Raw genomic sequence first — 53,739 nt, 5'->3', positions numbered from 1 at the left:
CCGATACCCCCACCGAAATCATCGTCACCCCACCCGATTCCACCACCCAACTGCATGCCGTCTGGCCCACGGCCCTGGGCTCGATCATGGTATGGCCCGAAGGCGCGACCCATCCGGGCACCTACATCGGTCCTCTGCGCGGCTGAGCGCCCGCCGGGTTTGTGCGCGGGGCAGTTCGGTCGGCGCATGTGATGCCCTTGGACTCTTCTGGCGTGAGTTGGTCGATGGTCGACTGAAGTGCGGGCCTGTACCAGCTTCCACGACCGTTGGGGGCACCCCGATCAGTGCCGCAGAACACCGGGGGAAGCGGCACCATGCAAACACTGGCCATCATCGTCATGCTCATATGGTTCGGAACGGTCGTCGTCGGGATTATCGGCCTTGTTCGTGGCCGGTTGCGCTGGGCGCGCATCGGCAACAGGAGAACCGCGGGTTGGGTGCTGGCCGCATCGGTTCCATTGTTCATATTGATCGGAGTGGTTGCGCCGAAACAGGATTCGACGCGGCCCGTTCGCCTGCAGGCACCGGTCCCCAGTACTGTCCCGGCCACCATCATCAAGGTTCCGGACACGGCGGCCACCACCTCGCCTTCGGTTACCGTCGCGCCGACCACCACGACCACCACGCCACTTCCAGCACCCCCATCGATCACCACAACGGTCCAGCCACCCCCGCCGACAACGCTGGAAATACCGGCACCGCCGACTATCGACATCCCCACCGTTGTTCCCGCTCCCGCGCCCGCGCCGTCGGCGCCTCCGACGTGGGTGACCCCGGGCGCGTTCTGCAGCACCGCAGGTGCAACCGGCCGCAGTAAAACGGGCAAACCCATGGTGTGCGAAACCAGCCGCACCGACTCGCGTTTGCGGTGGCGGCAAGCATGACCGCCACCGGCTGCCATCAGCCGGGTTGGAAGAAGGCGAACATCTTTTGGGCGACGTCCGGCGCCATCAGCAACTCTTGCACTTCTGCGGACATGCGGGCGGCGGTGCTGGTGCGGTCGAACATCTCGTGTTCGTACTCCCTTACCGCGGCGGGGAAGTCGTTGGGATGGGCGGCGAGGGTCAAGGCTAGTTGGGCGCCGTCGAGTAGGGCCATGTTGGCGCCCTCGCCTACCGGGGGCATCAGATGTGCGGCGTCGCCGAGGAGGGTGATGTCCGGTGTCGACGGCCAGGTCAGGCCGATTGGGAGGGTGGTGATCGAGCGGGGGGTGATTGCGTCTTCGCAGGCCTCGATCAGGGCGGTGATGCGCGGGTTCCAACCGGGGAGTAGGTCGATCAGGCGGGATCGGGCGGCGGGTGGGTTGTCGAATGGTATTGCGGCGGTAGCGAACCAGTCTTCGGGGGTGCTGTAGAAGCTGATGCCCACGCGGACGCGGCCGTCGCCATTGCGTTGTGCCGCAAGGGATATGCCGTTGCCGAGTACCCAGTAGTTGCCGCGGCCGAGCATTGCGGCGAGGTCGGGGTGGGTGCGGTCGATGTCGGGAATGGTCAATTCGACCACGTTTTGGCCGATATGTGTTGGGCGGGCATCGGTGAGCAGTGGGCGGACTCGGGATTGCGCGCCGTCGGCGCCGACCAGGAGGTCGTATGTCGTACTGCTGCCGTTGGTGAAGTGCAGTCGGCCGTTGGCGGCGGATTCGAAGGCGTGGCCCCAGCGCACCGTGTCTTCGGGGAGCGAATCGAGCAGTAGGTCGCGCAGATCGCTGCGGTCGATCTCGGGGCGAGTGGACGGGGCGTCGCCGGGGGTGTCCTCCTGGAGCAGCAGGGTGCCGTCGGATTCGAGGAGGCGCATGTCCTGGCCTTCGCAGCGGGCAAGCGTGTTGAACCGGTCGATCAGGCCCGCCTCGCGCAGTGCGCGCTGGCCGATGCGGACGGGCTGGACGCGGTATCGCTGTGCAAGGTCGCCGCGGTGCTCGATGTCGGGCCGATGCGGTTGTACGGCTATATCGCCACCAAGGAGGAACTACTCGACCTGATGGTCGATACGGTCCACGCGGAGATCCAGCCGACGGGAAACGGGTGGCGAGAAGTGTTGCACTCCTTCGCCGAAGCCACTCGGCACGCCGCCCACCAGCACGAATGGCTCGCAGACCTGATCGGCGGACGGCCTCAGCTCGGACCGAACACGCTGGCCAGCGGGGAGGCGGTGCTGGCCGTGATGGGAGACGTCGACCTGAACACCGTCGTACCGGCGGGGGCCGCGGTCAATGCGTATGTGATCGGCGCGGTGCGTCGGGAGATCACCGAGCGCCGCGCCGAGCGGGTCTCCGGGATGGAAGAGGAGCAGCGGCAGGCCGCCTTCGGTCCCTGTCTACAGCGAACCTTCGCCACCGGCCGCTTTCCCGCGCTGGCACGGGTCGTCCACGATGGACCACACCTGGATGCCGACCGAACCTTCCGCACCGGCCTCGATTTCCTCCTCGACGGCATCGAAGCCCGCATCTCGAGCTGATCGGCAAGATCAATCGCGGGCCACCAGGATTCACTCCGGAGGCCCCGAAGATCGGGGGCATCGAGTGTCGGGGCTGCCAGAGCCGGAGTGGGGGGTTGAAACGCGTCGACCGGGAGCAGTTGGCCGGGGGGCGAAGCGGGCCGGGGCACCAGCGCTATCGGCGGTACCGAAGTAGCTGGGGTAGACCGCGTCCCCGGTTCTTGAAATCGGCACGGATTCGAGAGCTGCCGGGATGCCCTTGCATATACGTATACTTCTACATATAGTCAGAGGCATCGGGTTCACGTTCGCACCGATTTCACCTCTCAACCGGTTCACGCACCGAAGGAGTACAGCCATGCCCACATTCCAGACCCCGGGACCGATCGCCATCACCGCCGACATCCCCTCCGGCGAGGTCAAGGTCATCGCCTCCGGCCGCACCGACACTGTCGTCACGGTCCGCCCCGCCGACCCGTCCGAGAAGGACGATGTGCGCGCCGCCGATCAGGTCCGAATCGATTACGCCGCAGGACATCTGAGCGTGGTCACGCCGAAGAGCTGGCGCACCTACACCCCCTTCGGCGGCAACCCGACCATCGAGGTGATCATCGAGGCCCCCACCGGCTCACAGCTCAGGGCCACCGCCGGTATGGGCCGCCTGTCGAGCACCGGCGAACTCGGCGACTGCGACCTCGAAATTGCCGCCGGGGATATCGAAGTCGGCCGCACCACCGGTTCGGTCACCGCGAAAACCTCCAAGGGCGATATCCGCATCGCCGAAGCCACCCGAGGCACCCTCCACCTGGAGACCTCCATGGGTGAACTGGAGGTGGGCATCACCCCCGGCAGCGCGGCCCAACTGGAATCCAACACCCAGCACGGCAGCGTCCAGAACCAACTGCAGCCGGTATCCCCCACCACCAAGGACATCGTGCACGTGCACGCACGAAACTCCTACGGCAACATCATCATCCGCCACGCGAACGCCGCCTGACAGCAACCGGACGGACTGCCGACCATGACGGCGGGCCCCAGGGCCCAACCCGCCGTCAGCCGAAGCAGCCGTCCCGGACGGCAGCGGTGAAGGCGCTCCAATCATCCGCACCGAAAACGAGTGCGCCAGCACCGGGGCGATTCGAATCCCGCACACCCACAAAGCCATTCGGAAGGAATGCGATCTCCACGCATTGTCCCCCGGACTCGCTGTAGCTGCTCTTGAACCAGCGTGTGCGGAGCGGGTCAATGATCATGGTCGTACTCCCTGGCGGCCTGCCGCAGCAGGTTTCGAGATTCGGTTTCGGTGAGCGAAGTGCCCCGAATCGTGGACGCGAGTTCATCGTATCGCCGTACTTCACCGGCCTTCTCGAGGTAGACATCGCTGCTCGGTCCGCCTTCGAGATACACCACCGGTGGTTCGACCGGACGGCCCTTCGAATCAACCCCGAAGTCGAGAATTACGAACTGCCCGTGCAGGATTCCCCACGCCATACCGGCGCGATACGGGTTGATACGCACCGTCACGTTCGGCAATTTGCTGATCTCCGCGAGGTGCCGAAGCTGTTCCGCCATGACCATGCGGCCGCCGATCACTCGATGCAATGCGGACTCGTGTAGGAGGACTTGCAGTTCGAGCGGGGCCGATTTGCGAGTGACGATGTGCTGCCGCTTCATTCGCAGTTCGACACGTCGATCGATGTCATCTCTCGTACCGTCACGATAGAACGCGCCGATCAGAGAACGCGCGTAGTCGCGCGTTTGAAGTAGCCCCGGGACTTGCTCGTGGTAGACGATCAGCCGCCATGCCGAGGCTTCCAACCCGATATACATGTTGAACTCATCGCTGAACAGACCGCCGAACGCGTGATACCAACTTCGCTCCCTTGCAGCCGACCGCGCCCAGATCCAGGAGGCGGTCCACGAGTTCGGTCGGGGACAGACCGTATCCGGCTTCGGCGTCCACGGTTACCGGGACCGATACCGCGCGGGCTTTGCGGCCCGCGGCGGCGAACATTTCCCGCCAGGGGGCGACCTCGCCGTCGGGGTAGCCGAGCATGGCGGAGATGGCGTTGCTGGCGGTGGCGATCACCGGGAATCCGGCTTCGGCGACGATCGCGGCGCTGGCGGCATCCCAGACGTCGGGGAGTATCAACATATCGCCGGTGTGCAGCTCACGCAGGGTTTGAGCTTGGGCCTTCAGGTCGGTCACGGGCATGTCCTCTCCTCGAGAAAGTTCTCTACCCGGTAGGACCGCGCCCGGCCGAAAAACTCGTCGCGGAATCGGTGCGCACACCGGGAAAGGATTCCTGATCTCAGCGGTCGCGAAGCGCTCGCGAATATCCTCGGTGCTGGCCGGTATGGAGCGCGGTGCGGGCCGCGAATGAGAAGCCGGTTCGTTGTGCGCACAGTGGTGAGCGTCGCAGAGTGGGGGTTACCTGTCGCCCCGGTTGGAAAGACGCACTTACACTGGTCCCGAAAGTTGCGGGGTGTGCCGATTCGTTTGCCGATGCCGAACGGAGCCCATGGGTAGCAGCGTTGATCTATTGAAATCGTGGTGGCGGGATACCGGTAACCATCACTGGCTGGCGCATGTGCTGGCATCGCATTCGGTGCTGCGCTGGCAGCGCTGGACGGTGGGGGCCGGCGGCATTCTGCTCGCCGTCATCGGGATCACGACCGCGCTGTCCGCGGCCGGTCCCACCGATACGTTCGGATTGACGATCTTCGGGATAGTGATCACCGGTGCGCTGCTGTGGGCGCTGCGCTGGTGGTTCCTGCCTTGGCCGAGTACCGCCGAATCGCTGGCCTTGTTCGCCGCGGCCGATATCGCGATCACCGCGTGTTGCCTACAGGATTCGGACCGGGTCTACGGTTCGCTCGGGGCGATTCTGCTGGTGGTCACCGGCTGCTATCTCACCTTCTTCCATGGGCCGAAGGTGCTTGCGGCGCATGCGGTTTGGTCGCTGCTTTCGGTGACCGTGCTGACCTGGCGCATGGTGTCCGCGGGCGGGGACGCGTATCTGGCCGTGGCCATTGTGCTGATCATGGTGGCGGCGGTGGTGCTGTCACTGCCTTCGCTGCAGTTCATGTTCTGGCTGGTGCAGTCCGAATCGATTTCGGATCCGCTGACCAAGCTGTTGAATCGGCGCGGGCTGGAGTTCCAGCTGAACCGCCTCTTCGAGGCCAAGGACGAGGCCGAGATCTGCGTCATGATCGCGGACCTGGATCAGTTCAAGACCGTGAACGACCGCTTCGGGCACTCCATGGGCGATGAGGTGCTGATCCGCACCGCCCAACTGCTGCAGGTCTGCGATACCGCCGATCTGGTGACGGCCCGCTCGGGCGGTGAGGAGTTCACCGTGGTGGGCAACCTCTCGACCGAGCAGGCCCGCGCCGCGGCCGAATCGTTCCGCCAGGCCGTGGCCGCCGATCACATCATTCCGGTGACCGTCAGCATCGGCATCGCGGTCTTCGATCCGGCCGACTGCGACGGCACCCCGTGGCCGACCCCCGAGGAGCTCGTGCAGTGCGCCGACGGCGCCATGTATCAGGCCAAGACCAGCGGTGGCGACCGCGTCGTGGTGGGTGAGCTGATCAGCCGCGCCTCCGCCGAACCGGCCTGACGCCGATATCCCGGGCGGTTCAGTGCGCGAGCTTGAGACCGACCACGCCGCCGACGATCAGGAACAGCAGGGCGATCTTCAAGAGCGAGGCGGTCTCATCGCCGGTGAGCATGGCGTAGACCACGGTCAGCACCGCTCCGATGCCGACCCACACCGCGTACGAGGTGCCGACGGGCAGGGTGCGCATGGCATAGGCGAGCCCACCCATGGACAGCACCAAACCGACCCCGAACACCACGGTCGGAACGAGTTTGCCGAAGCCTTCGGATTTGCCGAGCGCGGTCGCCCAGACGGCTTCGAGGAATCCGGAGATCACGAGAATCAACCAGGCCATGACAGAGGTATCCCTTCGATGAATACCGTCTTGTCGGATCCTGGGTACGGTCACGATCGTCCAGTGGGCCGCCGATCGCGACCGCCTTCCACGGTACCCAAGGGGCCCCGCCGTGGGTGGAGACTCTCCTCACCATCGGCGCGGCGGTTCGAATATCCCCCGTTCAGCACCCGTTTTATCCGATTTCCTTTCCAGGAAGACTGGAATGAGTCATACTTCGGAACGTGTCCACAGCAGCTGATTTCGGGCGCATGCTGCGCGAGGTCGACCTCCGGGTGACCGCGCCGCGAGTTGCGGTGCTCGCCGCTGTGCACGCCCACCCCCACTCCGATACCGATTCGATTCTGCGCCGCGTACGCGAAACCCTCGGCACCGTCTCCCACCAGGCCGTCTACGACGTGCTGCGGGCACTGACCGATGCCGGTCTACTGCGCCGCATCCAGCCCATGGGCTCGGTGGCGCGGTACGAGACCCGCGTCGGCGACAACCACCACCATGTGGTCTGCCGCTCCTGCGGCGTCATCGCCGATGTCGATTGCGCCGTCGGCGAGGCACCCTGCCTGGCCCCTTCGAGCGGCAACGGTTTCGTCCTGGACGAGGCCGAGGTCATCTACTGGGGCCTGTGCCCCGACTGCTCCACCGCCCAGGCGACGGCACAGCCGTCCCACCCCTGATCGACAGCCCGATCCCACTCCGAAAGGAATTGCCCCGTGGCACAGGAACATCCGCCCATCGGTGAGGCCAATACCGAACCCGCCGCCGGCTGCCCGGTCGCCCACGGCCGCCTCAAGCCCCCGGTCGAAGGCGGCAGCAATCGTGACTGGTGGCCCAACCAGCTGAACCTGAAGATCCTGGCCAAGAACCCGGCCGAGATCAATCCGTTCGGCCCGGATTTCGACTACGCGGCGGAGTTCAAGACCCTCGATCTGGCGGCGGTCAAGGCCGACATCGTCGAGGTCATGCACACCTCGCAGGAGTGGTGGCCCGCCGACTTCGGGCACTACGGCCCGTTCTTCATCCGGATGGCCTGGCATGCCGCGGGCACCTACCGCATCAATGACGGTCGCGGTGGAGCCGGCGCCGGCATGCAGCGTTTCGCGCCGCTGAACAGCTGGCCGGACAATGCCAGCCTGGACAAGGCGCGCCGCCTGCTCTGGCCGGTCAAGGTCAAGTACGGCCGCAAGCTCTCCTGGGCCGACCTCATCGTCTACGCGGGCAATGTGGCGCTCGAGGATATGGGCTTCGAGACCTTCGGCTTCGGCGGCGGTCGCGTCGACCAGTGGGAGCCCGAGGAGGACGTGTACTGGGGCCCCGAACAGGAGTGGCTGGGCGGCGACGCGCGCTACACCGGTCAGCGCGACCTCGAAAACCCGTTGGCCGCAGTGCAGATGGGCTTGATCTACGTCAATCCCGAAGGCCCCAACGGCAATCCGGATCCGCTGGCCGCGGCCACCGATATCCGTGAGACCTTCCGCCGCATGGCCATGAACGATGTGGAGACCGCGGCGCTGATCGTCGGCGGCCACACCTTCGGCAAGACGCACGGCGCGGGCCCGGCCGATCACGTCGGCCCCGAGCCCGAGGCCGCCCCGCTGGAGGAGCAGGGCCTGGGCTGGAAGTCCAGCTTCGGCACCGGGGTCGGCAAGGACGCCATCACCTCCGGCCTGGAGGTCACCTGGACCCCGACCCCGACCAAGTGGGACAACAGCTTCCTGGAGACCCTGTACGGCTACGAGTGGGAGCTGACCAAGTCCCCCGCCGGTGCGAACCAGTGGGTCGCCAAGGACGCGGAGGCGATCATCCCCAACGCGTTCGACTCGTCGCGGAAGCAGCTGCCGACCATGCTGACCACCGACCTGTCGATGCGGATCGATCCGATCTACGAGGCGATCACCCGCCGCTGGCTGGAGAACCCGGCCGAGCTGGCCGACGAGTTCGCCAAGGCCTGGTACAAGCTGACCCACCGCGATATGGGTCCGATCGTGCGCTACCTCGGCCCCGAGGTGCCCTCCGAGGTGCTGCTGTGGCAGGACCCGGTTCCCGCGGCCCCCGCGCAGGTCATCGGCGCGGCCGAGATCGCGGCGCTCAAGTCGCAGCTGCTCGCGTCGGGTCTGACTGTGCCGCAGCTGGTTTCGACCGCATGGGCGGCGGCCTCGTCGTTCCGCGGCAGTGACAAGCGCGGTGGCGCGAACGGCGGCCGTATCCGGCTGGCCCCGCAGAGCGGCTGGGAGGTCAACAACCCGGACGAGCTGGCGCGGGTCATCCGCACCCTCGAGGGTGTGCAGGAATCCTTCAATGCCGGTGGCGGCGTTCAGGTTTCCTTCGCCGACCTGGTGGTGCTCGGTGGCGTGGCCGCGGTCGAGCAGGCCGCCAAGGCCGCCGGGTTCGATATCGAGGTGCCCTTCACCCCGGGCCGCACCGATGCCACCCAGGAGCAGACCGATGTGGAGTCGTTCTCGGCGATGGAGCCGGGCGCGGACGGCTTCCGCAACTATGTCGCCAAGGGCAGCCGCCTGCCGGCGGAGTACCTGCTGCTGGACAAGGCGAACCTGCTCACCCTGAGCGCACCCGAGATGACCGTGCTGGTCGGCGGCCTGCGCGCCCTCGGCGCGAACTACAACGGTTCCACGCTGGGCGTATTCACCGCCACCCCGGGCGCGCTGACGAACGATTTCTTCGTGAACCTGCTCGATATGGGCACCAAGTGGGAGCCCACCTCCGCGGACGCGGAGACCTTCGAGGGTAAGGATCGCGCCACCGGCGCGACCAAGTGGACCGGCAGCCGGGTCGACCTGGTCTTCGGCTCCAACTCCCAATTGCGGGCCCTGGCAGAGGTTTACGCCACCGATGATGCCAAGCAGAAGTTCGCCCAGGACTTCGTCAAGGCGTGGGACAAGGTCATGAACCTGGACCGCTTCGACATCTGACAGCCGTTTCCCCGAAAGCACCGCAGACCCACGAGGTCTGCGGTGCTTTCGTTTTCGGGCGCTGTTCGCGTCGCAGTCACGGACCCTGACATTTCTCCAAGACAGGACGGTCCGCCCGCATGGAACGTGAACGTCATGCCAATCGACGATATCCACAGCCGCAACCACATTCAGCACAAGAACGAGCGCGGGCGACGGAGGTGGCGGATCGCGCTCTTCGCCAGCGCATTGCTCCTCGCGCTGCTGGCGGGGAATACGGTGTCGGTCTGCCGGAGCACGGCCGACGCGTCCGGTGATCAGATAGTTCGCCTGCCGGGCGGAGATCTGCATATCGCGCAGAGCGGTCCGGCGGGCGCGCCCGCCATAGTGCTGCTCCACGGGCTCGGCGGTTCGACGGCCTGGTGGGAACCGATCCTGCCCGCGCTGTCGGATATGCGGGTGATCCGGATCGATCTGCTCGGGCACGGCAGTTCGGCGAAACCGACTGACGGCTACGGCATTTCGGAGCAGGCACGGCGAATCGGAGCGGCGCTGGATCAGCTCGGGGTACGACGCGCGACATTGGTCGGGCACTCCACCGGCGGTATGGTCGCCACCGCACTGGCCGAGGAGCGCCGGGATCTGGTCGAGGCCATCGCGCTGGTGGACACCGGGCCGCGAGTCGACGCGTTCGCCGGTGACAGCGCGGCCGGCAAACTACTCTTCACGCCGGTGATCGGCGAGCTGGCCTGGCAGTTGCGTACCGATGGCCTGATCCGCGATGCCCTCAGCAGTGCTTTCACCCGCGAGGTCCACATCCCCGAGCAGATCGTGGCCGATGTGCGGGGAATGACCTACCGCGCCTTCACCGCGACCTCCGATGGCGGCAATGCGTATCTGACCGCACGACAGCTGCCCGATCGGCTGACCGACCTCGGCCTGCCGATCCTGGTGATCTTCGGATCGCGGGACAAGCGCTGGCAACCGTCCTCGTTCCAGGATTACGGCCGTGTCCCGGGCGTCCGGATCGAGGAACTGGCCGGGGTCGGCCACACCCCGATGTTCGAGGACACCGAGGTGACGGGTGCTCTGATACACGGCTTCGCCGCCGACCGATCGGAGCGCTGACCGCGAACGCCGTCACGGCGCTCATATCCGCTGCGGCGCAACAGCAGTCGGTACGCGGCCGGCCGACCCGATTCAATCCCGGGTGCGGTCGACCGGGTTCGCTTTGCGGTGCTGGATGGCCCACCACACCCGCATGGCGCTGTAGGGCGCGCGCAGGTCGGTGCCGGTGAGCTCCTCGAAGCGCGCGAGGCGGTAGCGAACGGTGTTCTGGTGCACTATAAGTCGTTCGGCGGTGGCTTCGATGCGCATGCCGGAGTGCAGGTAGCGGTCTATCGTGTCGATGACTATGCGAGCTTGTTCGCCGCTGCCGAGGGGATCGAGGTAGCGGCGCGCCAGTTCTTCACCGAGGTCGGTGTCGGCGACTATGGCGGGGAGCAGGCCCAGACGATCCAGATCGGCGGGGCCGGTGATGGCGTAGCGGTGCGCGGTGGCGAGCATGCGACTGGCCAGGCGGAAGGAGCGCGGTAGCTCGGCGAGGCGGACGGCCGGACCCAGGCCGATTGTGCCGCCGGTTTCGATAGTGCCTGTGCCACAAAGAAATCCGCAGATATCGCCGTCCATGGCGGTGGCGAAGACCCGGGCGGCGGTCGCGCCGGGCGTTATCAGTTCGCGCAGGTCCGCGGTGGCTGCGGAATCGTCGCCGCGCACGCGCAGTGCCCGGTACTCCCCCTCGGGATCGAGGCCGTATCGCTGTGCTTGCACACGGATATCACCGGTGCCGAGGTTGCCCACCAGTAGTCCGCGCGCGAACTCGGCGCGCGATTGCTGGTCGTGGCGGGCCAGCTCGATCTCGACATCGCGATGACCGCCGCTGAATGCCTGCGTGGCCCGGTCGACGATATCGAGCAGATCATGGATCAGGGCCAGCAGGGTGCGGTCCGCGATCCGGGCCCGATGCGCGGAGTCGGTGAGATCGGCGAGCATCTCACGCAGCGCGATCCGCCAGCCGTTCTGTACATCCGAGAGCGAAACACCCTGCCGCGCACGGACTTCCCCGAACTCACGGAGTCCGGCCAGATCCTCGGCGGTGAGCGGCCGCTCATCGCGCAGCGCGACCATGAGGCGATCCACCATGGCCACCGTCATCCGGGAGATGTCCGCGACCGACAGCGCGGTATAGCCGGGCATCTCCGCGCGGGCCCGCCCGACGATCCGATCGGAGAGCTCCCCGGAGTGCTCGAGCACCTGCGCCACCAACCGCCATCGGTCGGTCGGCTTCGCTACCTCGCGGGAATCGGTCATATCGGATTCGAGGCTACGGCCGGACTTTGGAAAAACCAACAAACCGGAACGGCAATACTCCGGTGCCCACTCCATGGCCCAGGTCACATCCGTCCGCAAATACTTGTGACGTCCGACACCGACGTTCGACGAAGGATCCGCCCATGTACCTGACCCAGGGACTGCACCGCGCCGCCCAACAGACCCCCGACGCCGTCATGACCATCTTCGGGAAGCGCACCCGGACCTTCCGCGAGGTGCGCGATCGGGTGGCCCGGCTGGCGGGCGCACTGCGCGAACTGGGTGTGGGCGCGGGCGACCGGGTCGGAATCCTGGGGCTGAACTCGGACCGCTATCACGAGTATCTGCTGGCGGTCCCGTGGGCGGACGCCGTGCTGAACCCGGTCAATATTCGCTGGAGCCCGGCCGAAATCGCGTACTCGCTGCGTGACTCCGGTACCGCGGTGCTGCTGGTGGACGATGCCTTCGCGGCCATGCTGCCCGCACTGCGGCAGGAGTATCCGGGGCTGACCACGGTCATCCACTCCGGTGATGGCCCCACCCCCGAGGGCACGCTCGCATACGAGGAGTTGATCGCCGGAACCGAGCCGATCGCCGATGCCCGGCGCGGCGGTTCGGAGCTGGCCGGGGTGTTCTACACCGGCGGCACCACCGGATTCCCCAAGGGCGTCATGCTCAGTCACGCCAATCTGGCCACCTCGGCACTCGGCGGCGTGGCCAGCGGTCACCTGTTCACGCCGGGCGTGCGCTTCCTGCACGCCGCGCCCATGTTCCACCTCGCGGATCTGGCGGGCTGGTACGGCACGGTACTGCTCGGCGGCGCGCACGTGATGATTCCGGCCTTCGATCCGGTGGCGACGCTGACCGCCATCGAGCGGCACGCGGTGACGGGAACGGTCCTGGTACCGGTCATGATTCAGTTGCTGGTCGATCATCCGGTCACCGCCGACCATGACCTGTCCAGCGTGCAACACCTCATGTACGGTGCGTCGCCCATCTCCGCCGCCGTCCTGGAGCGAGCCATGAAGGCTTTTCCCGCAGCGGGTTTCGTGCAGGCGTACGGCATGACCGAACTGTCGCCGATCGCCACCTTGCTGAGCCCGGCGGATCACATCGCCGGTCGGCTGCGTTCGGCCGGGCGCGCCATGCCGCACAGCGAGGTGCGCATTGTGGACGCCGACGATCGCGAGGTGCCGCACGGTACGGTCGGCGAAATCGTGGTCGCCGGTGGGCATGTCATGCTCGGCTACTGGAATCGCCCCGAGGACACCGCCGCCGCGGTGCGGGACGGCTGGATGCACACCGGCGACGGTGGGTACATGGATGCCGAGGGCTATGTCTACATTGTCGACCGACTCAAGGACATGATCGTGAGCGGCGGTGAGAACGTGTACTCCGCGGAGGTCGAGAATGCCATCGCCGCGCATCCCGCCGTGGCCGCCTGCGCGGTTATCGGTGTGCCGGACCAGGATTGGGGTGAACGGGTGCACGCGGTCATCGTCTGCCAACCCGGGAAAACGGTGACGGTCGAGGAGATTCGCGAACACGCCAAATCTCGTATCGCCGGATACAAGACGCCGCGCAGTATCGATGTGGTGGACGCGCTCCCGGTTTCGGGTGCGGGCAAAATCCTCAAACGCGATCTGCGCCAGCGGTATTGGGATGCCGACGGTCGCCAGGTGAACTGAGGGAGGTAGCCGCTGCCTCCGCCGGAGTACAGCGGTGTGGATCCCGGCCAAAAACACGCCGGGATGACGGCAGGGCGCTCGGGCACGCAGGTTGGTGTAGCCGGCGGGTTCAGGGCCGAGAATGCTCGGGTAGCACCGCGGTCAATTGCGGCCGTTTGGGAAGTACGAAGTCACCCGACGAACGCCCGCGCACTCGGCGGCCCACCCACGGTACGAAATGATCAGCGAACCAGCGCAATTCGGCGGCGACCCGATCGAATGGCTGCGGCTGCGGTGTTATCGGCGGCAGCGGGTCCCGCCAGGACGCGTCCGCCCCGGGCACCGCGAGGGTATCGGCCACCGCCTGCGCCACGATCTCATGCCCGAGCGGACTCAGATGCAGCCGGTCATCGGCCCACGCGCGCGGGTCCGAGGTGGTGCGGACGGGTTCGAAGTCGACCAGCGTGACATCGTATCTCGCCGCCAGCACCCGCATTTCGGCATTCATGGCGCGCACCCGCCCGGACAGCGGTCGCACCAGCGGAGCCACGCTCCCGATATCGGGGAAGGTGAAGCTGATGACCCGCGCCCCCGCCTCGGTCAGCGCCGCCAGCATGGCCTCGATATCGGCGAGCGTGCCCGCCTGATCGAAGCGCGGCCGAATGAGATCGTTCATTCCCGCGATGAGCGCCACCAGATCCGGCCGCAAGGCCAGCGCCGCCTCCAACTGCTCGGCGCGAATACGTGCGGTGCGCCGCCCCCGAATCGCCAGATTGGCGTAGAGCAGGCCGGGATTCGCGGTGGCCAACTTGCCGGCGAAACGGTCCGCCCAGCCCCGGAGACCGCCGTTCCCATCGGGGTCGCCGACACCCTCGGTCTGACTGTCACCGAGGGCGACGAAACGGGTGAAGGGCGGTACGGATGCCATCCACAGATTCTCACCCGGCAATGGTGAAGTGCGCGAGACCAGCGATACCCGAGGTCAGGCAATAATTGGCAAACACTGCGCGCGGCCGCCCGGGATTTCCCGCGACACCAATGTCGAATCGATTCGCGAATGTCGCAGGATCGCAAACCATTCGGCCAGCGCATTCGCAGACAGCGTGGAATACTTCCGCGATATGCAGCCCAGAGGGTCGCGCTGCCGAAAGGCGCACCCGAACCGCATGATCCGAGTAGCCGATGTTCGATAGTTACGACAGTGCCGAGGATCCCGAGTTGGCGCAGGCGCGGGTCTTTCTGGCCGAGCTGGAAAAACACGCCGCGACCCTGGTCCGCCGATTACAAAGCGGGGCCACACTCGATGTCCGCCGCTCCTTGGATGCCGAACTCGCCGCGGTGCACCGCTATGCGGATCGCATTCATCGCCGATTCCCGGGAATCGCCGTGCACCCCTTACCCGGCACGCCTTCGGGTTCGCCGCCACCGTAGTTCTCGCCGACACCGCCGCGTCAGCCGCGCAGGATGCCCGCGAGCAACAGCATGATGGATTGCTGTGCCTGCGTTCGCGCGAGATCGGGATCCGCGGCATTGGCCACCATGAGCGCCGCCTCGCTCAGCGCGCTCACCAGGAGCTGCGCCAGCATGGGAATCGGCGCGTCTGCGATCAGCCCGGCCTCACGGCCGCGCTCCAGCAGTGCGGTGATCAATCCCAGCCCGTGCTGCGCCTCGAATTCGCGAAAAGCCTGCCATCCCAGGACCGTCGGGCCATCCAGCAGCACGATCTGGAGCATGGCCGGGCGGCGGCAGATCTCCAGGAAGGTGGCCAGGCCGATGGCCATTCCGCCCAGCAGATCGGCGGGATCATGTGCGGCGATGGCATTTTCGATCTCGGCGGAGGACTCCACCTCCACCTGCTCCAGCACCGCCAGAAACAGCCCGCGCTTATCGCCGTAGTGGTGATGCAGTGCGCCGCGCGTGACACCGGCGGCGGCCACCAGGTCCTGCGCGGAGGTACCGGCGAAGCCGCGCTCGATGAACAACCGGCGTCCGGCGTCCTCGAGCGCGGCCCTGGTGGTGCGCGAGCGGTCCTCCTGGCTACGGCGTGGCATGCAGCCGAGTGAACTCCAGGATCGCGGTGGTCAGCAACTCGGGCTGGTCCTCGGGCAGGAAGGTGTACGAATCATCGATGAAACGCAGGGTGGAGTTCGGGAAGTCGCGGGCCAGGCGCTCGGCGCAGGAGACCGGGAAGAACTTGTCCGCACGCGCCCAGACCACCAGCACCGGGATGTCGATCTCGGCGAAATGCTCGGCGGCCTCGAGGGTGTAGCTGTTCTTCAAGGTCCGCAGGAGTCGCCGCAGGTCCTTGCGGATGGCGGCCGAACGCCGGCTCGGCAGCAGATAGGAGTCCGCGATCTCCGGCGGAACCGGCCGCTTGGCGACCCAGCCGAAGGCGATGGGCAGCCGGTGCAGCGCACGCCAGCGCATGGCCTCGGTGAGCGGGCGCAGTGAACCCGGAATACGGGCCAGCCCGGGCAGTGCGTTCAGCGGCGGCGGCAGGAAGCGCTCGTAATTGTCGACCGAGGCCAGCACCACGCGCCCGATCCGAGAACGGTTGCGCGCCAGCAACACCTGGGTGATCGCACCGCCGGTGTCATTGGCGATGAGGGCGACATCGCGCAGATCCAGGCGCTCCAGGAAGGCGGCGATCAGATCCGCGACTCCGGTCGGGGTGAGATCGGCTGCGGGAACGGGTATTTCGTGTGATCCGAGCGGCAGATCGGGGGCCAGACAGCGGTAGCCCGCCGCCGCGATCTCGGGTACGACCTTGCGCCAGAGATCGGCATTGACCAGTAGTCCGTGAATGAAGACGACCGGCGGCCCCTCACCGGTGTCGTGGTACCTGATGCGGCCGCCGGGTAGGTCCACCTCATGGGTACGGCCGAGGGATGTGCTTATTGCCATCGTTGCTCCAATGCCCGTGGGTACCCCACCACCTTTACATACATACCGTATGTATGTCTACATTCCCCGCTCTCCCAAATGAACTCGCCAGCGCTCGGCGGAGCGGGCCATATCCAGGCCCACCTGCTCCAGGAACTCCCCCATCCCCAGCAGCCGATGCCCCGCCGGAGTCTGCGCACCGAGCGCCTCGGCACCGTCCCGCGCCTTCGCCGCCAACTCCTCATTCGCCCGCGCATTCGCGAGAGTCGCCCGGTACCAGGCGAATTCGTCGATGAAGTAGCGATCACGACGGGTACCGCCGTCACGCTCGCGGCGAATGAGCCGCTCCCCCTCCAGATATCCGACGGCCGCCGATACCGTCGCCGGGCTCACCCGCAGATGATTCACCAGCTCCCCGGCGGTGGCGCTCCCGGAGTCGGCGACATAGAGCCGGGCCAGCACACCCGCCGCCATCTTCGGCACACCCGTCCGCGCGAACAGCTCCGCCAACTCCGCGCCGAAGGCCCCGGCCACCTCCGGAAGCCGACCGTATTCGTCTGTCCCCGAAGGTTTTTCGGCCTTCCGGGGGCGTGCCATCCGCCGCCGGGAACGCACCACTGTCGCAGCGTGAGCCGACTCCGCGTGGTAGTCACCCGGTCCACCATTGCGAGTCACCTCGCGGCTCACCGTCGAGGTCGGACGCCCCAGCGAACGCGCGATCTCCGCATACCCCAGACCCTGCGCCAAACCCATCGCGATACGTCGCCGATCCTCCGGCGTGAGTCGCCCTCCGGGCATCGACCCCACCTCCCTCATCAGTTTCTATTGCAACACAACGCCAACCCAATTGCATTAGGCTGCAACGTCACTGAGCTGAGGTAGACCGAATAAACCTGGCATAAACCACTTTTCGTGTGCAATTCGCGAATCGCAGCGCATGCGAACGCAACGTAGCGTTCGCCATGACATGAACAACGCGAACGGATTCGATCAGGGGGCCGCGGTCCGCGCGTTCGGATCGAAACCACCCGGAATCTCGTAGATCACACCGGTGAAGGTGGCACCGAACAACCGGCCCGCCGAGAAGCCCTGGTCACCGCGGCCGTAACTCACCACGCTGGTCAGATTGTTGCCGAAGCCGAGTACACAGAATTGATTCGGCGCATCGATGCGCACCACCTGACCGGACGGATTCATCGGCACCACCGGACGATTCAGCGAATCCAAGGTGAGACCGTCCGGGGCGTCGAGCGCGTCACCACCACCGAGATCCAATATCGACTGCGGGGCCCACGGCGCATCGGTGGGAATACGACTCACACCGGGATTCACAAAGGTGCGCGAGACATACAGGAAGCGGTCGTCATCCCCGAGTACCGCGCCATTCGCACTGGGGAGGCTGCCCCAATCGGGCTGCACCACACCATTGGGATATACGCGTCCGATGAGCGTGGCGAAATCGTTGGTGGCATAAACGATTCCGTCATGCGAGACAGCCATACCATCGGCCGCGCTCAACCCAGCCGCATAGGGCGCGACCGCACCGGTATTCGGATCGACCGTGACGATCCCGGCCTGCCGGAGGCTGTCACCCGCGATCACCCGCGCATCCGCACCGTACCCGACCAGCAGCTTTCCATCCGGAGTCCAAGCCAGCGCGCCACCGCCGCCACTGGGCACCGTGGCGATCGGCACCGCGGGCGCACCCGGGAAATCGATTCGGAATACCCGGCCGGTCTGCAGATCCGTGGTGAATGCGCGGCCGGCCGGATCGACCGTCAAACCCTCCAGCGAACCACCCGGATTCGCGACCACGAAGGTCGGCTGACCCGCACCCGGGCAGACCGGGGCGGCATTCGCGGGACCGGCGACGAATGTCGACAGCGCCGCCACCGTGAAACCGGCCAGTGCGACGGCACCCGCTCGGGCCGAGGCCAGGGATAGCTTTTTACTCATTTCACACCTCTTGGTCCGTGCCGGATGAAGTGGTTCTCCGCTGGAAGCGGGGAGTAATGCTCTATATCGACCGTTATTTCTCCAGTGTGACAGGCTGCTGGTATTTTTTGCCGGTCTCGACGCGCGCCGAAAGGGAACTCGATGGTCGTCCGCTCGCGATTCACCCGGCATATTTCCCGCTGTTTGACGGCGGTGGCCTGCACCCTGGCCGCCACACCCATCGCTTTCGCGGAACCTGTTGCAGCACAACCACTTCCGTCAACGGTGCCGAGTATCAAGGAATGGCGTTCCGGCGGAACGGGATTCACCCTCGGATCCGACGCCCGCATTGTCGCCGATGCGGCGCTGCGCGGGCCCGCACAGCGGCTGTCGGAGGACCTCGCCCGTCTCGGCAGGGCGGTGCCGGTGGTCGGCGCGAGCGCACGCGAGGGCGATATCGTGCTGCGCGAAACCGCCGATGCCCCGGAAGCCGCCGAGTCATACCGTATTTCATCCGCCGAGCAGCTGACCCTGAGCGCCCGCGACCTGACCGGCATCGCGCACGGCACCCAGACCCTGCTGCAATGGCTGCGCCAGCGCACCGCGATTCCCGGTGGCACCGCCCAGGATTGGCCCGACTACACCGAACGCGGACTCATGCTGGACACCGGCCGCGAATTCTTCCCCGTCGACTGGGTGAAGAACCGCATTCGAGACGCCGCCTATCTGCGCATGAATATGGTGCAGCTGCATCTCTCGGATTCACAGGGCTTCCGGCTGGCGAGCCGCATCCATCCGGAGATCACCTCGGCGGAGCATTACAGCGCCGCCGATATAGCCGAAATCCTGGACTACGCCGACTCGTACGGCATCGAGATCGTGCCCGAAATCGATATGCCCAGCCATATGAACGCCATCCTTGCCGAACACCAGGATCTGGTGCTGCGCCCCGCGCACACCAGTGCACAGGATGCCGAGCGGGACAACCTCATCGCCGGTGGTATCGGCGGCAAGATCGATCTGTCCAATCCTGCCGCCTACCAATTCATCAGCGAAATCCTGCATGAATTCGTACCCATGTTCCGCGGTCGCTACTGGCACCTCGGCTGCGATGAGTACATCTCCGACTACAGCCGGTACCCGCAATTGAGCGAGTACGCCACCCGGGTCCTCGGACCCGATGCGGCGGCGGGCGATGTGATCGTGGCCTTCGCCAATTGGGCCGCCGATATCGTCGAATCTCTCGGCAAGACACCCCGGGCCTGGAACGACGGCTTCGACCAGGCCGCCACCCTCGCCCCGAAAACCGAAGTGGTCATGCAGTACTGGTCCGCGAGCGCGGGTGGACTGCCCTGGCTGCCGGGCGGGCGCACCCCGGCGGAGATCACCGCGGCCGGACACCCCATCCTCAATGCGGCATTCACACCGGCGTACTTCGTCACCGGCGGACCGGCGGCGGCATTGAACGCACCGCCCGAACTCCTGTACGCCTGGGATCCCGGACTTTTCGTCAATGGTTCGCGACTGCCCGAATCCGATCGGCGGCTATTGCGTGGCTCCATGCTCTTCCTCTGGTGCGATGATCCGAATGCCATGTCTCCCGAGCAGATCGCCGGACCGCTGCGAACCCGACTGTCGGTGATGGCACAGCAGTTGTGGTCGGGCACCGGTGGCATCGCGTATCCGGAATTCATCGCCCGGAACAATGCCGTCGGCTGGCCCTGATCAGAAGCGGCGGGCGCCGGTGATCGGCATATTGTCGACCGGCGAGAGCTTCACGCCGGAGCCGTAACTCGCGGCGTGAACGACCTGGCCGTCACCGACATACAGCGCGGAGTGCCCACCGCCGTAGTAGGAGACCAGATCGCCCGGCTGCAATTCGTCCACCGAGACCGGGGTGCCCGCGGCCAGCTGTGAATAGCTGGTGCGCGGCAGTTCGACACCGGCCTGGCGATACGACCACTGCACCAGACCCGAGCAGTCGAAGGCGTCGGGGCCGACCGCGCCGGTGCTGTAGCTCGCGCCGAGCCGGGTCCGCGCCGCCTCGGCCGCGCGCTCGCCGACCGTCCGCTTCGGCATGGCGGCGGGCATGGGCGCGGGCACGGGGCCCGCGCCATCACTCACGCCCGGGATACCCACCAGCGGCGGCAGGCCGCTCGGAATGGCGATATCGCCGAGACCCGCGATACGCACCTGCCGGAATTCCGGTGCGGGAGAGGTGAACTGCTGGGCGGGTAGCGGCTCCGCCACGGCCGCGGGTGCGACCTGATCCGGAATCGCGGCCATGCCCTGCGTCGGTGTCGTACCGACACCGGGAATCGTCACGGGACGGAATTCGTAGGTCTCGATAATCGCCTGCTCCGCGGCCGGAGCCTCCGCAGTCCCCAATTCCGGGGCGGGTGCGGTGAGTCCGAACTGGGCGGCAATCTCATCGGAGATCTCGAATTGTCCGATGCCGGGGATATTCACCGGCGTTGCCTCGGCCTCGCCCGCTGTGAACAGCAGTGCCGCACCGATTCCGGCGGCGGCGAGAATGCCGGTGGTCAAGCTCCGCCACGTCAGCCGCGGCAGGTAGGGAAGCCTCTGTCTGTCACCGATACTGTCCATGGTGCGTCGGTCCTTCCATCAAGCGTTCAGCTATCCGGTTTCCGTCATCACACTCGAATATCTCGGTACTGCGGCAGTTCCACATTGCATAGAACGCCCGTTCGGCAGAGGGCATACGGAATGACACGCGTGTTATTCATAACGGATTCGTAAACATCGACGGGTTTTTTCACCCCGGAGACTGTGTCCAATTGGACACGCACCGCAATCCGCGACCCGTCCAATTGCCCGTGTTTGACTGGTCGAGAACACGTTCCCTCCCCATGAGACGGAGGATTCTCCATGACCGATTCCATTGCGCTACCCGAACTTCCCGAACCTTTGGTGGTCACCCTGGGGAATTTGAAAGGCGGCGTGGGCAAGACGACGTCGGCCTTCTTCCTCGCCGCCTACTTCGCCACCGTGCATCGACTCCGGGTACTCGTCATCGACGCCGACCCGCTGAGCCAGACCGGATACTCCTGGTACCGGCGACTGCGCAAGGAGAACATCGAGGTCCCCTTCGAACTCATCGCATTCCCCTCACGGCACGTCAATGACTGCATTACCGACAATGCCGGGAAATACGAGGTGATCATTGTCGACGCCGGTGGCGAATCCGCCGACATCTTCAAGGCCGCCGTCCCCGAGAGCGACGAATTGATCCTGGTGACCAGCGTCAGCCCCTCGGAGGTGAAGCGCGTCCCCAGTACCTACCGCGCCGCCGAGGAGGCCGCCACCGAGAGCGCCAAACAGATACGCGTGCGCGTCCTCATGACCAAGGTCCCCGTCACCATGAAGAACGGGGTCAATGTCTCCACCGAATACCGTTCGCAGCGCGGCAATCTCGAAGACGCCGGATACGACGTATTCGAATCCTATGTGAGCGCCTGGAAGTGGTACCGCGAAGCCGCCGACGGCGAGGTCGGCGACGGTGCGGAGAACCCCATCGCGGATCTCGGCGAGTACCACCAGGTCGGCGAGGAACTCCTGCGCCCGTACCTCGAATCCCTCACCAACCCCGAAGCACTGGAGGTACCGGCCTGATGCCCCCGCAACGACGTAAGAGCTCCATCGGCGGCAGCCACCCCGCCCCGACTCGCAACCCGCTCGCCGACGAGGCGGAGCACACCCCGCCCGTCTCGCCGCTCCGGGATGCCGAATGGCACAGCACGGCAGTTACTCCCGGGGCGGCCACAACACCTCCGACGAAGGCAGCCGCGAAGGCGGCGATGGTGCTGCCGCCCGCCATGACGGCCGAATCCCCCGCAGCCATGTTCATCACACCGAGCTCTCCGGGCGACGCGCCAACGGTCCCGGCTCCCGGACCGGCCGACGGCGAAGCAGCTCGGGGCGACGGGGATTCGGCAGCACCGATCGCAAAGCCGGTGCCGCCCAAGGGGAAGGCCGCCGAGGCGCGGGTGCGGGGTATCGATCCGGCGTTGCGCAGTGTGGGCACCACGCTGCGGGGCGCGGCCACGGCCTCGCCGAGTGTGCTCACCATGCCGCTGCCCGCCGCGGGCGACGGACCGCTGAACGCCAGCGAGCTCGAACAGCTCGATCTCTGCGAATCATCCATCGACGCACTGCGAGTCGCGTTCTGGGTGGCCGGGCGCGCCCTGCAGATCGTGCGGGACGGTCGTCTCTACCGCGCCGGTCACGCCACCTTCGACGATTATGTGGAGAAGCGCTGGGATATGCAGCGCTCGTACGCGCACAAGCTGATTCGCGCCTGGCCGCTCGCGGCCCGGCTGCATCCGGTGGCTCCGTCCATCAACGAGGGGCAGATTCGCGAACTGCTGCCTATTGTCGCGGCGCACGGTGAAGACGCGGCGTTCACTGTATACACAACACTCGCCGCCGATGTGAAGGTCACCGCGGGCAAACTTCGAGAAGCCGTCGCCGTGCTGCCGCACAACTACGACCGAAGCGAAGTGGTGCAGCGCCTGCAGTCCTGGATGCGCGGCGACCTCGCCGAGGACACCCCGCACACACCCGATGTATTCAGCACCGCCGAATCCCGGCTCGCCGCACTGACTTCCAAAGTCGTCAAGGGCTCCACCGAAGATCCCGTGGCCGCACGGGAATTCGCGGCCAAACTCCGCACCCTCGCCGAACTCATCGAACAGCAGATCCCGGTATAGGACGCCCCGTCATCCCGGCGCGCTTTTGGCCGGGACCCGCCGGACTCGTGGCAACCCGAGCGGTGTGGATCCCGGCCAAAGCTACCGGGGTGACGAAGAGGAGAGGCCCCCGAGATTACGGAGGAGCTAGGCCCGGGATCACGAAGGAGGTCGCCGGGATTACGGGGCGGCGATCACATACGAAAATGGGTGCACGGCTTATTGCCGTGCACCCATCGAACTTTCAGTGCCTGCTATTCGCCCACCGCGTGGCGAACCCGTCCGGCGGCCCGTTCCCGGGCGGCGCGGGCGGTCGCGGCATCGAACAATTCGAGATGTTCGAAGTGCGGGTCCTCGTCATCGGGTTCGACGAGTACCGCACGGCGCAGCTGGGTGCGGGTCTCCTCGCGATCCGGGCGGGTCTGCTCGGGCTCGGCAGCCGCGGCCGCCTCCGCCTCCTCGCGGCGCGATCGGGAGAGCCGGGCGGTGCGGCGGCGGCGGATATCCTCCTCCAACTGCACCTGACGGCGTAGGTAGGCCAGATAGCCGACCAGCGCCGTTCCCGAGAGGGCGGCCAGCCACCACATGGCGGCCGAAATCGCCAGTGCGCCACCGGCGAAGATCAATGTGCCGAGTACCAGGCCGAGTACGGCGCGCTGCCGGAAGGTGTAGCGGGCTGCCCGCGCGATGGCATCGGCTTCGGGGTCGTAGCCACCGCGACCGCGCCGGGAGGGCACGAAATCCGGGTCGTCCATATCGGATTCGTCCTCATCGCGCAGCGCCGGTACCCGGGTGCGCTGTGGCGCGTCGCCGCGCGAGCAGTTGCGGATCGATGGCTCATCGGCGTCCGGCGCATCGGCGGTCTGGTGCTCGGTATGCTCGTCGATCTCGGATTCCACTGTCCCGGACTCGGATTCACTCGCGACGGTCTCGGCCTCCACCTGTGCCTCGTCCACCGCCTCGTCGCCGTCCACCTGCTCGGCCGCGACCTGCTCGGCTACCGCCGCTTCCCCCCGCGCGGAATCCGCGCTCTCCGTATCGCGTTCGCGGTCGGTGTCGAAATCCTCGTCGTCCGATTCAGCTCGAGCGCTGTCGTCCGATCTGGTCATCCGATCCTCCGGATCATCGTGGTGGTGCTTCCTGCGAACCGGCACGTAGTCCGGGTCGGTGTCGTGTCCGGTGGCCGGACCTTTTCTGGTGCGTCGCTCGATATCCCCGCGATGCAACACCCGGGTGTTCAGGGCGGCATCGGTGTGCTGGCGAATGCGGGGGTGACGACCCGCGAGCATGGGGAACAGCACGAAGACCCAGAGCACGACCAGTCCGATCCACAAGATCGAATTCGGCATCGCGCTCAACACCTCCGTCCCCGCCTGGCTCGCATCCCTTCGTACACCGTCCTACGACGTGCACCACAGCACCTACCGGTCGTACGAGGACGCACCACCGACGTCCGTAGGCTAGTTCCGTGTCTCAGGAATAGCCCGCAGGCGCGCCGTCAACACCTGCCACAGTAGTCACACAAGTTAAGACCGGGATGGATGTCATGGTCAGTCGGTGCGGCGCGCCGTATTTCAGGCCCGCGCGGCGCGTCCCGAGCGAATCAGCTTGTCCACCACGGTCCCCGAGACCTCCTCGACCGTCATACCCACCAGCAGATGATCACGCCACGCGCCGTCCACATCCAGATAGCGCCGCAGCAGCCCCTCCTCCCGGAAACCGACATTGCGCAGCACCGCTTGACTGGCGAGATTCTCCGGCCGCACCGTGGCCTCCACCCGATGCAATCCCACCTCGCCGAAGCAGTGATCCAGGCCCAGCGCCAGCGCCGCGGTCGCCACCCCCTGACCGCCGACCTCCTTGGAGACCCAGTAACCGATCCACGCCGAACGCAGTGCCCCGCGCACGATATTGCCGATGGTGATCTGCCCGCTGAACGCGCCGTCGACCTCGATCACCAGCGGAATCATCGCGCCCCGACGGGCTTCGGCCTTCAGCGAGGACCACAGCGACGGCCAATTCCCGGCGTGATTGCGCGCCTCCCAGGAACCCCGCCCGGTCGGCTCCCACTTCTCCAGATTCTCCCGATCGCGGGTGCGGATCCGACTCCACGCCGACGCGTCGCGTAACCGGATGGGCCGCAACGTAACCTGTCCGGCCGCCACTCGCACCGGCCCCAGATGCGCGGGCCAGCCCGGATGCTGGGCGACCCGGAAGACGTTCATGTCCAACGCCTCACCCTCGCTGTGCGAGGAAGGCGACCCGAACCTCGTCACCGGTACGAACCTCGGTGACATCCGGATCGATCACAATCAGGCTGTTCGCCTCGGCCATGGTGGCCAGCAGATGTGAGGACGCGCCATTCGGCCCGCCCAACGGCTGCACCAGGTAGTCACCGGTCTGCTCATCACGCATGAGCTGCGCGCGCAGATAACCCCGCCGCCCCGGAATGGAGGCGATCGGCAGAATCGTGCGCGCCCGCACCACCCGCCGCATGGGATGGCGGCGGCCCAGGGCGATTCGGATCAGCGGCCGCACCATCACCTCGAAAACCACCAGCGCGCCAACCGGATTCGACGGCAGCAGGAAGGTCGGCACCTCATCGCGGCCGAGCAGGCCGAAACCCTGCACCGAACCCGGATGCATGGCGACCCGGGTGATCTCCAACTCGCCGAGACCCTCGAGGGCCTCGCGGATCTGTTCCGAGGCCCAGCCGCCCACCGCGCCCGCGATCACCACGACCTCGGAGCGAACCAGCTGGCCCTCCACCACATCTCGCAGGCGTTTGGGATCGGCGCTGACAATGCCGACCCGGTTCACGTCCGCGCCCGCATCGCGTGCGGCGGCCGCCAGCGCGTACGAGTTCACGTCGTAGACCTGACCCGGCCCGGGGGTGCGATCGATATCGACCAGTTCGCCGCCGACCGAGAGCACCGACAGCCGGGGGCGCGGATGCACCAGCACCTTGTCCCGGCCCACCGCCGCCAGCAGACCCACCTGCGCGGGACCGATGATCGTCCCGGCGCGCACGGCCAGATCGCCCGGCTGCACATCATCGCCGATGCGGCGGACGTAATCGCCCGAGCGCACCGGCTCGTACACCTTCACCCGGGCCCGGCCGCCATCGGTGAAGTCAAGCGGCAGAACGGCATCCGCGAGGGTCGGCAGCGGTGCGCCGGTATCCACCCGCACGGTCTGACGCGGTTGCAGGCGAATCGGCTGCCGGGAACCGGCCGCCACCTCACCCACCACCGGCAGTGACAGCTCGACGGGTTCGCCGTCCTCACCGCGAATATCCGCGCCCGCACCGGAGACATCCACACTGCGCACGGCATAACCGTCGATAGCGGCCTGATCGAAGCCCGGCAGCGGCCGCTCGGTGACGACATCCTCGGCGCACAGCAGTCCCTGGGCCTCGGAGATGGCGACCCGAACGGGCCGCGGCGCGACAGCCGCCGCGGTCACCTTGATCTGCTGATCCTCAACCGAGCGCATGCCGCCCTTCCCTGGTCTCGCGCACTAGCCACACCCCGTCAGCGGCATTTTCTCACTCGCGCGAGGTGAGCTGCGGCTCGGTGCGATCACCCAGCCAGCCCGGTCCGAGACGCTGCTCGAGCCACTCGCGCAGCGCGGGACCGTATTCCTCACGTTCCAAAGCGAAATCGACCGCAGCACGAAGATAGCCGCCCGGGTTGCCCAGATCGTGTCGCGACCCACGGTGCACCACAACGTGAACGGGATGACCCTCGGAGATGAGCAGCGCGATGGCATCGGTCAACTGCAACTCGCCACCCGCGCCCGGGGTGATCCGGCGCAGCGCGTCGAAGATGTCGCGGTCCAACAGATATCGGCCCGCGGCCGCGAAAGTGGAGGGGGCCTGATCCCGCGGCGGCTTCTCCACCATGCCATTCACTTTGAGCACATCCGCGCTGGCACCGGGCAGCGGCTCCACATCGAAGACGCCGTACGCGCTGACCTCTTCCACGGGCACATCGATGGCGCAGAGCACCGAACCGCCGTAGGTCTCGCGCACCCGCGCCATGGCGCAGAGCACGCCGCTGGGCAGCACCAGATCATCGGGGAGCAGTACCGCGATGGCGTCCTCGTCATCGTCGAGCACCGATTCCGCCTGTGCCACCGCATGTCCCAGGCCGAGCGGCTCCTCCTGCACCACCGAGGTGACATCGAGCAGTGCCGGGGCCTTGCGCACCTTGGCCAGCAGATGATGCTTACCGCGCTCCTCGAGGGTGCTCTCCAGCACCAGATCCTCGACGAAATGCGCTACCACGCCGTCTTTTCCGGGCGAGGTCACGATCACCAGCCGACTGGCGCCGGAATCCGCCGCCTCGGCGGCGACCAATTCGATGCCCGGGGTGTCGACCACCGGCAGCAGCTCCTTGGGCACCGTCTTGGTCGCGGGCAGGAACCTCGTGCCGAGCCCCGCCGCGGGCACCACCGCGGTGCGGAAGCACGACTCGGCTCCGCCGCCATTAGCTGTCATGAACTCACCCTATCCATCCGTCCGGTGCGCCGGCGCGGCCTCATCACCGCCCCGACATCCCCGAGAGCCTAAGCGTCCGGACCGCGCCGAGCGCACCGAACGCCGGAGCGCGCCCACCGGATGCCATACCGGTAAGGCATCCGTACGCCCCTTCCACCACTTCATACCCACGCCCGCCGCCGCGAACAGTGCCGCATGCCACACCGGTGTGCGGGGCACGAGTACGGCGGCGCATATCGTGGGCGAGTGACCGGCATGTGGGATAAAGCAGCGTGGCGCGCGGAGATCCTGGCGCGGCGCAAAGCGCTGGCACCGGAAACCAGGGAGCACGAAGCCGACGCGCTCATCCGGCAGATCGGGGTACTGCCCTGGCGCTTCCCCGCCCCGCCCGTCCGGGGCGCGGCGCCGGGCGTGGCGGAGACGATGTGGGTGTGCGCGTACGTCCCCGTCGGCGGTGAACCCGGATCGATCGCCATGCTCGACGCACTGCGGGCACGGGGTGCACGGGTGCTGTTGCCGGTGACCGGGGAACCGGGTCCGTTGGAGTGGGCCGAATACCGGGGGCCGGAGCGCTTGCGGCGCGGGCGATTCGGGCTGCGCGAACCGGATGGCGAACCGATCGCCGATGCGCTGGGACTGGCCGAGGTGATTCTCATTCCGGCGCTCGCGGTGGATCGGCGCGGGACTCGATTGGGTCGCGGCGCGGGTTATTACGATCGCAGTCTGGGCACAAGTCGCGCCGATGCCCGATTGGTCGCGGTGGTGCGCGACGATGAGGTTGTCGACAATTTGCCGGCGGAGTCGCACGACCATCGAATGGGATGGGCGCTGACCCCGTTCGGCGGACTGTTGGAGCTGGGCGAATGACCCGGGAATTCCCACCCGATTGGCAGTGTTGGCACTGCCATCTGTAGAGTGCTAACTCGACGAATACCGTGGAGAGGTTTCACCGATGCCTACTTACTCGTACGCCTGCACCGAGTGCGACAACAAGTTCGACATCGTGCAGTCCTTCTCCGATGACGCACTGACCGTGTGCGATCGGTGCAATGGAAAGCTGCGCAAGCTCTTCAACTCGGTCGGCATCGTCTTCAAGGGCAGCGGCTTCTACCGCACCGACAGCCGCAACGGCTCCACCTCCAGCGAGCCCGCCAAGTCGGCCGCCAGCTCGGACGGCGGCTCCGGCTCGAACGGGTCCGGCTCGACCACCCCGAGCGCACCCTCGACCCCGAGCACGGGTACCTCCTCGAGCACCGCGAGCAGCTCGAACAGCACCTCCGCCGCCTGATATCCACAGCCCCGGAGTTATCCACAGCCGACCCTTTCCGAGCACTTTCGGGGGTCGGCTGAGCACTGCCCGTGCCTAGGCTGCCCGGCATGATCCGTTCGCGCACAACCGGCCCAGAGGCCGATCTCGGCCGCGGTTCCCACTCGATACTCACCGAACTGCGCCCGCACTGGGCCGATGGCGTACTGCTGCGGCGTATTTCGGCCGCACTCCTACTGGTCCTGGCAGCGATACTCGCGGTGCGCGGCGATCCCGCCGATCGGCATACCGCGGTGCTGGTCGCGACTCGCGAACTGCCACCGGGTCATATCCTCGCCGCGGACGATCTGCGCATCGAACCCCGCGAGAGCACCGCACTGCCCGAAGGCGCGATTCGCGAACCCGGCGCACTGCGCGGGGCCACCCTCACCGGCGCGGTCGCCCCGGGCGAGATCCTCACCGAACTGCGCGTCATCGGCCCCCGGCTGGCCGCCGTCGCCGCACACTCCTCCGATGCCCGCATAGTTCCGATTCGCCTGGCGGACAATGCCGTTGCCGATATCCTGCGCGCCGGTGACCGGGTGGACGTGGTCGCGGGCGAGGAGTCCGGCGGCGGTGGCCGACCCGCCCGGCTACTCGCCGCCGACGCGGCCGTCATCCTCGCCCCCGGCGCGGACGGCACCCGCGCCAAGGACGATCGAATCGTCCTGGTGGCCCTGGACTCCCGGCGCGCCACCGCGGTGGCCGCGGCCTCGCTGCGCACGGCGCTCACCGTCGTGTTCCACTGACCCGGCCGATTGGTGAACTAGCATCCCCGATAGCGCATCACGCAGGCTCCACCCGCCATCAAGCAGAGGAGTTTTCGGCAATGCTCAAGGGTTTCAAGGATTTTCTGCTTCGCGGCAATGTGGTCGACCTGGCCGTCGCGGTCGTCATCGGTACCGCATTCGTCGCCGTTGTCACCGCGTTCAGCAATGGGGTCATCAATCCACTGCTCGCGGTGTTCGGCGGCACCAATGAACTCGGGCTCGGATTCCAATTGGTGGCGGACAAACCGGCGACCTTCGTCGCCATCGGACCCATCATCACCGCCGCGCTGGACTTCCTCATCATCGCGGCCCTGCTCTACTTCATCCTGGTGCTCCCGGCCACCAAGGCCAAGGCGCGCTGGGGCAATGTCGACGCCTCACTCACCGATAATGAACTGCTGCACCAGATTCGAGATCTGCTCGCCGAAGGGCGCAATGGCAGTTCCGGTGGCAGGCACGAGATATGAAATACACGAACGGGCCCGGCGCGAAATGCGCCGGGCCCGTTCGTCTTACGTTGTCGAGATCAGCCGATCGAGAACGGCTGGCCCCACAGGGTGACCCAGGTGATCACATTGTCGGTCTCGACCTCGACGCTGACGAAGGCACGCGCCTGGGCGTAGCCCGCGCAGCCGTTCAGGCCGATGGTCTCGTCCGCCCAGGTGACCGAACCGCTGTCGCCCTTGAACTTGTTACGGACCTTGTGTGATTCGGAGCCGAAGTCGTCGGCCTGCTCCAGGTCGAGCACGTAGAACGACTTCGCCTGGCCCGGACCGAGATTCAGGTTGCCGCCACCGGTGGCACCGGCGGACGGGGTGACATTGCCCGAGCTGTCCCAGGAAGCGCCACCGGTTGCTCCGGCGCTGGTGTCACCACCGGCGATGTTCACCTGGCAGCCGACCACGTAACCCGGGTAGATGCTGCCGCCGGTGGCACCCGAATCGGGATTGCCGGACAGCTCGACCTGCGCCGATGCCGAAACCCAGGCATTGCGGTGCAGCGGGGTCGCACCCATGGAGGGGTTGATGTTGGCGGATTCGCCGACCAGCTTGACCGTCACCACGGTGCCGTCGGACAGGGTCTTGGTGAGTTCGCCGCCCGGCAGGCCGACGAACGTATCGGCGTTGGCAGCGCCGGTGGAGAACAGGCCAAGAGCGGCGGTTGCGACAGCGCCGACACCGGCCACCCGCGCCACAGTCTTACGGATGTTCATTACAGTTTTCCCTCGAGGGTTGAATTCGCTTGCGCGAGAAGTGATTTGGCGGGGGTGACCACTATCAGCCGATGCTGAACGGCTGGCCGTACAGGGTGGTCTTGGAGTAGTTGTTGCCGATGATCTCGACGGTGGTGTACGACCGCGCCTGGGCGTAACCCGCGCAACCCTGGAGTTGAATCTGAGCATCCTGGTACTCGACCGAGTAGGTGCCCGGCTTCAGGACATCCTTGTAATCGACCTGAACGAACTTGACCTCGCCCGGGCCGAGATTGATGCCGATGGAGCCACCGAGCGAGGCATCGGTGAGGCTGATGCCGCCGGAAAGCCCTGCGGTGATGGCATTGTCGGCAATGTTCACCTGGCAGCCGACGATGTAACCGGTGCTCAACTGAGAGGCGCCATGGGTGGAGGAATTGTTGGACCCGTCGCCATTGGCCGGACCGTTGTTCGGACCGATCTCGCCTTCGGGCGTCTCGGTGATTTCGGCGACTGCGTTGCCGGTGACCCAGACAACGCGACCGACACCGTTGGCAGCCAGCGACGGCGAAATGATGGCGTGCTCACCCGTACGGGTGATGGTGACAGTCCCACTGGGCGCAGCCTTCTGACCGTCCGGCAACGGTACGAAGGTATCGGCATTAGCAGCACCAGTCGAAAAAAGGCCGATGGCCACGGCCGCGGCCGCGCCGATACCCGCAATGCGGGCACCACGACGCAGACCGTGGGTGCGGTTCTCGCTCATACTTCCCCTCATCAGGTTTCTTGCGGTCAACCTCGACCACCGAGGTTGAAAAGGGCTCTTGGGGAACCCCGGGTAAGTTTGTCGCCACATTGTTGCCGCTGTGTTACTGCTAACAAATTCTTAATGTGTAGCGACGCTGGGCACTTTACATCACCACTGTGATCTGCGAGGTGTGAGAGAACCGAATCCAGTGCAACCGCACAAGGTCCCGCGCCTATCCCGCATGTATGTCGAGAATGCTATGGATAGCAAAAGGGACCCGGCGCTAAAAGCGCCGGGTCCCTTGGCCTTCCGCGGAGCGGGAGGAATCAGCCGAGGCTGAAGGGCTGACCCCAGAGGGTCACCCAGGAGATCACGTTGTCGGTCTCGACCTCGACGCTCACGAAGGAGCGTGCCTGGGCGTAACCGCCGCAACCGGTCAGACCGATGGTCTCGTCGGCCCAGGTGACCGAGCCGTTCGAGCCCTTGAACGCATTGCGAACCTTGTGCGACTCGCTGCCGAAGTCATCGGCCTGCTCGAGATCGAGCACGTAGAACGAGCGCGACTGGCCGGGGCCGAGGGTCAGGTTGGCACCACTGGTGGCGCCGGCCGACGGGCTCGAACCATCCCAGTTGGCGCCGCCTTCGGCACCTCCGGTGGCGCCGCCACCGGAGATGTCGACCTGGCAACCCACCACGTAACCGGGGAAGATCTTGCCGCCGACGGCGCCGTTGGCACCCGACAGCTCGACCTGCGCGCTGCCCGAGACCCAGGCATTGCGGTGCACCGGAGTGGCGCCCATGGACGGGCTGATATTGGCCGATTCACCGACCATGCGAACGGTCACGACAGTGCCATCGGACAGCGTCTTGGTGAGTTCGCCACCGGGCAGCGGAACGAAGGTGTCGGCATTGGCGGCGCCGGTGGAGAACAGGCCGAGCGCGGCGGTGGCGACGGCGGCGATACCGGCCGCCCGTGCCACAGACTTGCGGATGTTCATTGGTATATCCCTCTAGGGTCGAATTCGCTTACGCGAGTAGTGAATTTGCTGTTCAGAACGGAGCGTCAGCCGAGGCTGAACGGCTGCCCGTAGAGGGTGGTCTTGGAGTAGTGGTCGCCGATGACCTCGACGACGGTGTACGCGCGCGCCTGGGCGTAACCGGCACAGCCGTTCACCTGGATCTGCGCGTCCTGGTACTCGACCGAGTAGTGGCCCGCCTTCAGGATGTCCTTGGCGTCGATCTCGACGAACTTGACCTCACCCGGGCCGAGGTTCAGACCGACCGAGCCACCGAGGCTGCCACCGCTGAGATTGATGCCACCCGAGACACCGGCTGAGATCGCGTTGCTCGCGATATCGACCTGGCAACCGACGATGTAGCCGGTGGTGAGGCGCGAGGCGCCGTGGGTCGAGGAGTTGTTCGAACCCGGCAGATTGGCGGCGCCATTGTTCGGCCCGACCGTGCCCTCCGGAGTTTCGGCGACATCGGCGACCGCGTTGCCCGAGACCCACACCACGCGGCCCGCGCCATTGGCGGCCAGCGACGGCGAGATCAGGGCGTGCTCACCCGTGCGGGTGATGGTGACGGCTCCACCCGGAGCCACCTTCTGACCGTCCGGCAACGGCACGAAGGTATCGGCATTGGCCGCGCCGGTCGACATCAGACCGAGCGCCACGGAGGCAGCAGCGCCGATGCCCGCAATGCGGACGGCGCGACGGACACCGCTGGTGCGGTTCTCGCTCATTCGTTCCCTCATCAGGTTCTCTCGCATGCAGCTCCGACCACCGAAGCTGGCTCCGGGCCACGCATATCCAATTCCAGTGAGCAAATGTCAAGCAGTCTGCTCAAACCCTTTGGACGCGTATCTTTATCGACCCGAGCGAGACACTAGCCACATCCGCAACTATTTGGCAACAGATTGATAAACATGCGAATACCGCGATGAACCGACGCGAATGTGATATCCACCGCCGAGCGGGGAGAATGCCGCGCGCACTACGCGGGAATGCGATTGTGAGCACACTCAACAGTGAGCGCGCTCAGCCGAATCGCGAGTGAATTCAGCCGTGATGCGGCGGCACCTGCGAGCGCAACCAGTCGTCGCCCGACTGCCCCGAATCCGGTTCGGGGGCGCGCTCGTCTTTGGTGGTGGCGGGCAGATCCTCGCCGAAGATGGCCGCTAGCTTGGCCGCGTCCGCGGCCGAAATACGACGAGACCCCGCCCGGCGACCGGCCGGGCGGGGTGCGTCGGAGGAATCCTGGGATTCGCCGGATTCAGCCGTCATTCAGCGAGGCCGGACAATTCATCGATGACCCGGCTGGCCAGCGGGCCGAGCGTGGCCATACCGTCGCGGATCGCGGCCCGCGAACCCGGCAGGTTCACCACCAGGGTCGAACCGGAGACACCCGCCAGCCCGCGGGACAGCCCCGCGTCCAGCGAACCCGAGGCCAGACCGGAGGCGCGCAGCGCCTCGCTGATACCGGGCAGCACCCGATCGAGCACCTCTTCGGTGGCCTCCGGGGTGACATCACGCGGGGACATCCCGGTGCCGCCGACCGAGATCACCAGATCGACACCGCCGATGACGGCGGTATTGAGCGCATTGCGGATCTCGACCTCATCGGCCTGCACCGAGACCGAAGCGTCGACCAGGAAGCCGGCCTCGGTGAGTAGTTCGGTGACCAGCGGCCCGAAGGAATCCACTCCGCCATGGGCGGTTCGGTCGTCGACGACCACGACAAGAGCACGGCCCGCCACAGCGGCATCGATTTCCATGGTGGTAACCGTAGCGCCTGCGCCCGACACTCCGGCGGCTGCGCCCGACATCACAGTGCCGTTGTCCGACAACAGCTCCCAGCCACCGTCCGGGGTGACCCGGATCGCGGGGGTCGGAATTCGTCCGCTTTCGTGCCGCATCATCGACCGCCCTCCGCCGCCGCCTCGCCGAGGGTCACCTCGACGGTCTTCGCATTCTTGCCCTGATCGTCGGTGTAGGTCACCTTGACCTTGTCGCCCGGCCGGTGCGAACGCACCGCCGCGATGAGGGCATTGCCCGAATCGATCACCTGGTCGTCGAGTTTGGTGACGATCACATTGTTGGGGATACCCGCCTTGGCGGCCGGACCGTCCGCGGTCACCTCCAGCACGCGAGCACCGTTGACATCGTCCTGCGCGCGCACCTTCACGCCGATCTGCGCGTAGGTGGCCTTACCGTTCTTGATCAACTCATCGGCGACCCGGCGGGCCTGATCCACCGGAATGGCGAAGCCGAGGCCGATGGAGCCGCTCTGCCCACCCGCGGTCTCGGAGACCCCGAGCGTGGCGATGGCGGTATTGATACCGATCAGCTTGCCGTTCATATCCACCAGTGCGCCACCGGAATTGCCCGGATTGATGGCGGCATCGGTCTGGATGGCATCGATGACGGTGCCCTGCGAACCCGGCTCGCCGCTGGTCGAGACCGGACGGTTCAGCGAGGAGACGATGCCCGTGGTCACCGTGCCCGCCAGCCCGAGCGGCGAACCGACCGCGACCACCGATTCACCGACCTGGAGACCGCTCGACGAGCCGAGCTCGATCGGCTTCAGCCCCTGCTTGTTCGGCACCTTCACGACCGCCAGGTCCGAGACCGGATCCGCGCCGACCAGCTGCGCCGCCGCCGTGGTGCCGTCACTGAAGGCGACCTCCATGGTGGCGTTCGGGCCCGCACCGCTCACCACGTGATTGTTGGTGAGGATCAGACCGTCGGTGGAGAGCACCACACCGGAGCCCTCGCCCTCGGCCTTCTGACCCGCGACGCGGATCATGACCACGCTCGGCAGCACCTTCTGCGCGACGGCCTGCACCGAACCGGCCGGGGCGTTGGCCACCGTGTTCACATTCGGCTTGGGGGCGTCGAGTGCGTTGGTGATGCTCGTGCCGCCATTGCCGTCGCGGGTGGCCAGGGCACCGACCGCGCCGCCGATACCGCCGCTCAGCAGTGCCAGCACCACCGCACCGGCGACCAGACCGGTCTTACCGGAGCGCTTGGGCGCGCCGGGCTCACCCGGGAAACCCGCGCCCGGTCCCATCGGCGGCTGTCCCGGACCACCGGGCGCACCGAAGATCGGCTCGGTGTGTCGCTGGCCGCCCATGCCCTGGGCGTACCCGGCCCCCGACGCCGCGTACGCCTGGCCATACGGACCGACGGGTAGTTGTTCGGTCCCGCCGGTTGGAAGCTGTTGTGTGGCAGCGCCGTACGGCTGCCCGCCGTACGGCTGGGCGCCATGCGGCTGGGCCGGATAGCCCTGCGCCGGACCCTGCGGCCCGCTGTGCGACCGCGCCCAGGCACTCGGCATGGCCGAACCCTGCGGGGCCGCAAAGCCTTCCGGGGCGGCCTGGCCCGCCGGAGCGCTACCGAAACCATCGAACGACTCGGTACGCGGATCGCCGTGGGGCGCGGAGGGCCCCGGAGCGCCGGCGGATTGGCCACCGGTGGATTCGGCGGCGGGGGTATCGATCCCGAATTTGGGCGGGGTGGGCGTTCCGGGCTGGGCGGGGGTTTCACCATGAGCCGGGGTCGCGGGGACGCCGGGGGTGGCGGGCGACTGCGCGGCAGCGTGGGGATCGGGCTGCGCGGCGGCGGGGCCGGGAGTGGCTTCGGGGTCCCGCTTCGAATCCTCGGTCATGTTTCTCGTTTCTCCTCGAGTCTCGTTGCCAAGCGTGGCGGTGACGACTGAGAGCGGACTGAGACCGCGCTTGCTTTTTCCGGAGCGTTTTCCGCTTCGCTACTGCTCTACACCCGCGAAGGGATTCCCTTCGCCAGGAAGAACGATACGGATCAGCGCGCCGCCCCGGTCGGAAGTGTCGATGGTGATGGTGCCGCCGTGCTTGGTGACCACCTGCTTCACGATCGCCAATCCCAGCCCGGAGCCGGGCATGGAGCGCGAGGCCGTGGTGCGGTAGAAGCGCTCGAACACCAGATCGCGTTCATTGGGCGGAATGCCCGGCCCGGCATCGTCCACCGCCAATTCGAGCAGACCGCGCCCGTTCTCGCGCATGGAGACCCGCACCGAACCACCCGCCGGACTCCATTTGGCGGCATTGTCGAGCACGTTGAGGATGGCGCGTTCGAGCCCGGCCTCATGCCCGTAGACGAACCACGGCCGCAGTGAAGCATCGAATTCGATGCCGGTGCGGCGGCGCCGGGCGCGTTCGAGGGCACGCTCCACCACATCGCCGATATCGACCTGTTCGTAGACCGTCTCGGGTGCGTCCTCACGCGCCAGGTCCACCAGATCGCCCACCAATGTGGACAATTCCTCGATCTGCGCCATGACATCGGAGCGCAGTTCGGCCATATCCTCATCCGGAATACGCGGTGCGCCCGGACGCGATGAGGCGATGAGCAACTCCATATTGGTGCGCAATGAAGTCAGTGGCGTCTTGAGCTCATGGCCGGCGTCGGCCACCAATCTGCGCTGCCGCTCCCGGGATTCGGTGAGCGCGCGCAGCATGGTGTTGAAACTCTCGGTGAGCCGGGCGAGTTCATCATCACCGGTCACCGGAATGGGTGTCAGGTCATCGGTGCGGGCCACCCGTTCGGTGGCCGCGGTCAATCTCGCGATGGGCCGCAAACCGGTGCGCCCCACCGCCGTTCCGGCCGCCGCCGCCAGCATGACGCCGCAACCGCCGACCACGAACAGCAGCCAGGCCAGCCGGTCGAGCACCTCCCGGGTGGGTTGCAGTCGCTGCGAAACCACCAGGGTGGAGCCCGAATGCGTGCGCCGGGCCAGCACGCGCTGATTGTCGACCGTGCGCAACGAGAAACCGATCTCCCCGCGCGCCACCGCCAATTCCTGCTTGCCCACAGGCGGATTGGTGGTCTGCGGCGGTACATACGGGGACAGGTCCGGGAAGATCAGCGCGACGCCGACGTCATTGGAGTACAGGCCCGCCAGCACGATGGACTGGAAACCCAGTGAATCGAAGTTGTTGTCGATCATCAGCGATGCGCGCGCCTTCAATTGCGCGTCCACATCGGCGTACAACGACCGCGCCACCATCGCATAGGCGGCAATGGAGGTGAAGGCCACCGCGACCGCCACCACCGAGGCGGCCAGCAGCGTCACCCGCCAGCGCAGCGACACCGAGCGCGTGAGCGGCATCGGCGGGCGCATATCGGGTTCCGGCGATTTGGCGAGCCCGGCGACCACCGGCCGCCGGGGAACTGTTCTGCCCACGAGCCCGGACCCTACGGCGGGGTCTCGCGCAGTACGTAGCCGACGCCACGCACGGTGTGGATGAGTCGCGGCTCACCCTCTGCCTCGGTCTTGCGGCGCAGATAGCCGATGTACACCTCGAGCGCGTTACCGGAGGTGGGAAAGTCGTAGCCCCACACCTCTTCGAGAATGCGGCTGCGGGTGAGCACCCGGCGCGGATTGGCCATCAGCATCTCCAGCAGCGAGAACTCGGTGCGGGTCAAGCTGATCGGGCGCTCGGCGCGCAGCACCTCGCGGGTGACCGGGTCCAGCGACAGGTCCGCGAAGGTCATGGTCTCGGAGACCTCGCCCTGATCCACCGTGGTGCGGCGCAGCAGTGCGCGTAGTCGCGCCAGCAACTCCTCGAGCGCGAACGGCTTGGGTAGATAGTCATCGGCCCCGGCGTCCAATCCGGCGACGCGCTCGGAGACCGAATCCCGTGCCGTGAGCACCAGAATCGGCAGATCGTCACCGGTGCTGCGGAGCCGCCGGCATACCTCGAGCCCATCCATTCGAGGCATCATCACGTCGAGTACCAGGGCATCGGGCCGCTGACTGGTTGTCTTCTCGAGGGCGTCGAGACCGTCGACGGCGAGGTCGACGGTGTAGCCGTTGAAGGTCAGCGAGCGACGCAGCGATTCCCGGACCGCGCGGTCGTCGTCGACTACCAGAATGCGCATGGACACCAGTCTGCCCACAGCGACTGAGAGGCGACTGAGAAGGGCGGCTTCGACACGCCGGACGGGATCGCCTGGTGACCAGCGCGTTTTACTTACCGCCCGGTAAGCGAATTCGAAATACGTTGCGCGCGATCCTATTCGGAGTCGTGTACAGCGAGTTCCTCGAATTGCCGTTACACAGCCCGCGCGGTATGTTGCAGGCCGGAAAAGAAGACCTCTAGTTGGTTCCGCGCGGGGTTAGACCCCTACGTCGCACAACCGCATACGACCTGGGGGTCACTCGTGAAAGCGGAGGCGACGGAAGCGGGATGGAAGCGACACCCCGGTCCTGGCAATTGAGCCTGTCCAACTGGCCCGTCACACGCAAGGTCGGCATCGTTCTGGTGCTCCCGGTGTTGCTCGCCTCGACCTTCGCGGTCCTGCGCATCAACTCCGAGCTGCAAACGATCAACAACCTGAGCGCCGGTACGGAACAGGCCGCCGTAATGGGCCCATCAATCAAATTCGAGTCCGCCACAGAGGAACTCGCCGTACAGACAATCCTGGGCTTGGGGAACCCCGACGCGAACGTCATCGTGGACAAGGCCACCGCCACGTTCGATCAGTCGGTGGCCGATCTCGAGACGCTGCTGCGCTCCTCCAGGGTCGAGGCCAGCGTCGTCCAGGGCATGACCGACGCCATCGGCGTCGCCAAGAACATGCGCAACGGTCTGCACACCAGCTCACCGCAGTCGATCGCGGATCAGTCCGGTGCGGTCTCCACCAAGGTGCAGGCCGCGCTGACCACCTCGCAGACGCTCTCGGATCTGCGTGTGCAGCAACTCTTCCTGCAGCAGGGCACGGTCATGACCGCCGCCCGGCTGCTCACCCAGGAACGCCTCATGCTGGCCACCCCGGGAATCGGCGCCAATGAGGCGATGAAGACGCAGCTGCTGACCGCCATGGGCGCCGAGATCACCATGATCGAGGTGTACAAGGGCCTGGTTCCCGAGGCCGCGCAGAACTACAGCGGACTCAAGGACGCCGCCGGTATGCGTATCGGCATCCTGTCCCAGGGCGCGCCCGATCCGATGGCGATCCCGGCCATGGCCGAATCGATCAAGACCAGCCAGGACCTGTACAGCCGCGAGGCCAACGGTATCGGCGCCATGCTGGACGACAAGCTGGGCGAACTCACCACCGACGCCCGCAATACCGTGCTGCGCGATACCTCGGTCGTCATCGGCATGCTGCTCGCCGGTCTCGCGCTCGCGCTGATCGTGGCCCGCTCGCTGGTCGTGCCGGTGCGCCGCCTGCGGCGAGATGCGTTGCAGGTCGCGCACATCGATCTGCCGCAGGAGCTCGAGGTGGTGCGCGCCGGTGGCGTCACCCCCGAGATCACCCCGGTCGATGTGCACACCACGGAGGAGATCGGACAGCTCGCCCGAGCCGTCGACGATATCCACACCCAGGCGCTGCACCTCGCCGCCGAACAGGCCCGACTGCGACTGCAGATCGGCAATATGTTCGAGACCCTTTCCCGCCGTAGCCAATCCCTCGTCGAACAGCAGCTGACGCTGATCGAGGAGCTGGAGCGCGACGAGGACGACTCCGAGCGCCTGCAGTCCCTGTTCCGCCTCGACCACCTCGCCACCCGCATGCGCCGTAACGGCGACAACCTGCTGGTGCTGGCCGGAACCGCACTGCGCCGTGGCCATCTCGCGCCGGTGCCGCTCTCGGACATGCTGTGGTCCTCGGTCTCGCAGGTCGAGGATTACCAGCGCGCCGAGATCGGCACCGTGCCCGACGGCATCGTCGCCGGAGAGCCCGCGGTCGATATCGAACACCTGCTGGCCGAGTTGATCGACAACGCGCTGCGCTACTCCCCGCCGTCCACTCCGGTGGCGGTTTCGGTGGCGCGCGCCGTGGACGGGGGCTACCTCATCGAGATCACCGACCGGGGCTTGGGCATGAATGCCGAAGACCTGCAGTCCATCAACGATCGCCTGGCCTCCGGTGGTGAGGTCAATGTCGAGACCGCGCGCCGCATGGGTCTGTTCGTCGTCGGCCGACTGGCCAAGCGGCACAACATCACCGTGAGCCTGCGCCGCACCTCGGCCATGGTGCAGCAGCCGGGCATCACCGCCAGCGTGCACCTGCCGGGCACCCTGGTCTCGCCCGCACCCGAACGCGGCGGCGACACCGGCACCGGGCAGTACCCGGCGACCGCGGCCCTGCCCGTGGCTCCGGCCGCGGTCGCCCCGGTCTCCTCGCTGCCCACCTCCGCACCGCAGCCGTTGGTCACACCGCCGCGGCTGATGCCGGTGCCCAATCCGCCGGAGGTCGTCACCACCGGTCGCTTCGGGGTCACCAGTTCCGGTCTGCCGCAGCGCAAGACACCGGGTACGGACACCGGTGAACAGCCGGTCTTCACCGGTGACGTGCCGTTCACCGACAATTTCGTGGACGCCTTCGCCGACGGCGGGGCACCGACCCAGGCCTACGAGGTGGTGGGGCCGAACGCCCAGCCGCCCGTGGACTTCTGGGGTGATACCGGCCAGCACGAGGTGCAGCGGCCGCAGGAGGTACAGCGCCCCGCACCGGCCGACGGTGGTTACGGATACGGCTCGGAGAATGGCGCGGACGACACCGGAAGTTACTTCTCGAACGGCTACAGCGCCTTCGGAACCGGTGCGGGCAATGACGCCGGTAACGGCCTGAGCGGCGATGACCATCGCGGCAATGGAAACGGCAACGGCTCCAACGGCAATGGCTTCGGTGCGGGCGGCAACGGCCGCACCGAGAACGGCAATGGCTACGGCGGGGATACCGGCAACGGTTTCGGCTCGGACAGCGGCAGCGTCGCCGCTCCCGCGCTCCCGCAGCGTGGGCAGGCCCCGCAGGCTCCGGCCCCGCAGGTTCAGACTCCGCAACCCACCGCGCCGGCCCCCGCGCAGCGCGACAATGTCATGTCCGGTAGCCCGATCTACCAGCGCATGGTGTCCGAGTGGCTGGTGGAACCCGCAGGCGGTGGCCAGGATTCGTCCGCGGAGTGGTCCTCGACCTCGGATGCCGGCTGGGCCGCCGCCGAGGAAGCGGCCACACCGACCAGCGACTCCCGCACTCAGGGTGGACTGCCCATCCGCCGGCCCGGCGCGCAGCTGGTGCCCGGCGCGGTGGCGCAGGAGGACGAGGCGGGCGCACGCAATCCGGACGAGATCCGCAACAGCCTTACCAGGCATCTCAGTGGCGTCCGTTCGGGACGCGCAGACTCGCAGTACACAGACGGAGGGCATGTATGACCGACTCCCAGAGCACCACCACCGATGAGAACCTGAACTGGTTGGTCACCCGTTTCACCCGGGAGGTGCCGGGCGTCTCGCACGCCGTCCTGGTCTCCGCCGACGGCCTGCTGCAGGCGACCAGCCCGCACCTGCCGAGCGATCGGGGTGAGCAGCTCGCCGCCGTCACCGCGGGTCTGGCGAGCCTGTCCGCCGGTGCCGCACAGCTTTTCGACGGCGGCAAGGTGATGCAGTCCATCGTGGAGATGCAGCGCGGCTATCTACTCGTCATGAGCGTCGGCAATGGTTCGCACCTGGCGGTGCTGGCCAATAAGCAGCACGACATCGGCCGGATCGGCTATGAGATGGCGCTGCTGGTCGACCGGGTCGGGTCGGTGGTGCAGGCCACTGCCCGTACTGCGTGATGGATCGCCGATGACAACTTCGAACGGAGGCGTCGGCGGCACTCGTCCCACCAGTCGGGTCCGCCCATACGCGCTGACCTCCGGCCGCACCGAACCGGCAGTGGATCTGCCGCTCGAGGCGGTCGTGGAAACACTTTCCTACACCGCCCATTTCGATTGGCCCGCCGGTGACATCCGCACCGAAATCCTGCGGATGGGTACGGCACGGCTGTCGGTGGCCGAGATCGCGGCGCACCTGCAGCGGCCGCTGGGCATGATCCGGGTCGTGATCGGTGATCTCGTCGTCGCCGGGACCCTGCGCGTGCATTCGACCCTGAGCGACCAGGCGACCTACGACGAGCGCCGCTCTTTGATGGAGAGGACCCTGCATGGACTCCGCGCCCTTTGACGGCGGGAGCTACAACGGGGGTGCGCCGCAGTATCCCAACGGCGGGCCCCAGTATCCGGGTCAGTTCGCGAATCCGGCTGTAGCGCAGCAATACCCGCCTCGCCCGGGCGAGGAGTTCCGAACCGTCGCCTCCACCAAGATCGTGGTGGCCGGCGGTTTCGGCGCGGGCAAGACCACCTTCGTCGGCGCGGTATCGGAGATCGTTCCGCTGCGCACCGAGGCGATGGTGACGGCCGTATCGGACGGGGTCGACGACCTCGCCGCCACGCCCGGCAAGGAAACCACCACGGTGGCAATGGATTTCGGGCGCATCATCCTGCCCGGCAATCTGGTGCTGTACCTGTTCGGCACACCCGGTCAGCGCCGGTTCTGGTTCATGTGGGACGACCTCATCAAGGGCGCCATCGGCGCGGTGGTGCTGGTCGACACCCGCCGCATCGAGGACAGCTTCGCCGCCGTCGACTTCTTCGAGGCCAAGAAGCTGCCATTCCTCATCGCGGTCAACCGTTTTCCGGACGCGCCGCGCTTCCCCGTCGCCGAACTCCGTGAGGCGCTCAGCGTGCGCGAGGGCGTACCCATCGTCGACATCGACGCCCGTGACCCGGGCGAGGTGCGGCGCTCACTGGCCGCGGTCACCGAGTACGCGATCGAACGGCTGATGACCGCACAACGCGAAACCGCCCGGCGCGGGTAGACATTCGCGCACACCGCGGGCGATTACGAAGGCAGGCAGGGGTTCTGGGTTGATCTACTTCTCGATGGGCTACTGGGTCATCGGTCTGGCACTGATCGTGTCGGTGGCCGGTGCCTCCTGCGGCCTGGCATGCATCCGCCAATCCACCAAATCGGTGACGGCGCGCTTCCGGCTGCTCTGGCTGTTCGTCGCTGCCAGCTCCATCGGCGGTGTCGGCGTGGCGCTTTCGGTCTTCGTCTCCATGCTCGGCTTCGGTGTCAAAGGCACCACACTGCGTTACGACAGCACCATGACCACGCTCTTCTCGGCGCTGTCCGGGCTGACCGTCTTCATCTCGCTGGTGATCGCCGGAAAGACCCTGAACTGGATTCGACTGGTCGCGGGCGCGCTGGTGATGGCGGGCGGACTCGGCACCGTGCACCTGCTGCTGCTCAGCGCCATCCGGGTGCAGGGCAGCACCGATCGCAGCCTGGTCTCCATTGTCGCGGTGTACGTCATCGCGGCGGTGGCCTCGGCGCTCATGCTGTGGTTCAGCCTGTGGGCCAAGACGGTTCCGGTGCTCATGGTCGGCTCCCTGGCCTACGCGGTCATGGTGACCGGTATGCACTACGCCGGGCTCACCGGATTGCAGGTGCACCTGAACAACTCGGCCGCCATTCCGGAGGGCGATGAACTGTTCAACTTCTTCGTACCGTTCTTCATCATCGGCACGCTGTCGCTGACCATCCCGATCACCGCGATCCTGGTCGCACCCGACCGGCGGGAGGCCCGGCAGGCGCCCGCGGCCGTGGAACCCGATACCGCGCACAGCCCTTCGCTGGCGGTGGCATCGCGCAAGTCCGGGCGGGTGAAGGCGTCGGTGCGCTGATACCGAAGGTTCGATCACAGACCTGAAAGGGCCGGTGCCGCGGATTGCGCGGCACCGGCCCTTTCGTTTCGTCCGGCCTCAGTTCACCATTCGACCGGAAGCGCGCGTACGCCGTGCACCAGCGAGTCGAGCTTGAACTCGACCTGCTCGGCCGGGACCGCCAGACGCAGTTCGGGCAGGCGGCGGAAGATCGTCTGCAGCACCAGCCCCAGCTCCAGGCGGGCCAGCTGCAAACCGATGCACTGGTGCCGGCCGAAGCCGAAACCCAAGTGCAGATACGCGTTCGGGCGCTCCAGATCCAGTACCTCCGGATTCTCGAAAGTCTCGGCGCTCCAGTTCGCCGACGGGATGTCGAGGATGAGACCCTCGCCCGCGCGCACCGTCAGATCGCCGATCTCGATATCCTCCAGCGCGATTCGGCGCTGACCGGTCTGCACGATGCTCATATAGCGGATCAGCTCGTCGACCGCGTTGCCGAGCACCTTGGGATCCTCGGTATCGCGGATCAGCGCCAGCTGGTCGGGGCGCTCCAGCAGCGCCATCACGCTGAGCGGGATCATATTCGCGGTGGTCTCATGCCCGGCCACCAGCATGCCGACCGCCTCCAGCGCACCCTCCCAGGGCTGCAGCTCACCGGCGCGAATCAGTTCGGCCATATCCGAGAGCATGTCCTCGGCCGGGCTCTCGGCCTTGGCGTCGAGCAGCTTCATCAGATACTGCAGCAGGCCGATGGTGACCTCCTGATGCTCCTCCGCGGAGGTGTCACCACTGAAGCCGACAGCCGAACTGCGCTGGAAGAAGGCGTGATCCTCATAGGGGACGCCGAGCAGTTCGCAGATGGCCAGCGAGGGCACCGGCAGCGCGAGCGCCTGCACCAGATCGGCGGAGTTGCCGCCGTCGAGCATGAGGTCGATGTGCTCGTCGATGTACTTCTGGATGACCGGCTTCAGCGCGTCCAGCCGCTTGATCATGAACGGCTTGGTCAGCATGCGGCGGTACCGGGCATGCTCCTCACCGTCGGTATTGAACATGGTGCGCGGGGCCATCGCCGCCAGCGCCTTCATACCCTCGTTGAGGTGCGGGAAACCGGGCAGCGCACCATCCACGCTGACCCGCGCGTCACCGAAGAGCGCGCGGGCCTCGGTGTAATCGGTGACCAGCCACGCCTCCTGGCCGTCCCAGATCTGCACCTTGGAGACCGGTGCGGCGGCGGCGAGGTCGCGAACGGCCTGCGGTGGGGAGAACGGGCAACCCGACGAGCGTCGCACGGGATGAACGGGTAGGTCGGAGGTGCTGTCGGCAACTGCTTCGAACATGGGTATACGTCATTCCTCGATCTGAATTGCTTGCGCGGGACAGAATTCGGCGGCCAGGCGCACCGCGCCGGCGTGCCCGGGGACTGGATTCTCGTCGAGCAGAATGACGAGACCGTCATCATCACGCTGATCGAAGACCTGGCCTGCGCGCATCACGCAATTGCCGGAGGCGATGCACTTGCTTTGCTGAACAACAACTCTCATCGAAACCCACCCCACCACAACAACTTTGATGCGTCCGCATGCTAACACGACAAAACACACGATGCGGACCGAGCGGCGGTGAGCAGCACACCACCGCCTGGACCAGGCATCGCGTACGGACGCGGCTCCGAATCAACCCTTCGGTACGGGCATCTCCCCCATCGTCTCGCTCGGATCGAGCAGGGCGAACAACTCCCCCTGCGGTGCGGCCAGGATCGCCATCCGGCCGAACGGACCGTCCTGCGCGGGCAGCAGCACCGTCGCACCCAACTCCTGCGCGCGCTTCAGACCGTCGTCGAGACCGTCGAACTGGAACCAGGCGAGCCAGTACGGCTGCTCGGGCGCCGCGCCATTGCGGGTGTCGTCATTGATACCGCCCACCGGATCGGTGTGACCCGGCGGCACCAGTGTGGCGTACCGCATGGTCGCATCGTCGAATTCGGCGAAAGTGAAGCCGAAGACACTGGCGTAGAAGGTCTTTGCCGCGTCGAAGGTTCCGGTGCGCAGATCGTTCCAGGCGAACGCGCCATGCTCGTTGTGCACCGCCGCGCCATTGTGCGCTCGCGCCTCCCACACCGCGAACGGCGCACCCGAGACATCCGCGGCCACGAACATGCGGCCGAACTCCATCACATCGAAGGGCGGCACCAGCATTCGGCCACCGGCGGCGATCACCGCCGCGGCGCTGGCGTCGGCGTCCAGGACCGCGAAGTAGGTGGTCCAGACCGAGGGCACCCCCACCTCGGGCTTGGGGCCGATCCCCGCGACGGGCTGCCCGTCGCGGAACGCCATCAGATAGCCCCCGGTGTCCTCCCCGCCGCCCAGCACGTCCCAGCCGAACAGTGCCGCGTAGAACTCACCGGCCTTGGCCGGATCGTCGACCTGGCAGTCGACCCAGCACGGCGTGCCCGGGGGCCACGCCTCCTCGCGTACAGGCATCGGTCATCTCCGTTTCTGAAGTACAGCAAAGTAATCAATAGCGGTTGTAGTGACGCCCATCACACAGCCGCACCCAGTCAACCACTGCGCTCCGGAGAATTCCCGGAGTTCATCAGGTCGGGTAGATCGACTTACCGAATGCCTACTCTCGGCGTGTCCCGCGAATTACAGTGAATGCCATGCGTTTCGGGCTGGATTACGCGGCGGGCCGTCCCGCCGCAAGTGCGATCCGAGCGGCCGGTTTCGACTTCGTGGTCCGGTATCTTTCCGAAGGCGGCGCGGCACTGCCCGGCAAGATCCTGACCCCTGCCGAGGCGGACGATCTGCGCGCACACAATATTTCGATCGTGTCCAATTGGGAGACCACCGCCGCCCGCATGCTCGACGGCTACGGGGCGGGCGTCACCGATGCGCGGGCGGGGCTGGCGCGCGTGCTGCGCTGCGGCGGACGCCCGGATCGCCCCATCTACTTCTCCGCCGATTTCGACGCCACGCCACCGCAGCAGGAGCCCATCAACGCGTATCTGGATGGTGCGGCCTCGGTGCTCGGGCGGGCGAATGTCGGCATCTACGGCGGCTATTGGCCGCTGAGCCGGGCTCTGGACGCCGGGGTGGCGACCTGGGCGTGGCAGACCATCGCGTGGTCGGGTGGCAATCGGGAACCCCGCGCACAGCTTTTTCAGACCGGCCGGCAGGTCGTCATCGACGGCGTCGAATGCGATGTAAACGAAACCGACCATATGGATTTCGGCCAATGGGACATTGAACCGGAGGAACAAGACTTGACTCCCGAACAGGACGAAATACTCCGCGACATCCAGATCCAGCTGCGCGGACCCGGTCTCGCGGGCTGGCCACAGCTCGGCGACGATCCCGCCGGAAACCACCTCACCGTGGTCGACGCATTGGCCAGCGCACTCACCAAGATCGACGAACTGCGCACGGAAGTCAGCGATCTGGAGGCCACCACCGCCGAGCTGAGCAGCGAGGTGGCCCGGCTCTCCGGATTGAACTGGCCGTTCCCACTCTCGCTCATCGAGGCGCCCGCACTGGCCCTCGCCACCGGATTGGGACGGCTCGAACAACTGCTACCCGCCGTACCGCTGCCCGGCTGGGGTGAGATCCCACAGAGCGCCCAGAGCGGACCTAACGGACAATCCACCACTCCGCCAAGTCCTATTGGCGCGGCAGACAACCAAATTGGTTGATTTGTCGGAATTGTTCCGGCGCGCAACGGAAGTGACCTGCCCCGAAAGTGGCGATGAGCGGGTTCTTCTGTAGTCAGAAGAACCCGCCCTCGGCCACGAGGATACCGCCGCCAGGGCACGGATTCACAACTTTGAGAAGACTTTTTGGAAGCACCCACAAAGTCCGAGAGCCCTTCCTGCACGACAACGGACGCAGATCTATGGTGGCGCAGCGACATTCCCACTATCGTCGGCGGAGTCCGCTCGTGTTCTACCGAAGGAGGCTTCATGGCCGTCAACGTGGTACTCGACAAAGTTCTCGACAAGGCCTACGAAGACAAGTCCGTCAAGGAGATCCTGTCCGCGCCACCGTCCGCACTCGCCGGACTGACCGAGAAGCATGACACTCAGCTGCTGGAAGCCCTCGGCGTCAAGACCATTGCCGACCTGGGCAACAATAAGTTCTTCCGGCTCGCCGCCACGCTGGTGGAGCTCGCAGCCAAGGAAGGCTGACACCGCGACAACCGACGCCGGGCGCTCGAATGAGCACCCGGCGTCGTCGTGTTCGGAATCAGAGTTTCGCGGGATCCAACAGCCCGCGCCGCACCGCGCGCGACAGCCTACGCGGAATCCGATACTCCACGCCACCGACCTTGATCGAAATCAGATCGGGCGCAGTAGCTTTCCACTGTGAACGCCTACTACGGGTATTCGAACGCGATATTCGACGCTTGGGCACCGCCATATCAATTCTCCTCTTGCACGATGGAATTGCCGCGTACGCGTTTGCCATAGCGGCGTTCGAACTTCTCCACGCGACCCGCGGTATCGAGGACTCGCTGTGAACCCGTCCAGAACGGATGCGAATCCGAGGTCACATCGACCACCATGAGCGGATATGAATTACCGTCCGTCCATTCGATCGTGCGATCCGAGGTCGCGGTGGAGCGGGTCAGAAAACGCTTTCCGGTGCCCGCGTCCTCGAAGACCACCGGATGGTAGTCGGGATGGATTCCTGCCTTCATCACATCACCTTTCCTGTTGCCGGGAACCGCCGTCGCCGATCACCGGCGTGGATTTTGTTGTGTCACAGGGCTCCTCGTGTTGATCACCGAACGGATCACCCCACTCGGCCACCCGCTCCGGGGCGAACCGCACCTGCCGCAATTCGTCCTCGTCGACCAGTGCCCAGTGCAGGGCATGCCGGATCTCCTGCGCATCGGCCTCGTGCACCAGAATCACCAGCGAGCTGTGCCGGTCACCGAAGTGCTCATGCCAGCGCAGGGACGCCATCAGCTGCCGCTCCGGATCGACCTGCGCGATCTCCTCGGAAGCCATTGCGGCCAGCCATTTTCCGGCCCCACCGATCCGCAGACCACCGCCCGCCGACTCCAGCCACACCACCTCATCCGGCTGCGTCGCCAACCAGATGCGGCCGCGCGCGCTCACCACGCCGTCGAGCAGCACGTCGATCGCCGAGTGCAGCCGGTCCGGGTGGAAGGGGCGGTCGGTGTCGAACTCCACCAGTGCCACACCGCAATCCGGCTCCAGCGGCGGTTCGCCACGCAGCAGGCAGGCATGCGGATCGAAGCCGGCACCGCAACGGGAATCGGCGGGAATCCGATCCAGCAGACCGAAAAGCGCGTCGGCGCGCAGCATTTCGGAGTGTGCGTGCGCGCCGAGGGAGGCGGGCTCGTCGAGCCAGGCGATCGGTGCGCGCGGAGCCAGCCGAGCCAGCACGGCACCGGTTCGCATGCGGATATCCGGATCGGCTCCACCATCGAAACCCAGTAGGGCATCGGCGAATTCGACCTGACCGACCGCCAGTTGGGCCACGGTGCGATCATCCTCGGCGGTGGCGTGGCCGCGCTCGGCCAGGGTGTCGTCACCGGTCGCGTCGGCCAGCCAGTCCCGGGCATCGACACAGGTGAGCACCGCCTCGATACGCACGGCGCGCCCGGCCGGACCATCCACCCGGCCCGGCACCCCGCTCACCACCACATCCCGAATGGCCTGGCAGACCGCCTCGGCCTCGAAGGCCGGATCCAGTGCGAGCACAATGCGCCGCACCGAATCACGTTGCGCCAGTACGCAGAGATAGGGCAGCAGATCCGCGCGCAGCGTGCACGAGACGCAGCCGTGCGCGAGTTCGAGCACGTTCACCTCCTCGCGAACCGGCCGGCCGGACAGCAGCGGTGTGGTGTGCACGGTCCGGCGCACCACACCCTCGCGCAGTTCGGCGAGGTCATGCCGGACCACCACGGTGCCCAGCTCGGAGCCGAGCCGCTCGGCCGCGCGCAGTACGCCTTCGGCGGCGCGGCCGGGCAGACCGGCGATCACCAGCACGGGTGTTCGGTCATCCACCGGATCCCCTTTCGACAACGATTTTCATTTACAGGGGGCTCAGCGTACATTGGAATAAACCCGTTGTCGAAAATGATTGTCATCTGCAGAAAGGGTGGATATGTCGGCCATCTGCCAGGTCACCGGGCGCAAACCCGGCTTCGGCAAGTCCGTTTCACACTCACACACCCGGACCAACCGGCGCTGGAACCCCAATATCCAGCGCAAGACCTACTACCTGCCCAGCGAGGACCGACGCATCACGCTGAACGTCTCCACCAAGGGCGTCAAGACCATCGACCGCGACGGCATCGAAGCGGTCGTCGCCCGGCTGCGCGCCAGCGGCCAGAAGATCTGAGGAGCATCAGATGGCATCGAAATCGACCGAACTCCGGCCGATCGTCAAACTCGTCTCCACCGCCGGAACCGGCTACACCTACGTCACCCGCAAGAACCGGCGCAACGACCCCGACCGCATGACCCTGCGCAAGTACGACCCGAGGGTTCGCAGGCACGTCGACTTCCGCGAAAGCCGTTGACATGGCGAAGAAGTCGAAGATCGTCAAGAACGAGCAGCGCAAAGAGATAGTGGCCAGGTACGCAGCTCGACGCGCCGAACTCAAGGAGCTGATCCGCAAACAGTCCGCCCTGGAGTTCGCGGCCCGCCCCGTTTCTGGACCGAGTGGAGCGGGGGAGCGCAGCGGAGGAGCGGAGGGAGAGAAGAAACGGGGTCACCAGGGCCGCGAACAGCCGGAGCGAAGCGTAGGCGAGTTGTACGCGGCCCTGGCGCGGCTGCCGCGCGATGCCAGTCCGGTACGATTGCGCAATCGGGACGCCGCGGATGGACGCCCACGTGGTCATCTCCGCAAGTTCGGCCTTTCGCGCATACGCGTACGCGAAATGGCTCACCGCGGAGAACTGCCCGGTGTACATAAATCGAGCTGGTAACCACCCACAGATCTCGTGAGAAGGAACCGCTGACATGGCAGTGAAGCGAGCACCCTCGAAGAAGGCCCGCGCCGAGCAGGGCCGCAAACCCAAGAAGAACCCACTGATCGCCGCCGGCGTCGAGACCGTCGACTACAAGGACGTGAACCTGCTCCGCACGTTCATCTCCGACCGCGGCAAAATCCGCAGCCGCCGCGTCACCGGCCTCACCCCCCAGCAACAGCGCCAGGTCGCCATTGCCGTGAAGAACGCCCGCGAAATGGCGCTGCTCCCCTTCACCACGAGCCGCTGACGCAGCTCCCGGGCAGTGAAAAACATTGCGCCCCCGATGCTTTCGTATCGGGGGCGCAAGGCAAATCGAGGTAGGAAGCGAGCCCGCCGCGCCGGTGAGGTGCGGAGGCGGAGCCCCTGGGACTCGAAGAGTCCCTCCCCCGCATAAGCAGAGTCCCCGAGTGCTCGCACTCGGGGACTCGTTCAGCTGTGTTGCGGCGCCGCGACTTACGGGATGGTCAGGACCTGACCGGCGTTGATGGCATCCGGGTTGGGGATGCCGTTGGCGTCGGCGATCTGCTGGTAGCGGTTGCCGTCACCGTAGAAGCGCTCGGCGATCGCCCACAGGGTGTCGCCGGGCTCGACCGTGTAGGTCTGGGCGGCCGGGGGCGGCGGCGGGGGCGCGTCCTCGACGGCCGCGGCCTGGGTGGCGACCTCTTCGACCGGAGCCGCGATCGGGTTGTCCGTGTTGGTGCCGGTGGACCAGACGGCCCCGCCGTCACCGTAGAGGACCACATTGCGGTCCGGCTGCACGACCAGGCGATCGACGGACTTGCCATTGGTCTCGGTGGACCATTCGGCGCCGCTGTCGCTGTAGAGGACGAAGTTGCCGTCCGCCTGCAGCGCCGCGCGCTTCACGCCCTTGCCGTTGGTGGCCGACGCCCACTCGACCTTGCCGCTGGGATCGGCCAGCACCAGGTTGCCATCATCTTGCAGAGTCAGGGAGTACGCGCCGCCCACGAGCGACTGTCCGAGACCAAGTTCTTCGCCAACCTTCAATGCGTCGCCCATGGTGGGTCCTTTCCGGAGGGGAGAGCTACAGATAATTCGATGGCGCGTAAGTGCATTCGCACATCTCCTACCGAGGTTACTGCTCCCGCCCCGGTCCGGGTGCGGATTACGCGCCGAGTCCCCGGATAATTTGGCTCACTGTCGCTGGGAGTTCGCTATACGTCCATATCCGCCCCGACCGGTCTGACCGTTAGGGTGGTCCGCATGTACGGGACCCGAGGCCGCCGCCTCACCGCCACCGCCGTCGCCGCCCTGCTGAGCCTGACCCTCGCGGCCTGCGGCGACACCGAAAAGACTGGCGACAAAACAACAACCGGCACCGGCACCACCAGCGCCGACCCGGCCCCCACCGAGGCGCCGCAGGGGCAACTGGGCCGCGAATTCACCGCCGACCCAGGCATTGTGAACCCGCATCCACTGCAATTCGACAGCTGGACCCGCCTGGCGGATGACAAGATCGCCGTCAACTTCACCACCGGCTCGCCCGAATGCTACGGCGTGGACGTCACCACCACCGAGACCGCCAAGAGTGTCACGATCGCCCTGCGCTCGGGCACCCGCGCCGACGCGGTGGGCCGCATGTGCACCATGATCGCCGTCTTCGGCAGCCTGCAGATCCAGCTGAAGTCCCCGCTGGGTGACCGAGAAGTGTTGAGCGGCAAGTAGTCCCAATACGGGTTCGAAAAGCACAGGGCCGGTTGCGGATCGCTTTCACGATCTGCAACCGGCCCGGACGAGCCCTGAAAGCTTTTACACCCGTAGGGCTTTCACTCAGTGCGCGAAGTGGCGCGAACCTGTCAGGTACAGGGTGACACCGGCTTCCTTGCACAGCTCGATGGTGTCCTTGTCACGGATCGATCCACCGGGCTGCACGATGGCGCGCACGCCCGCGGCGACCAGAATCTGCGGACCGTCCGAGAACGGGAAGAACGCGTCGGAGGCAGCCACCGAACCCTGGGCGCGCTCACCGGCGCGGTCCACGGCCAGCTTGCAGGAGTCGACCCGGTTGACCTGCCCCATACCCACACCGACGGCCGCACCGTCGTGCGCCAGCAGGATCGCGTTCGACTTCACCGAACGGCAAGCCCGCCAGGCGAATTCGAGATCGGCGAGGGTCTGCTCGTCGGCGGCCTCGCCGGCGGCGAGGGTCCAGTCGGCCGCGCTGTCACCCTCGGCATCGAGGATGTCACGGTCCTGCAGCAGCAGTCCGCCGCTGACCGGGCGCAGCTCCACACCCTTGCGCTGGGCCGGGGTGGCGACGAGTACGCGCACATTCTTCTTGCGCTGCAACACTTCCACCGCACCATTGGCGTAACCGGGCGCGACGATGACCTCGGTGAAGATCTCCGCGACCTGCTCGGCCATCTCCACACTCACCTCACGATTGGCCGCGATGACGCCGCCGTACGCGCTGACCGGATCGGTGGCGTGCGCCTTGCGATGCGCCTGCGCGATATCCGACGCCACCGCGACACCACACGGGTTGGCGTGCTTGATGATCGCGACCGCGGGCTCGTCGAAGTCGAACGCGGCACGCCAGGCGGCATCGGCATCGGTGTAGTTGTTGTACGACATCTCCTTGCCGTGCAACTGCTTCGCCTGCGCCAGACCCTGCGCACCGGCCTCGCTGGTGTACAGCGCCGCGCCCTGATGCGGGTTCTCGCCGTAGCGCAGCACTGAATCACGGTTCCAGGTCGCGCCGACCCAGGCCGGGAAACGCTGCGACGCATCGGATTCCACGCCGTCGGCGGCCTCGGCGGCCGGGACCGCGACGCTGGTCATCCAGCTGGCGACGGCCACATCGTAGC

Annotated in this window: 62 protein-coding genes (2 of these 62 running past the window's edge); 28 read left to right on the top strand and 34 right to left on the bottom strand. The window is 66.5% G+C overall.

What is annotated here, in order from left to right:
* Nucleotides 1-146, top strand: partial view of a DUF4232 domain-containing protein gene (locus OHB26_RS15795; RefSeq protein ID WP_330184914.1) — the final stretch only. It extends 346 nt beyond the left edge of the window; 146 of the gene's 492 nt are visible here — the last part of the coding sequence; its start codon lies off the left edge, out of view; it ends in the stop codon at nucleotides 144-146.
* Here the strand turns inward: OHB26_RS15795 and OHB26_RS15790 are convergent.
* Nucleotides 122-901 (bottom strand): hypothetical protein, encoded by a 780-nt coding sequence (locus OHB26_RS15790; protein ID WP_330184913.1) that lies wholly within the window; start codon nucleotides 899-901, stop codon nucleotides 122-124. The two genes, OHB26_RS15795 and OHB26_RS15790, sit on opposite strands and share 25 nt — an antisense overlap.
* Nucleotides 901-1,794, bottom strand: a complete 894-nt coding sequence (locus OHB26_RS15785; RefSeq protein WP_330184912.1) for an FAD-dependent oxidoreductase — start codon at nucleotides 1,792-1,794, stop codon at nucleotides 901-903. The genes OHB26_RS15790 and OHB26_RS15785 overlap by 1 nt, the downstream gene beginning before the upstream one ends.
* 117 nt (nucleotides 1,795-1,911) lie before the next feature.
* On the opposite strand from OHB26_RS15785, the gene OHB26_RS15780 reads away from it, so the two are divergent.
* Both OHB26_RS15780 and OHB26_RS15775 read left to right on the top strand, forming a co-directional pair.
* Complete coding sequence (locus OHB26_RS15780; RefSeq protein ID WP_330184911.1) at nucleotides 1,912-2,454, top strand: TetR/AcrR family transcriptional regulator C-terminal domain-containing protein; 543 nt, start codon at nucleotides 1,912-1,914, stop codon at nucleotides 2,452-2,454.
* Between the two features lie 337 nt (nucleotides 2,455-2,791).
* Entirely contained in the window at nucleotides 2,792-3,430 is a 639-nt protein-coding gene (locus OHB26_RS15775) for a DUF4097 family beta strand repeat-containing protein (RefSeq protein WP_330184910.1), read from the top strand.
* 55 nt (nucleotides 3,431-3,485) lie between these two features.
* Here the strand turns inward: OHB26_RS15775 and OHB26_RS15770 are convergent, their stop codons facing one another.
* From OHB26_RS15770 to OHB26_RS15760, 3 genes are read right to left on the bottom strand one after another with little or no spacing between them, the layout of a single operon-like run.
* A complete protein-coding gene (locus OHB26_RS15770; protein WP_330184909.1) occupies nucleotides 3,486-3,686 on the bottom strand; it encodes a DUF397 domain-containing protein in 201 nt (66 codons plus the stop codon).
* Nucleotides 3,676-4,263, bottom strand: a complete 588-nt coding sequence (locus OHB26_RS15765; RefSeq protein WP_330184908.1) for a DUF5753 domain-containing protein — start codon at nucleotides 4,261-4,263, stop codon at nucleotides 3,676-3,678. Before OHB26_RS15765 ends, OHB26_RS15770 begins: the two co-directional genes overlap by 11 nt.
* A 7-nt stretch (nucleotides 4,264-4,270) precedes the next feature.
* Nucleotides 4,271-4,648, bottom strand: a complete 378-nt coding sequence (locus tag OHB26_RS15760; RefSeq protein ID WP_330184907.1) for an isocitrate lyase/phosphoenolpyruvate mutase family protein — start codon at nucleotides 4,646-4,648, stop codon at nucleotides 4,271-4,273.
* Between the two features lie 307 nt (nucleotides 4,649-4,955).
* On the opposite strand from OHB26_RS15760, the gene OHB26_RS15755 reads away from it, so the two are divergent.
* A complete protein-coding gene (locus OHB26_RS15755; RefSeq protein ID WP_330184906.1) occupies nucleotides 4,956-6,056 on the top strand; it encodes a GGDEF domain-containing protein in 1,101 nt (366 codons plus the stop codon).
* 19 nt (nucleotides 6,057-6,075) lie between these two features.
* Here the strand turns inward: OHB26_RS15755 and OHB26_RS15750 are convergent, their stop codons facing one another.
* A complete protein-coding gene (locus OHB26_RS15750) occupies nucleotides 6,076-6,390 on the bottom strand; it encodes a DMT family transporter (protein WP_330184905.1) in 315 nt (104 codons plus the stop codon).
* 224 nt (nucleotides 6,391-6,614) lie between these two features.
* Between OHB26_RS15750 and OHB26_RS15745 the strand changes: the two genes are divergently transcribed.
* The 3 genes from OHB26_RS15745 (at nucleotide 6,615) to OHB26_RS15735 (ending at nucleotide 10,424) form a co-directional block, all read left to right on the top strand.
* Nucleotides 6,615-7,064, top strand: coding sequence for a Fur family transcriptional regulator (locus tag OHB26_RS15745; protein WP_330184904.1), 450 nt, complete (start codon nucleotides 6,615-6,617; stop codon nucleotides 7,062-7,064).
* Nucleotides 7,065-7,100: 36 nt separating this feature from the next.
* Nucleotides 7,101-9,317, top strand: coding sequence for a catalase/peroxidase HPI (katG, locus tag OHB26_RS15740; RefSeq protein ID WP_330184903.1), 2,217 nt, complete (start codon nucleotides 7,101-7,103; stop codon nucleotides 9,315-9,317).
* A 135-nt stretch (nucleotides 9,318-9,452) separates the two neighbouring features.
* Nucleotides 9,453-10,424, top strand: a complete 972-nt coding sequence (locus tag OHB26_RS15735) for an alpha/beta fold hydrolase (RefSeq protein WP_330184902.1) — start codon at nucleotides 9,453-9,455, stop codon at nucleotides 10,422-10,424.
* Nucleotides 10,425-10,496: 72 nt separating this feature from the next.
* Here the strand turns inward: OHB26_RS15735 and OHB26_RS15730 are convergent, their stop codons facing one another.
* On the bottom strand, nucleotides 10,497-11,666 hold the full coding sequence (locus tag OHB26_RS15730; RefSeq protein WP_330184901.1) for a PucR family transcriptional regulator: 1,170 nt from the start codon (nucleotides 11,664-11,666) through the stop codon (nucleotides 10,497-10,499).
* 143 nt (nucleotides 11,667-11,809) lie between these two features.
* Between OHB26_RS15730 and OHB26_RS15725 the strand changes: the two genes are divergently transcribed.
* Nucleotides 11,810-13,354 (top strand): acyl-CoA synthetase, encoded by a 1,545-nt coding sequence (locus tag OHB26_RS15725; RefSeq protein ID WP_330184900.1) that lies wholly within the window; start codon nucleotides 11,810-11,812, stop codon nucleotides 13,352-13,354.
* Nucleotides 13,355-13,463: 109 nt separating this feature from the next.
* On the opposite strand, the gene OHB26_RS15720 is transcribed toward OHB26_RS15725, so the two are convergent.
* Nucleotides 13,464-14,261, bottom strand: coding sequence for an SGNH/GDSL hydrolase family protein (locus OHB26_RS15720; protein WP_330184899.1), 798 nt, complete (start codon nucleotides 14,259-14,261; stop codon nucleotides 13,464-13,466).
* A 254-nt stretch (nucleotides 14,262-14,515) separates the two neighbouring features.
* Between OHB26_RS15720 and OHB26_RS15715 the strand changes: the two genes are divergently transcribed.
* Nucleotides 14,516-14,764, top strand: a complete 249-nt coding sequence (locus OHB26_RS15715) for a hypothetical protein (RefSeq protein ID WP_330184898.1) — start codon at nucleotides 14,516-14,518, stop codon at nucleotides 14,762-14,764.
* 20 nt (nucleotides 14,765-14,784) lie between these two features.
* On the opposite strand, the gene OHB26_RS15710 is transcribed toward OHB26_RS15715, so the two are convergent.
* The 4 genes from OHB26_RS15710 to OHB26_RS15695 form a co-directional block, all read right to left on the bottom strand.
* Nucleotides 14,785-15,384 (bottom strand): TetR/AcrR family transcriptional regulator, encoded by a 600-nt coding sequence (locus OHB26_RS15710; protein ID WP_330184897.1) that lies wholly within the window; start codon nucleotides 15,382-15,384, stop codon nucleotides 14,785-14,787.
* Nucleotides 15,371-16,237 (bottom strand): alpha/beta fold hydrolase, encoded by an 867-nt coding sequence (locus OHB26_RS15705; RefSeq protein WP_330184896.1) that lies wholly within the window; start codon nucleotides 16,235-16,237, stop codon nucleotides 15,371-15,373. Before OHB26_RS15705 ends, OHB26_RS15710 begins: the two co-directional genes overlap by 14 nt.
* A 57-nt stretch (nucleotides 16,238-16,294) precedes the next feature.
* The gene (locus OHB26_RS15700) at nucleotides 16,295-17,014 is read right to left on the bottom strand and encodes a GbsR/MarR family transcriptional regulator (RefSeq protein WP_330184895.1); all 720 of its coding nucleotides are present in this window, start codon (nucleotides 17,012-17,014) and stop codon (nucleotides 16,295-16,297) included.
* A gap of 192 nt (nucleotides 17,015-17,206) precedes the next feature.
* Nucleotides 17,207-18,172 (bottom strand): SMP-30/gluconolactonase/LRE family protein, encoded by a 966-nt coding sequence (locus OHB26_RS15695; RefSeq protein ID WP_330184894.1) that lies wholly within the window; start codon nucleotides 18,170-18,172, stop codon nucleotides 17,207-17,209.
* A 141-nt stretch (nucleotides 18,173-18,313) separates the two neighbouring features.
* Here OHB26_RS15695 and OHB26_RS15690 point away from each other — a divergent pair, with 141 nt between their 5' ends.
* The gene (locus OHB26_RS15690; RefSeq protein WP_330184893.1) at nucleotides 18,314-19,876 is read left to right on the top strand and encodes a beta-N-acetylhexosaminidase; all 1,563 of its coding nucleotides are present in this window, start codon (nucleotides 18,314-18,316) and stop codon (nucleotides 19,874-19,876) included.
* Here the strand turns inward: OHB26_RS15690 and OHB26_RS15685 are convergent, their stop codons facing one another.
* Nucleotides 19,877-20,698: a C40 family peptidase gene (locus OHB26_RS15685; protein WP_330184892.1), complete on the bottom strand. Its 822-nt coding sequence runs from the start codon at nucleotides 20,696-20,698 to the stop codon at nucleotides 19,877-19,879.
* A gap of 342 nt (nucleotides 20,699-21,040) precedes the next feature.
* Here OHB26_RS15685 and OHB26_RS15680 point away from each other — a divergent pair, with 342 nt between their 5' ends.
* Both OHB26_RS15680 and OHB26_RS15675 read left to right on the top strand, forming a co-directional pair.
* Entirely contained in the window at nucleotides 21,041-21,784 is a 744-nt protein-coding gene (locus OHB26_RS15680; RefSeq protein WP_330184891.1) for a ParA family protein, read from the top strand.
* Nucleotides 21,784-22,881 (top strand): hypothetical protein, encoded by a 1,098-nt coding sequence (locus OHB26_RS15675; RefSeq protein ID WP_330184890.1) that lies wholly within the window; start codon nucleotides 21,784-21,786, stop codon nucleotides 22,879-22,881. Before OHB26_RS15680 ends, OHB26_RS15675 begins: the two co-directional genes overlap by 1 nt.
* 233 nt (nucleotides 22,882-23,114) lie before the next feature.
* On the opposite strand, the gene sepX is transcribed toward OHB26_RS15675, so the two are convergent.
* The 4 genes from sepX to OHB26_RS15655 all read right to left on the bottom strand — a co-directional run bounded on the left by sepX (nucleotide 23,115) and on the right by OHB26_RS15655 (nucleotide 27,361).
* Nucleotides 23,115-24,209, bottom strand: coding sequence for a divisome protein SepX/GlpR (gene sepX / locus OHB26_RS15670; protein WP_330184889.1), 1,095 nt, complete (start codon nucleotides 24,207-24,209; stop codon nucleotides 23,115-23,117).
* 225 nt (nucleotides 24,210-24,434) lie between these two features.
* Entirely contained in the window at nucleotides 24,435-25,085 is a 651-nt protein-coding gene (locus OHB26_RS15665) for a GNAT family N-acetyltransferase (protein WP_330184888.1), read from the bottom strand.
* A 10-nt stretch (nucleotides 25,086-25,095) separates the two neighbouring features.
* Nucleotides 25,096-26,355 (bottom strand): molybdotransferase-like divisome protein Glp, encoded by a 1,260-nt coding sequence (gene glp / locus OHB26_RS15660; RefSeq protein WP_330184887.1) that lies wholly within the window; start codon nucleotides 26,353-26,355, stop codon nucleotides 25,096-25,098.
* Between the two features lie 52 nt (nucleotides 26,356-26,407).
* Nucleotides 26,408-27,361, bottom strand: a complete 954-nt coding sequence (locus tag OHB26_RS15655; RefSeq protein ID WP_330184886.1) for a UTP--glucose-1-phosphate uridylyltransferase — start codon at nucleotides 27,359-27,361, stop codon at nucleotides 26,408-26,410.
* 255 nt (nucleotides 27,362-27,616) lie between these two features.
* On the opposite strand from OHB26_RS15655, the gene OHB26_RS15650 reads away from it, so the two are divergent.
* The 4 genes from OHB26_RS15650 to mscL all read left to right on the top strand — a co-directional run bounded on the left by OHB26_RS15650 (nucleotide 27,617) and on the right by mscL (nucleotide 29,904).
* A complete protein-coding gene (locus OHB26_RS15650) occupies nucleotides 27,617-28,228 on the top strand; it encodes a 5-formyltetrahydrofolate cyclo-ligase (RefSeq protein ID WP_330185660.1) in 612 nt (203 codons plus the stop codon).
* A gap of 85 nt (nucleotides 28,229-28,313) precedes the next feature.
* Nucleotides 28,314-28,649: an FmdB family zinc ribbon protein gene (locus tag OHB26_RS15645; protein WP_330184885.1), complete on the top strand. Its 336-nt coding sequence runs from the start codon at nucleotides 28,314-28,316 to the stop codon at nucleotides 28,647-28,649.
* 89 nt (nucleotides 28,650-28,738) lie between these two features.
* Nucleotides 28,739-29,416 carry an SAF domain-containing protein gene (locus OHB26_RS15640; RefSeq protein WP_330184884.1) on the top strand — a complete coding sequence of 226 codons (678 nt, stop codon included), beginning with the start codon at nucleotides 28,739-28,741 and terminating at the stop codon, nucleotides 29,414-29,416.
* 80 nt (nucleotides 29,417-29,496) lie between these two features.
* Nucleotides 29,497-29,904 (top strand): large conductance mechanosensitive channel protein MscL, encoded by a 408-nt coding sequence (gene mscL, locus OHB26_RS15635; RefSeq protein ID WP_330184883.1) that lies wholly within the window; start codon nucleotides 29,497-29,499, stop codon nucleotides 29,902-29,904.
* Between the two features lie 59 nt (nucleotides 29,905-29,963).
* On the opposite strand, the gene OHB26_RS15630 is transcribed toward mscL, so the two are convergent.
* From OHB26_RS15630 to OHB26_RS15590, 9 genes are all read right to left on the bottom strand, one after another.
* Nucleotides 29,964-30,650, bottom strand: coding sequence for an MspA family porin (locus OHB26_RS15630; protein ID WP_330184882.1), 687 nt, complete (start codon nucleotides 30,648-30,650; stop codon nucleotides 29,964-29,966).
* 64 nt (nucleotides 30,651-30,714) lie between these two features.
* On the bottom strand, nucleotides 30,715-31,395 hold the full coding sequence (locus tag OHB26_RS15625; protein ID WP_330184881.1) for an MspA family porin: 681 nt from the start codon (nucleotides 31,393-31,395) through the stop codon (nucleotides 30,715-30,717).
* Between the two features lie 308 nt (nucleotides 31,396-31,703).
* Nucleotides 31,704-32,375, bottom strand: a complete 672-nt coding sequence (locus OHB26_RS15620; protein ID WP_330184880.1) for an MspA family porin — start codon at nucleotides 32,373-32,375, stop codon at nucleotides 31,704-31,706.
* Nucleotides 32,376-32,440: 65 nt separating this feature from the next.
* Nucleotides 32,441-33,121, bottom strand: coding sequence for an MspA family porin (locus OHB26_RS15615; protein WP_330184879.1), 681 nt, complete (start codon nucleotides 33,119-33,121; stop codon nucleotides 32,441-32,443).
* 316 nt (nucleotides 33,122-33,437) lie between these two features.
* A complete protein-coding gene (locus OHB26_RS15610) occupies nucleotides 33,438-33,662 on the bottom strand; it encodes a hypothetical protein (RefSeq protein WP_330184878.1) in 225 nt (74 codons plus the stop codon).
* Nucleotides 33,659-34,204 (bottom strand): MogA/MoaB family molybdenum cofactor biosynthesis protein, encoded by a 546-nt coding sequence (locus OHB26_RS15605; protein WP_442943017.1) that lies wholly within the window; start codon nucleotides 34,202-34,204, stop codon nucleotides 33,659-33,661. Before OHB26_RS15605 ends, OHB26_RS15610 begins: the two co-directional genes overlap by 4 nt.
* A gap of 89 nt (nucleotides 34,205-34,293) precedes the next feature.
* A complete protein-coding gene (locus OHB26_RS15600) occupies nucleotides 34,294-35,715 on the bottom strand; it encodes a S1C family serine protease (RefSeq protein WP_442943016.1) in 1,422 nt (473 codons plus the stop codon).
* A gap of 429 nt (nucleotides 35,716-36,144) precedes the next feature.
* Nucleotides 36,145-37,536, bottom strand: a complete 1,392-nt coding sequence (locus OHB26_RS15595; RefSeq protein ID WP_330185657.1) for a HAMP domain-containing sensor histidine kinase — start codon at nucleotides 37,534-37,536, stop codon at nucleotides 36,145-36,147.
* A gap of 74 nt (nucleotides 37,537-37,610) precedes the next feature.
* Nucleotides 37,611-38,303 carry a response regulator transcription factor gene (locus OHB26_RS15590; RefSeq protein ID WP_330185656.1) on the bottom strand — a complete coding sequence of 231 codons (693 nt, stop codon included), beginning with the start codon at nucleotides 38,301-38,303 and terminating at the stop codon, nucleotides 37,611-37,613.
* 302 nt (nucleotides 38,304-38,605) lie between these two features.
* Between OHB26_RS15590 and OHB26_RS15585 the strand changes: the two genes are divergently transcribed.
* The 5 genes from OHB26_RS15585 to OHB26_RS15565 are packed head-to-tail and all read left to right on the top strand — an operon-like array spanning nucleotide 38,606 to nucleotide 43,932.
* Nucleotides 38,606-41,578 (top strand): HAMP domain-containing sensor histidine kinase, encoded by a 2,973-nt coding sequence (locus OHB26_RS15585; protein WP_330184877.1) that lies wholly within the window; start codon nucleotides 38,606-38,608, stop codon nucleotides 41,576-41,578.
* Nucleotides 41,575-41,982 carry a roadblock/LC7 domain-containing protein gene (locus tag OHB26_RS15580; protein ID WP_067572715.1) on the top strand — a complete coding sequence of 136 codons (408 nt, stop codon included), beginning with the start codon at nucleotides 41,575-41,577 and terminating at the stop codon, nucleotides 41,980-41,982. Before OHB26_RS15585 ends, OHB26_RS15580 begins: the two co-directional genes overlap by 4 nt.
* Before the next feature lie 10 nt (nucleotides 41,983-41,992).
* The gene (locus OHB26_RS15575) at nucleotides 41,993-42,370 is read left to right on the top strand and encodes a DUF742 domain-containing protein (RefSeq protein ID WP_330184876.1); all 378 of its coding nucleotides are present in this window, start codon (nucleotides 41,993-41,995) and stop codon (nucleotides 42,368-42,370) included.
* Nucleotides 42,351-43,064 carry a GTP-binding protein gene (locus tag OHB26_RS15570; RefSeq protein WP_330184875.1) on the top strand — a complete coding sequence of 238 codons (714 nt, stop codon included), beginning with the start codon at nucleotides 42,351-42,353 and terminating at the stop codon, nucleotides 43,062-43,064. Before OHB26_RS15575 ends, OHB26_RS15570 begins: the two co-directional genes overlap by 20 nt.
* Nucleotides 43,065-43,113: 49 nt before the next feature.
* Complete coding sequence (locus OHB26_RS15565; protein ID WP_330184874.1) at nucleotides 43,114-43,932, top strand: hypothetical protein; 819 nt, start codon at nucleotides 43,114-43,116, stop codon at nucleotides 43,930-43,932.
* Between the two features lie 83 nt (nucleotides 43,933-44,015).
* Here the strand turns inward: OHB26_RS15565 and OHB26_RS15560 are convergent, their stop codons facing one another.
* From OHB26_RS15560 to OHB26_RS15550, 3 genes are all read right to left on the bottom strand, one after another.
* Nucleotides 44,016-45,248, bottom strand: a complete 1,233-nt coding sequence (locus tag OHB26_RS15560; protein WP_330184873.1) for a cytochrome P450 — start codon at nucleotides 45,246-45,248, stop codon at nucleotides 44,016-44,018.
* A gap of 9 nt (nucleotides 45,249-45,257) precedes the next feature.
* The gene (locus OHB26_RS15555; protein WP_442942953.1) at nucleotides 45,258-45,467 is read right to left on the bottom strand and encodes a ferredoxin; all 210 of its coding nucleotides are present in this window, start codon (nucleotides 45,465-45,467) and stop codon (nucleotides 45,258-45,260) included.
* Between the two features lie 117 nt (nucleotides 45,468-45,584).
* Nucleotides 45,585-46,391 carry a VOC family protein gene (locus tag OHB26_RS15550; RefSeq protein ID WP_330184872.1) on the bottom strand — a complete coding sequence of 269 codons (807 nt, stop codon included), beginning with the start codon at nucleotides 46,389-46,391 and terminating at the stop codon, nucleotides 45,585-45,587.
* Nucleotides 46,392-46,570: 179 nt separating this feature from the next.
* Between OHB26_RS15550 and OHB26_RS15545 the strand changes: the two genes are divergently transcribed.
* A complete protein-coding gene (locus OHB26_RS15545) occupies nucleotides 46,571-47,599 on the top strand; it encodes a DUF1906 domain-containing protein (RefSeq protein WP_330184871.1) in 1,029 nt (342 codons plus the stop codon).
* A gap of 267 nt (nucleotides 47,600-47,866) precedes the next feature.
* Nucleotides 47,867-48,091 carry a hypothetical protein gene (locus tag OHB26_RS15540; RefSeq protein ID WP_330184870.1) on the top strand — a complete coding sequence of 75 codons (225 nt, stop codon included), beginning with the start codon at nucleotides 47,867-47,869 and terminating at the stop codon, nucleotides 48,089-48,091.
* A 58-nt stretch (nucleotides 48,092-48,149) separates the two neighbouring features.
* Here OHB26_RS15540 and rpmF read toward each other — a convergent pair whose 3' ends face one another.
* From rpmF to mrf, 3 genes are read right to left on the bottom strand one after another with little or no spacing between them, the layout of a single operon-like run.
* The gene (rpmF, locus tag OHB26_RS15535) at nucleotides 48,150-48,323 is read right to left on the bottom strand and encodes a 50S ribosomal protein L32 (protein ID WP_330184869.1); all 174 of its coding nucleotides are present in this window, start codon (nucleotides 48,321-48,323) and stop codon (nucleotides 48,150-48,152) included.
* 1 nt (nucleotide 48,324) lies between these two features.
* On the bottom strand, nucleotides 48,325-48,603 hold the full coding sequence (locus OHB26_RS15530) for a type B 50S ribosomal protein L31 (RefSeq protein ID WP_330184868.1): 279 nt from the start codon (nucleotides 48,601-48,603) through the stop codon (nucleotides 48,325-48,327).
* A 4-nt stretch (nucleotides 48,604-48,607) separates the two neighbouring features.
* Entirely contained in the window at nucleotides 48,608-49,942 is a 1,335-nt protein-coding gene (gene mrf, locus OHB26_RS15525; protein WP_330184867.1) for a ribosome hibernation factor-recruiting GTPase MRF, read from the bottom strand.
* Nucleotides 49,943-50,042: 100 nt separating this feature from the next.
* Here mrf and rpmB point away from each other — a divergent pair, with 100 nt between their 5' ends.
* The 4 genes from rpmB to rpsR are packed head-to-tail and all read left to right on the top strand — an operon-like array spanning nucleotide 50,043 to nucleotide 51,161.
* Nucleotides 50,043-50,279, top strand: a complete 237-nt coding sequence (gene rpmB, locus OHB26_RS15520) for a 50S ribosomal protein L28 (protein ID WP_330184866.1) — start codon at nucleotides 50,043-50,045, stop codon at nucleotides 50,277-50,279.
* A 10-nt stretch (nucleotides 50,280-50,289) separates the two neighbouring features.
* The gene (gene rpmG / locus OHB26_RS15515) at nucleotides 50,290-50,460 is read left to right on the top strand and encodes a 50S ribosomal protein L33 (protein WP_330184865.1); all 171 of its coding nucleotides are present in this window, start codon (nucleotides 50,290-50,292) and stop codon (nucleotides 50,458-50,460) included.
* A 1-nt stretch (nucleotide 50,461) separates the two neighbouring features.
* Nucleotides 50,462-50,869, top strand: a complete 408-nt coding sequence (gene rpsN / locus OHB26_RS15510; protein ID WP_330184864.1) for a 30S ribosomal protein S14 — start codon at nucleotides 50,462-50,464, stop codon at nucleotides 50,867-50,869.
* Between the two features lie 34 nt (nucleotides 50,870-50,903).
* Nucleotides 50,904-51,161 (top strand): 30S ribosomal protein S18, encoded by a 258-nt coding sequence (gene rpsR, locus OHB26_RS15505; RefSeq protein ID WP_330184863.1) that lies wholly within the window; start codon nucleotides 50,904-50,906, stop codon nucleotides 51,159-51,161.
* Between the two features lie 206 nt (nucleotides 51,162-51,367).
* Here the strand turns inward: rpsR and OHB26_RS15500 are convergent, their stop codons facing one another.
* Nucleotides 51,368-51,931: a LysM peptidoglycan-binding domain-containing protein gene (locus OHB26_RS15500; protein WP_330184862.1), complete on the bottom strand. Its 564-nt coding sequence runs from the start codon at nucleotides 51,929-51,931 to the stop codon at nucleotides 51,368-51,370.
* 204 nt (nucleotides 51,932-52,135) lie between these two features.
* On the opposite strand from OHB26_RS15500, the gene OHB26_RS15495 reads away from it, so the two are divergent.
* Nucleotides 52,136-52,597 (top strand): hypothetical protein, encoded by a 462-nt coding sequence (locus OHB26_RS15495; protein ID WP_330184861.1) that lies wholly within the window; start codon nucleotides 52,136-52,138, stop codon nucleotides 52,595-52,597.
* Nucleotides 52,598-52,702: 105 nt separating this feature from the next.
* On the opposite strand, the gene purH is transcribed toward OHB26_RS15495, so the two are convergent.
* Nucleotides 52,703-53,739 carry the 3' portion of a bifunctional phosphoribosylaminoimidazolecarboxamide formyltransferase/IMP cyclohydrolase gene (gene purH / locus OHB26_RS15490; RefSeq protein ID WP_330184860.1) on the bottom strand. The gene runs 550 nt beyond the window's last position, so only the last 1,037 of its 1,587 coding nucleotides appear in the window; the start codon falls outside the window, past its right edge; the stop codon is at nucleotides 52,703-52,705.

The sequence above is a fragment of the Nocardia sp. NBC_01503 genome (assembly GCF_036327755.1).
GTDB lineage: Bacteria > Actinomycetota > Actinomycetes > Mycobacteriales > Mycobacteriaceae > Nocardia.
The sequence above is the reverse complement of the archived record's forward strand: the minus strand, read 5'-3'. Positions and strand labels throughout refer to the sequence as shown.

Bases quoted from the DNA above. Each gene is read 5' to 3' on its own strand.
- OHB26_RS15720 (WP_330184899.1), bottom strand. From the start codon at position 14,261: ATGGCATCCGTACCGCCCTTCACCCGTTTCGTCGCCCTCGGTGACAGT.
- OHB26_RS15770 (WP_330184909.1), bottom strand. From the start codon at position 3,686: ATGATCATTGACCCGCTCCGCACACGCTGGTTCAAGAGCAGCTACAGC.
- OHB26_RS15700 (WP_330184895.1), bottom strand. From the start codon at position 17,014: ATGCCCGGAGGGCGACTCACGCCGGAGGATCGGCGACGTATCGCGATG.
- OHB26_RS15600 (WP_442943016.1), bottom strand. From the start codon at position 35,715: ATGCCGAGTGCCTGGGCGCGGTCGCACAGCGGGCCGCAGGGTCCGGCG.
- OHB26_RS15690 (WP_330184893.1), top strand. From the start codon at position 18,314: ATGGTCGTCCGCTCGCGATTCACCCGGCATATTTCCCGCTGTTTGACG.
- OHB26_RS15500 (WP_330184862.1), bottom strand. From the start codon at position 51,931: ATGGGCGACGCATTGAAGGTTGGCGAAGAACTTGGTCTCGGACAGTCG.
- OHB26_RS15655 (WP_330184886.1), bottom strand. From the start codon at position 27,361: ATGACAGCTAATGGCGGCGGAGCCGAGTCGTGCTTCCGCACCGCGGTG.
- OHB26_RS15585 (WP_330184877.1), top strand. From the start codon at position 38,606: ATGGAAGCGACACCCCGGTCCTGGCAATTGAGCCTGTCCAACTGGCCC.
- OHB26_RS15630 (WP_330184882.1), bottom strand. From the start codon at position 30,650: ATGAACATCCGTAAGACTGTGGCGCGGGTGGCCGGTGTCGGCGCTGTC.
- OHB26_RS15775 (WP_330184910.1), top strand. From the start codon at position 2,792: ATGCCCACATTCCAGACCCCGGGACCGATCGCCATCACCGCCGACATC.
- OHB26_RS15790 (WP_330184913.1), bottom strand. From the start codon at position 901: ATGGCAGCCGGTGGCGGTCATGCTTGCCGCCACCGCAAACGCGAGTCG.
- OHB26_RS15625 (WP_330184881.1), bottom strand. From the start codon at position 31,395: ATGAGCGAGAACCGCACCCACGGTCTGCGTCGTGGTGCCCGCATTGCG.
- OHB26_RS15595 (WP_330185657.1), bottom strand. From the start codon at position 37,536: ATGCGCCCGCCGATGCCGCTCACGCGCTCGGTGTCGCTGCGCTGGCGG.
- OHB26_RS15545 (WP_330184871.1), top strand. From the start codon at position 46,571: ATGCGTTTCGGGCTGGATTACGCGGCGGGCCGTCCCGCCGCAAGTGCG.
- rpmG (WP_330184865.1), top strand. From the start codon at position 50,290: ATGGCATCGAAATCGACCGAACTCCGGCCGATCGTCAAACTCGTCTCC.
- OHB26_RS15705 (WP_330184896.1), bottom strand. From the start codon at position 16,237: ATGGCAATAAGCACATCCCTCGGCCGTACCCATGAGGTGGACCTACCC.
- OHB26_RS15580 (WP_067572715.1), top strand. From the start codon at position 41,575: ATGACCGACTCCCAGAGCACCACCACCGATGAGAACCTGAACTGGTTG.
- OHB26_RS15645 (WP_330184885.1), top strand. From the start codon at position 28,314: ATGCCTACTTACTCGTACGCCTGCACCGAGTGCGACAACAAGTTCGAC.
- OHB26_RS15725 (WP_330184900.1), top strand. From the start codon at position 11,810: ATGTACCTGACCCAGGGACTGCACCGCGCCGCCCAACAGACCCCCGAC.
- OHB26_RS15735 (WP_330184902.1), top strand. From the start codon at position 9,453: ATGCCAATCGACGATATCCACAGCCGCAACCACATTCAGCACAAGAAC.
- OHB26_RS15715 (WP_330184898.1), top strand. From the start codon at position 14,516: ATGTTCGATAGTTACGACAGTGCCGAGGATCCCGAGTTGGCGCAGGCG.
- OHB26_RS15550 (WP_330184872.1), bottom strand. From the start codon at position 46,391: ATGCCTGTACGCGAGGAGGCGTGGCCCCCGGGCACGCCGTGCTGGGTC.
- OHB26_RS15755 (WP_330184906.1), top strand. From the start codon at position 4,956: ATGGGTAGCAGCGTTGATCTATTGAAATCGTGGTGGCGGGATACCGGT.
- OHB26_RS15695 (WP_330184894.1), bottom strand. From the start codon at position 18,172: ATGAGTAAAAAGCTATCCCTGGCCTCGGCCCGAGCGGGTGCCGTCGCA.
- OHB26_RS15495 (WP_330184861.1), top strand. From the start codon at position 52,136: ATGTACGGGACCCGAGGCCGCCGCCTCACCGCCACCGCCGTCGCCGCC.
- OHB26_RS15575 (WP_330184876.1), top strand. From the start codon at position 41,993: ATGACAACTTCGAACGGAGGCGTCGGCGGCACTCGTCCCACCAGTCGG.
- OHB26_RS15605 (WP_442943017.1), bottom strand. From the start codon at position 34,204: ATGTCGGGCGCAGCCGCCGGAGTGTCGGGCGCAGGCGCTACGGTTACC.
- OHB26_RS15610 (WP_330184878.1), bottom strand. From the start codon at position 33,662: ATGACGGCTGAATCCGGCGAATCCCAGGATTCCTCCGACGCACCCCGC.
- rpsR (WP_330184863.1), top strand. From the start codon at position 50,904: ATGGCAGTGAAGCGAGCACCCTCGAAGAAGGCCCGCGCCGAGCAGGGC.
- OHB26_RS15750 (WP_330184905.1), bottom strand. From the start codon at position 6,390: ATGGCCTGGTTGATTCTCGTGATCTCCGGATTCCTCGAAGCCGTCTGG.
- OHB26_RS15680 (WP_330184891.1), top strand. From the start codon at position 21,041: ATGACCGATTCCATTGCGCTACCCGAACTTCCCGAACCTTTGGTGGTC.
- OHB26_RS15665 (WP_330184888.1), bottom strand. From the start codon at position 25,085: ATGAACGTCTTCCGGGTCGCCCAGCATCCGGGCTGGCCCGCGCATCTG.
- rpsN (WP_330184864.1), top strand. From the start codon at position 50,462: ATGGCGAAGAAGTCGAAGATCGTCAAGAACGAGCAGCGCAAAGAGATA.
- OHB26_RS15560 (WP_330184873.1), bottom strand. From the start codon at position 45,248: ATGTTCGAAGCAGTTGCCGACAGCACCTCCGACCTACCCGTTCATCCC.
- OHB26_RS15710 (WP_330184897.1), bottom strand. From the start codon at position 15,384: ATGCCACGCCGTAGCCAGGAGGACCGCTCGCGCACCACCAGGGCCGCG.
- OHB26_RS15530 (WP_330184868.1), bottom strand. From the start codon at position 48,603: ATGAAGGCAGGAATCCATCCCGACTACCATCCGGTGGTCTTCGAGGAC.
- OHB26_RS15540 (WP_330184870.1), top strand. From the start codon at position 47,867: ATGGCCGTCAACGTGGTACTCGACAAAGTTCTCGACAAGGCCTACGAA.
- OHB26_RS15785 (WP_330184912.1), bottom strand. From the start codon at position 1,794: ATGCGCCTCCTCGAATCCGACGGCACCCTGCTGCTCCAGGAGGACACC.
- OHB26_RS15765 (WP_330184908.1), bottom strand. From the start codon at position 4,263: ATGTATATCGGGTTGGAAGCCTCGGCATGGCGGCTGATCGTCTACCAC.
- mscL (WP_330184883.1), top strand. From the start codon at position 29,497: ATGCTCAAGGGTTTCAAGGATTTTCTGCTTCGCGGCAATGTGGTCGAC.
- OHB26_RS15730 (WP_330184901.1), bottom strand. From the start codon at position 11,666: ATGACCGATTCCCGCGAGGTAGCGAAGCCGACCGACCGATGGCGGTTG.
- glp (WP_330184887.1), bottom strand. From the start codon at position 26,355: ATGCGCTCGGTTGAGGATCAGCAGATCAAGGTGACCGCGGCGGCTGTC.
- OHB26_RS15675 (WP_330184890.1), top strand. From the start codon at position 21,784: ATGCCCCCGCAACGACGTAAGAGCTCCATCGGCGGCAGCCACCCCGCC.
- OHB26_RS15570 (WP_330184875.1), top strand. From the start codon at position 42,351: ATGGACTCCGCGCCCTTTGACGGCGGGAGCTACAACGGGGGTGCGCCG.
- rpmF (WP_330184869.1), bottom strand. From the start codon at position 48,323: ATGGCGGTGCCCAAGCGTCGAATATCGCGTTCGAATACCCGTAGTAGG.
- OHB26_RS15620 (WP_330184880.1), bottom strand. From the start codon at position 32,375: ATGAACATCCGCAAGTCTGTGGCACGGGCGGCCGGTATCGCCGCCGTC.
- rpmB (WP_330184866.1), top strand. From the start codon at position 50,043: ATGTCGGCCATCTGCCAGGTCACCGGGCGCAAACCCGGCTTCGGCAAG.
- sepX (WP_330184889.1), bottom strand. From the start codon at position 24,209: ATGCCGAATTCGATCTTGTGGATCGGACTGGTCGTGCTCTGGGTCTTC.
- OHB26_RS15650 (WP_330185660.1), top strand. From the start codon at position 27,617: ATGTGGGATAAAGCAGCGTGGCGCGCGGAGATCCTGGCGCGGCGCAAA.
- OHB26_RS15615 (WP_330184879.1), bottom strand. From the start codon at position 33,121: ATGAGCGAGAACCGCACCAGCGGTGTCCGTCGCGCCGTCCGCATTGCG.
- OHB26_RS15760 (WP_330184907.1), bottom strand. From the start codon at position 4,648: ATGCCCGTGACCGACCTGAAGGCCCAAGCTCAAACCCTGCGTGAGCTG.
- OHB26_RS15640 (WP_330184884.1), top strand. From the start codon at position 28,739: ATGATCCGTTCGCGCACAACCGGCCCAGAGGCCGATCTCGGCCGCGGT.